Origin of the sequence: Acetobacterium sp. KB-1 (assembly GCF_003260995.1) — a bacterium.
Taxonomy (GTDB): Bacteria; Bacillota; Clostridia; order Eubacteriales; family Eubacteriaceae; genus Acetobacterium; species Acetobacterium carbinolicum.
Genome location: NZ_CP030040.1, coordinates 1,153,428 through 1,210,928, shown reverse-complemented (window position 1 = coordinate 1,210,928; position 57,501 = coordinate 1,153,428). Strand labels below are relative to the sequence as shown.

General features: G+C 46.4%; 61 protein-coding genes (2 of these 61 running past the window's edge). 46 read left to right on the top strand and 15 right to left on the bottom strand.

Annotated features, from left to right (window positions below; genetic code table 11):
* Both DOZ58_RS05610 and DOZ58_RS05605 read left to right on the top strand, forming a co-directional pair.
* Positions 1-149 carry the 3' end of a PocR ligand-binding domain-containing protein gene (locus tag DOZ58_RS05610; RefSeq protein WP_111887424.1) on the top strand. It extends 1,156 nt beyond the left edge of the window, so the window shows 149 of its 1,305 coding nt (coding positions 1,157-1,305); the start codon falls outside the window, past its left edge; the stop codon is at positions 147-149.
* Positions 150-159: 10 nt separating this feature from the next.
* The gene (locus tag DOZ58_RS05605) at positions 160-819 is read left to right on the top strand and encodes a B12-binding domain-containing protein (protein ID WP_111887423.1); all 660 of its coding nucleotides are present in this window, start codon (positions 160-162) and stop codon (positions 817-819) included.
* A 94-nt stretch (positions 820-913) separates the two neighbouring features.
* Here DOZ58_RS05605 and DOZ58_RS05600 read toward each other — a convergent pair whose 3' ends face one another.
* Complete coding sequence (locus tag DOZ58_RS05600) at positions 914-2,464, bottom strand: CdaR family transcriptional regulator (protein WP_111887422.1); 1,551 nt, start codon at positions 2,462-2,464, stop codon at positions 914-916.
* Between the two features lie 112 nt (positions 2,465-2,576).
* On the opposite strand from DOZ58_RS05600, the gene DOZ58_RS05595 reads away from it, so the two are divergent.
* The 8 genes from DOZ58_RS05595 to DOZ58_RS05560 all read left to right on the top strand — a co-directional run bounded on the left by DOZ58_RS05595 (position 2,577) and on the right by DOZ58_RS05560 (position 8,902).
* Positions 2,577-3,590, top strand: a complete 1,014-nt coding sequence (locus DOZ58_RS05595) for a uroporphyrinogen decarboxylase family protein (RefSeq protein ID WP_111887421.1) — start codon at positions 2,577-2,579, stop codon at positions 3,588-3,590.
* Positions 3,591-3,613: 23 nt separating this feature from the next.
* Positions 3,614-4,243 (top strand): GTP-binding protein, encoded by a 630-nt coding sequence (locus DOZ58_RS05590; protein ID WP_111887420.1) that lies wholly within the window; start codon positions 3,614-3,616, stop codon positions 4,241-4,243.
* The gene (locus tag DOZ58_RS05585; RefSeq protein ID WP_111887419.1) at positions 4,227-4,619 is read left to right on the top strand and encodes a hypothetical protein; all 393 of its coding nucleotides are present in this window, start codon (positions 4,227-4,229) and stop codon (positions 4,617-4,619) included. The genes DOZ58_RS05590 and DOZ58_RS05585 overlap by 17 nt, the downstream gene beginning before the upstream one ends.
* A gap of 31 nt (positions 4,620-4,650) precedes the next feature.
* Complete coding sequence (locus DOZ58_RS05580) at positions 4,651-5,448, top strand: methyltetrahydrofolate cobalamin methyltransferase (protein ID WP_111887418.1); 798 nt, start codon at positions 4,651-4,653, stop codon at positions 5,446-5,448.
* A 103-nt stretch (positions 5,449-5,551) separates the two neighbouring features.
* Entirely contained in the window at positions 5,552-6,184 is a 633-nt protein-coding gene (locus DOZ58_RS05575) for a corrinoid protein (RefSeq protein WP_111887417.1), read from the top strand.
* A gap of 66 nt (positions 6,185-6,250) precedes the next feature.
* The gene (locus DOZ58_RS05570) at positions 6,251-6,469 is read left to right on the top strand and encodes a hypothetical protein (protein ID WP_111887416.1); all 219 of its coding nucleotides are present in this window, start codon (positions 6,251-6,253) and stop codon (positions 6,467-6,469) included.
* A 160-nt stretch (positions 6,470-6,629) separates the two neighbouring features.
* Positions 6,630-7,739 carry a diguanylate cyclase gene (locus DOZ58_RS05565; protein ID WP_111887415.1) on the top strand — a complete coding sequence of 370 codons (1,110 nt, stop codon included), beginning with the start codon at positions 6,630-6,632 and terminating at the stop codon, positions 7,737-7,739.
* Positions 7,740-8,116: 377 nt separating this feature from the next.
* Positions 8,117-8,902, top strand: a complete 786-nt coding sequence (locus DOZ58_RS05560; protein ID WP_371414205.1) for a DMT family transporter — start codon at positions 8,117-8,119, stop codon at positions 8,900-8,902.
* A gap of 7 nt (positions 8,903-8,909) precedes the next feature.
* On the opposite strand, the gene DOZ58_RS05555 is transcribed toward DOZ58_RS05560, so the two are convergent.
* Positions 8,910-9,494: a 4Fe-4S binding protein gene (locus tag DOZ58_RS05555; protein ID WP_111887414.1), complete on the bottom strand. Its 585-nt coding sequence runs from the start codon at positions 9,492-9,494 to the stop codon at positions 8,910-8,912.
* Complete coding sequence (locus DOZ58_RS05550; protein WP_111887413.1) at positions 9,491-9,823, bottom strand: cupin domain-containing protein; 333 nt, start codon at positions 9,821-9,823, stop codon at positions 9,491-9,493. The genes DOZ58_RS05555 and DOZ58_RS05550 overlap by 4 nt, the downstream gene beginning before the upstream one ends.
* Before the next feature lie 88 nt (positions 9,824-9,911).
* Here DOZ58_RS05550 and DOZ58_RS05545 point away from each other — a divergent pair, with 88 nt between their 5' ends.
* Together DOZ58_RS05545 and DOZ58_RS05540 are read left to right on the top strand one after the other, a co-directional pair.
* Positions 9,912-10,586 carry a Crp/Fnr family transcriptional regulator gene (locus DOZ58_RS05545; protein ID WP_111887412.1) on the top strand — a complete coding sequence of 225 codons (675 nt, stop codon included), beginning with the start codon at positions 9,912-9,914 and terminating at the stop codon, positions 10,584-10,586.
* Positions 10,587-10,809: 223 nt separating this feature from the next.
* Positions 10,810-11,196: a hypothetical protein gene (locus tag DOZ58_RS05540; protein ID WP_111887411.1), complete on the top strand. Its 387-nt coding sequence runs from the start codon at positions 10,810-10,812 to the stop codon at positions 11,194-11,196.
* 150 nt (positions 11,197-11,346) lie between these two features.
* Here DOZ58_RS05540 and DOZ58_RS05535 read toward each other — a convergent pair whose 3' ends face one another.
* Both DOZ58_RS05535 and DOZ58_RS05530 read right to left on the bottom strand, forming a co-directional pair.
* A complete protein-coding gene (locus tag DOZ58_RS05535; protein ID WP_111887410.1) occupies positions 11,347-12,078 on the bottom strand; it encodes a permease in 732 nt (243 codons plus the stop codon).
* The gene (locus DOZ58_RS05530; RefSeq protein ID WP_111887409.1) at positions 12,075-12,557 is read right to left on the bottom strand and encodes a permease; all 483 of its coding nucleotides are present in this window, start codon (positions 12,555-12,557) and stop codon (positions 12,075-12,077) included. The genes DOZ58_RS05535 and DOZ58_RS05530 overlap by 4 nt, the downstream gene beginning before the upstream one ends.
* A 116-nt stretch (positions 12,558-12,673) precedes the next feature.
* Here DOZ58_RS05530 and DOZ58_RS05525 point away from each other — a divergent pair, with 116 nt between their 5' ends.
* The 18 genes from DOZ58_RS05525 to DOZ58_RS05445 all read left to right on the top strand — a co-directional run bounded on the left by DOZ58_RS05525 (position 12,674) and on the right by DOZ58_RS05445 (position 31,481).
* Positions 12,674-13,339, top strand: coding sequence for a Crp/Fnr family transcriptional regulator (locus DOZ58_RS05525; protein ID WP_111887408.1), 666 nt, complete (start codon positions 12,674-12,676; stop codon positions 13,337-13,339).
* Between the two features lie 76 nt (positions 13,340-13,415).
* On the top strand, positions 13,416-13,589 hold the full coding sequence (locus DOZ58_RS05520) for a type II toxin-antitoxin system RelE/ParE family toxin (RefSeq protein WP_111887407.1): 174 nt from the start codon (positions 13,416-13,418) through the stop codon (positions 13,587-13,589).
* A gap of 230 nt (positions 13,590-13,819) precedes the next feature.
* Positions 13,820-14,083 carry a type II toxin-antitoxin system Phd/YefM family antitoxin gene (locus DOZ58_RS05515; RefSeq protein ID WP_111887406.1) on the top strand — a complete coding sequence of 88 codons (264 nt, stop codon included), beginning with the start codon at positions 13,820-13,822 and terminating at the stop codon, positions 14,081-14,083.
* Positions 14,076-14,288 carry a Txe/YoeB family addiction module toxin gene (locus DOZ58_RS05510; protein WP_111887405.1) on the top strand — a complete coding sequence of 71 codons (213 nt, stop codon included), beginning with the start codon at positions 14,076-14,078 and terminating at the stop codon, positions 14,286-14,288. Before DOZ58_RS05515 ends, DOZ58_RS05510 begins: the two co-directional genes overlap by 8 nt.
* 308 nt (positions 14,289-14,596) lie before the next feature.
* Complete coding sequence (locus DOZ58_RS05505; protein WP_111887404.1) at positions 14,597-16,093, top strand: type I restriction-modification system subunit M; 1,497 nt, start codon at positions 14,597-14,599, stop codon at positions 16,091-16,093.
* Entirely contained in the window at positions 16,090-16,407 is a 318-nt protein-coding gene (locus DOZ58_RS05500; RefSeq protein WP_204355478.1) for a hypothetical protein, read from the top strand. The genes DOZ58_RS05505 and DOZ58_RS05500 overlap by 4 nt, the downstream gene beginning before the upstream one ends.
* On the top strand, positions 16,400-17,572 hold the full coding sequence (locus DOZ58_RS05495; RefSeq protein ID WP_204355477.1) for a restriction endonuclease subunit S: 1,173 nt from the start codon (positions 16,400-16,402) through the stop codon (positions 17,570-17,572). Before DOZ58_RS05500 ends, DOZ58_RS05495 begins: the two co-directional genes overlap by 8 nt.
* Positions 17,569-20,601, top strand: a complete 3,033-nt coding sequence (locus tag DOZ58_RS05490) for a type I restriction endonuclease subunit R (RefSeq protein WP_111887401.1) — start codon at positions 17,569-17,571, stop codon at positions 20,599-20,601. The genes DOZ58_RS05495 and DOZ58_RS05490 overlap by 4 nt, the downstream gene beginning before the upstream one ends.
* Positions 20,602-20,860: 259 nt before the next feature.
* Positions 20,861-21,181: a helix-turn-helix domain-containing protein gene (locus DOZ58_RS05485; RefSeq protein WP_111887400.1), complete on the top strand. Its 321-nt coding sequence runs from the start codon at positions 20,861-20,863 to the stop codon at positions 21,179-21,181.
* Positions 21,182-22,555, top strand: coding sequence for an ImmA/IrrE family metallo-endopeptidase (locus DOZ58_RS05480; protein ID WP_111887399.1), 1,374 nt, complete (start codon positions 21,182-21,184; stop codon positions 22,553-22,555).
* Between the two features lie 169 nt (positions 22,556-22,724).
* The gene (locus tag DOZ58_RS18495; protein WP_162624440.1) at positions 22,725-22,898 is read left to right on the top strand and encodes a hypothetical protein; all 174 of its coding nucleotides are present in this window, start codon (positions 22,725-22,727) and stop codon (positions 22,896-22,898) included.
* Between the two features lie 228 nt (positions 22,899-23,126).
* Entirely contained in the window at positions 23,127-23,720 is a 594-nt protein-coding gene (locus DOZ58_RS05475) for a glycerol-3-phosphate responsive antiterminator (protein ID WP_162624439.1), read from the top strand.
* Between the two features lie 44 nt (positions 23,721-23,764).
* The gene (locus tag DOZ58_RS05470) at positions 23,765-24,412 is read left to right on the top strand and encodes an SGNH/GDSL hydrolase family protein (RefSeq protein WP_111887397.1); all 648 of its coding nucleotides are present in this window, start codon (positions 23,765-23,767) and stop codon (positions 24,410-24,412) included.
* 70 nt (positions 24,413-24,482) lie between these two features.
* Positions 24,483-26,021, top strand: a complete 1,539-nt coding sequence (locus DOZ58_RS05465) for an amidohydrolase (protein ID WP_111887396.1) — start codon at positions 24,483-24,485, stop codon at positions 26,019-26,021.
* 12 nt (positions 26,022-26,033) lie between these two features.
* Positions 26,034-27,521: a glycerol kinase GlpK gene (gene glpK / locus DOZ58_RS05460; RefSeq protein WP_111887395.1), complete on the top strand. Its 1,488-nt coding sequence runs from the start codon at positions 26,034-26,036 to the stop codon at positions 27,519-27,521.
* Between the two features lie 218 nt (positions 27,522-27,739).
* On the top strand, positions 27,740-28,294 hold the full coding sequence (locus DOZ58_RS05455; RefSeq protein ID WP_111887394.1) for a DJ-1 family glyoxalase III: 555 nt from the start codon (positions 27,740-27,742) through the stop codon (positions 28,292-28,294).
* A gap of 70 nt (positions 28,295-28,364) precedes the next feature.
* Positions 28,365-29,960 (top strand): CdaR family transcriptional regulator, encoded by a 1,596-nt coding sequence (locus DOZ58_RS05450; RefSeq protein ID WP_111887393.1) that lies wholly within the window; start codon positions 28,365-28,367, stop codon positions 29,958-29,960.
* A gap of 102 nt (positions 29,961-30,062) precedes the next feature.
* Positions 30,063-31,481, top strand: a complete 1,419-nt coding sequence (locus tag DOZ58_RS05445) for an aminomethyl transferase family protein (RefSeq protein ID WP_242988613.1) — start codon at positions 30,063-30,065, stop codon at positions 31,479-31,481.
* Positions 31,482-31,573: 92 nt separating this feature from the next.
* Here the strand turns inward: DOZ58_RS05445 and DOZ58_RS05440 are convergent, their stop codons facing one another.
* The 7 genes from DOZ58_RS05440 to DOZ58_RS05410 all read right to left on the bottom strand — a co-directional run bounded on the left by DOZ58_RS05440 (position 31,574) and on the right by DOZ58_RS05410 (position 38,102).
* On the bottom strand, positions 31,574-32,077 hold the full coding sequence (locus tag DOZ58_RS05440) for a hypothetical protein (protein ID WP_204355476.1): 504 nt from the start codon (positions 32,075-32,077) through the stop codon (positions 31,574-31,576).
* A gap of 168 nt (positions 32,078-32,245) precedes the next feature.
* Positions 32,246-32,494: a hypothetical protein gene (locus tag DOZ58_RS05435; protein ID WP_162624438.1), complete on the bottom strand. Its 249-nt coding sequence runs from the start codon at positions 32,492-32,494 to the stop codon at positions 32,246-32,248.
* 119 nt (positions 32,495-32,613) lie between these two features.
* The gene (locus DOZ58_RS05430) at positions 32,614-33,423 is read right to left on the bottom strand and encodes a phosphatase PAP2 family protein (protein ID WP_162624437.1); all 810 of its coding nucleotides are present in this window, start codon (positions 33,421-33,423) and stop codon (positions 32,614-32,616) included.
* Positions 33,410-34,345 (bottom strand): diacylglycerol kinase family protein, encoded by a 936-nt coding sequence (locus DOZ58_RS05425; protein ID WP_111887389.1) that lies wholly within the window; start codon positions 34,343-34,345, stop codon positions 33,410-33,412. Before DOZ58_RS05425 ends, DOZ58_RS05430 begins: the two co-directional genes overlap by 14 nt.
* Positions 34,346-34,370: 25 nt before the next feature.
* Entirely contained in the window at positions 34,371-35,186 is an 816-nt protein-coding gene (locus tag DOZ58_RS05420) for a MerR family transcriptional regulator (RefSeq protein WP_111887388.1), read from the bottom strand.
* A gap of 135 nt (positions 35,187-35,321) precedes the next feature.
* Entirely contained in the window at positions 35,322-37,247 is a 1,926-nt protein-coding gene (locus DOZ58_RS05415) for an FAD-dependent oxidoreductase (RefSeq protein ID WP_111887387.1), read from the bottom strand.
* Positions 37,248-37,445: 198 nt separating this feature from the next.
* Positions 37,446-38,102: a TetR/AcrR family transcriptional regulator gene (locus tag DOZ58_RS05410; protein ID WP_162624436.1), complete on the bottom strand. Its 657-nt coding sequence runs from the start codon at positions 38,100-38,102 to the stop codon at positions 37,446-37,448.
* Between the two features lie 373 nt (positions 38,103-38,475).
* On the opposite strand from DOZ58_RS05410, the gene DOZ58_RS05405 reads away from it, so the two are divergent.
* On the top strand, positions 38,476-39,585 hold the full coding sequence (locus tag DOZ58_RS05405) for a uroporphyrinogen decarboxylase family protein (protein WP_162624435.1): 1,110 nt from the start codon (positions 38,476-38,478) through the stop codon (positions 39,583-39,585).
* A gap of 70 nt (positions 39,586-39,655) precedes the next feature.
* Here the strand turns inward: DOZ58_RS05405 and DOZ58_RS05400 are convergent, their stop codons facing one another.
* Positions 39,656-40,300: a TetR/AcrR family transcriptional regulator gene (locus tag DOZ58_RS05400; RefSeq protein WP_111887384.1), complete on the bottom strand. Its 645-nt coding sequence runs from the start codon at positions 40,298-40,300 to the stop codon at positions 39,656-39,658.
* A gap of 207 nt (positions 40,301-40,507) precedes the next feature.
* On the opposite strand from DOZ58_RS05400, the gene DOZ58_RS05395 reads away from it, so the two are divergent.
* From DOZ58_RS05395 to DOZ58_RS05325, 15 genes are all read left to right on the top strand, one after another.
* Complete coding sequence (locus DOZ58_RS05395; protein ID WP_111887383.1) at positions 40,508-41,488, top strand: uroporphyrinogen decarboxylase family protein; 981 nt, start codon at positions 40,508-40,510, stop codon at positions 41,486-41,488.
* A 41-nt stretch (positions 41,489-41,529) separates the two neighbouring features.
* Entirely contained in the window at positions 41,530-42,327 is a 798-nt protein-coding gene (locus DOZ58_RS05390) for a methyltetrahydrofolate cobalamin methyltransferase (protein ID WP_111887382.1), read from the top strand.
* Between the two features lie 103 nt (positions 42,328-42,430).
* Positions 42,431-43,060 (top strand): corrinoid protein, encoded by a 630-nt coding sequence (locus DOZ58_RS05385; protein WP_111887381.1) that lies wholly within the window; start codon positions 42,431-42,433, stop codon positions 43,058-43,060.
* A gap of 93 nt (positions 43,061-43,153) precedes the next feature.
* Entirely contained in the window at positions 43,154-44,629 is a 1,476-nt protein-coding gene (locus DOZ58_RS05380; protein WP_111887380.1) for an MFS transporter, read from the top strand.
* A gap of 94 nt (positions 44,630-44,723) precedes the next feature.
* Entirely contained in the window at positions 44,724-46,118 is a 1,395-nt protein-coding gene (locus DOZ58_RS05375; RefSeq protein WP_111887379.1) for an SLC13 family permease, read from the top strand.
* Positions 46,119-46,339: 221 nt separating this feature from the next.
* The gene (locus DOZ58_RS05370) at positions 46,340-47,893 is read left to right on the top strand and encodes a sigma 54-interacting transcriptional regulator (protein ID WP_111887378.1); all 1,554 of its coding nucleotides are present in this window, start codon (positions 46,340-46,342) and stop codon (positions 47,891-47,893) included.
* Positions 47,894-48,113: 220 nt separating this feature from the next.
* Positions 48,114-50,249 carry an acetyl-CoA decarbonylase/synthase complex subunit alpha/beta gene (acsB, locus tag DOZ58_RS05365; protein ID WP_111887377.1) on the top strand — a complete coding sequence of 712 codons (2,136 nt, stop codon included), beginning with the start codon at positions 48,114-48,116 and terminating at the stop codon, positions 50,247-50,249.
* A gap of 276 nt (positions 50,250-50,525) precedes the next feature.
* Entirely contained in the window at positions 50,526-51,125 is a 600-nt protein-coding gene (locus tag DOZ58_RS05360; protein ID WP_111887376.1) for a GTP-binding protein, read from the top strand.
* 40 nt (positions 51,126-51,165) lie between these two features.
* On the top strand, positions 51,166-51,651 hold the full coding sequence (locus DOZ58_RS05355; protein WP_111887375.1) for a hypothetical protein: 486 nt from the start codon (positions 51,166-51,168) through the stop codon (positions 51,649-51,651).
* A gap of 283 nt (positions 51,652-51,934) precedes the next feature.
* A complete protein-coding gene (locus tag DOZ58_RS05350) occupies positions 51,935-52,552 on the top strand; it encodes a B12-binding domain-containing protein (protein ID WP_111887374.1) in 618 nt (205 codons plus the stop codon).
* A 1-nt stretch (position 52,553) separates the two neighbouring features.
* Positions 52,554-53,681: a uroporphyrinogen decarboxylase family protein gene (locus tag DOZ58_RS05345; protein ID WP_111887373.1), complete on the top strand. Its 1,128-nt coding sequence runs from the start codon at positions 52,554-52,556 to the stop codon at positions 53,679-53,681.
* A 13-nt stretch (positions 53,682-53,694) separates the two neighbouring features.
* A complete protein-coding gene (locus tag DOZ58_RS05340) occupies positions 53,695-54,498 on the top strand; it encodes a dihydropteroate synthase (protein ID WP_111887372.1) in 804 nt (267 codons plus the stop codon).
* A 159-nt stretch (positions 54,499-54,657) separates the two neighbouring features.
* Positions 54,658-55,137, top strand: coding sequence for a B12-binding domain-containing protein (locus tag DOZ58_RS05335; RefSeq protein WP_111887371.1), 480 nt, complete (start codon positions 54,658-54,660; stop codon positions 55,135-55,137).
* Positions 55,083-55,346 (top strand): hypothetical protein, encoded by a 264-nt coding sequence (locus tag DOZ58_RS05330; protein ID WP_162624434.1) that lies wholly within the window; start codon positions 55,083-55,085, stop codon positions 55,344-55,346. Before DOZ58_RS05335 ends, DOZ58_RS05330 begins: the two co-directional genes overlap by 55 nt.
* Positions 55,347-55,420: 74 nt before the next feature.
* A complete protein-coding gene (locus DOZ58_RS05325) occupies positions 55,421-56,146 on the top strand; it encodes a GntR family transcriptional regulator (RefSeq protein WP_111887369.1) in 726 nt (241 codons plus the stop codon).
* 92 nt (positions 56,147-56,238) lie between these two features.
* On the opposite strand, the gene DOZ58_RS05320 is transcribed toward DOZ58_RS05325, so the two are convergent.
* Positions 56,239-57,015, bottom strand: a complete 777-nt coding sequence (locus DOZ58_RS05320; RefSeq protein WP_111887368.1) for a GDSL-type esterase/lipase family protein — start codon at positions 57,013-57,015, stop codon at positions 56,239-56,241.
* A 12-nt stretch (positions 57,016-57,027) separates the two neighbouring features.
* Positions 57,028-57,501 carry the 3' portion of an ABC transporter permease gene (locus tag DOZ58_RS05315; protein WP_111887367.1) on the bottom strand. It continues 528 nt past the right edge of the window, so the window shows 474 of its 1,002 coding nt (coding positions 529-1,002); its start codon lies beyond the right edge, outside the window; the stop codon is at positions 57,028-57,030.

Here is a 57,501-nt window from a genome sequence, read left to right as displayed (position 1 = left end):
AATCCAAGAAACTGCTGCTTAATCCCCACTATCAGATTCAGGCCATTGCCGAAAAGGTCGGCTATGGGGATGCCGGCTATTTCACCAAGGTGTTCCGTAAATTTGAAGGAATCACCCCGACGCAGTTCCGGAAAATACACAAACGATAAGAGGCCGAATATGGAAAAAGTATTAATCGAATTACAGCAGGCCATCGAAAACGGGGAAACCCAGATCGCCATGAATAAAACCAAGGAAGCCCTGAATTATGGCATCCGCACTGATAAGATTATCCAGACTGCGATCAACCCGGCTTTTAAGGATCTCGGTCAGAAAATGTTTGACGGCGAGATCTATGTCACCGATGTGCTGATGGCCTCCCGGGCTGCGCACGCAGCGATGTATGTGATGGAACCGATTCTGTCCCGTTCAACCGGCTCCTCCAAAGGGATTGTGGCGATTGGCACGGTGGCTGGGGATCTCCACGACATCGGCAAAAACCTGGTTATCATGATGCTTCAGGGCAGTGGTTACACGGTCATTGATCTGGGCATTGATGTACCGACAGAAACCTTTATTGCCGCCGTCCGGATGCATAAACCCGATGTGCTGGCCTTATCCTCGTTGCTGACCACCACCCTGCCGGAGTTGGATAATATGATCGATGCCCTTGAAGCGGCGGGACTGCGCGCCCAGGTCAAGGTGATCATCGGCGGAGCCCCGGTGACGGCTGAATATGCCGGCCGGATCAAAGCCGATGCCTACGCCAACGACCTGTTTGAAGCCACCGAGGCGGTAGCGGATCTGGTTAAGAATCGGATTGGGAAGTATGCCGTCTGAATGGCGCTTTTTTGAGTAAGGGCAGGCACAACAGTCAGTTATCACAACAAAAGGGTGGTCACTAATCAATTTTTGGTTAGTGACCACCCTTTTTTCAGTTTTCAGCCAGCTGGATCAGTTCAAATGAAAGATCCAGGTGCAGCAGATCATCTTTGTTTTTCAAGTCAGTTTGACCGATTTCTTTGATCCGTTCCAACCGGTATACAATCGTAGCGCGGTGAATAAACAAGTCTTTGGCAGTCTGAACCGCATTGTGATTGTTATTGAGAAACACGCGCAGGGTGTGGACATAGTCGCTATGATTCTTTTGATCATAATCAAGAAGCCGCGTGAGGATAGGCGAAAGCAGCAATTGGCTCGGCAATTCGGCGGTGATCTGATTGAGCATGTAGGGCAGTACTGCGTCACAGAATTTATGGATCGCTTTCGTGGGATCGGTGCGGGTGCCGATTTCCAGGGCGATTTCGGCCTCGCGAAAATATTCTTTCAGTTGGCTTAAGCCAACCGTGTAATTGCTGTAGCCTACTTTAAAATTACCTTCTTTGACCAGCCGATTGAATTTCTTAAAATACCCATCCCGGGATTCCTCAAGGTGATCGAGGTTGATGATTACCAGAATACTGTGGTTGTGGGAAAAGGCAAAGGTCTGGCGAAAATCCTGCATGATCACATTGCAAAAATAGGTGGTCGTGGTGTGGTAAAGATCCTGAGAGCTGGGTTTGATATGGACCACACAATAACGATTGGTTTGCGACCAACCCATTTGTTGCAATGCTTTCTCAAAAGCAGTTTGGTTATAGGCGTTGCCCAATATAATATGCTCAAGCAGGGTCGCCAATTGACTATTCTTACTGCGCAAAAAGGTGGCAAGATAATCAGGATCCTGAACCAGCTGCTGTGATAAATATTCTAAAATCTGGCTGTCACTATCCGAGAAGGGTTGGGCGGTTTCGGGGACAATGATCCGAAAAAGAAAGGTGTCATTGAGAAAAATGTTTTTGCACAGGGTCCGAAAGGGCATCACTTCGGCTGGATAGATAAAAACATTTTTTTCATTCTTGATTTTCTTGTAGACGGCATCATTTTTAAACAAGTTGACCTGCTCGATGGGGATCCGTCCCGATTCGTCAAGATGTAAGTTCGGGGAGTCATATGAGGCATGCATCGTTGAGTGGGCAACCATATAAAAATCACCGTTCATCACAAACATATCATTTCCCAAAATTGGTTGGGAAATATCCGCCAGCTGTTGCAGCGATTTTTTCTCGCGCAGACAACGCAGCAGTTTTAAATTCCAGTTTCCATAAATATCGTAAATTTCATGAATGACATTACTTAGTTCAAAAATATCGGTAGTATCGGCAATTACCAGCAGCTCCAGCGCATCATTATAGTAGCTGGGCGGGGGCTCGCCAATGCAGATCAAGGATGAAGCCGGCATAAAGGTCAGCTCGGGTGGCAGTTTTTCAGCACTGGATATATATAATGTGTGGGAATCTAAACAGGTCTGACCGGCATAAAAAAGCAGATGGGCCAAGTGTAATAAAGATCCTGAGCTACCAATGTTGTCATCTTTTACAAGGGTTGTCAGTTTTTCTTTCAGTAGGGTTAAAGACAGTTCATCGCTGTTCACCTCCTTATACATAGTGTATAGATCAAGACAAGAAAAGTCAATCAGCTTGTATAATTTACAGTTTCGTAAATATCTCGTAGAATAAAAATATCAACGAAGTACAAATTTAAGGAGGATTATTGATATGGCATTAACCCCGAAGGAAAATTATTTAAACGCTATCAATCACAAAAAAACCGAATGGACCCCGGTCCACATTGCCGACTGTGACGTGCTGGGATTTGGCGCCCTGCCAGGACCCTGGATTGAAAAAGGACCACTGGGCGGCGGTTACGATGGCTTTGGTATTCGCTGGATTACCCCAGCTTCTGGCGGCGGCGCACCGATTCCGGCCCCCAATGAACATATTATGGATAGTGAGACCATTACAGATTGGCAAAAGATTGTCAAATTTCCCGATCTGGAAGCCATCGACTGGCAGGCCATGGTGGACACCGAAATAAGCATGATGCCGGTGGACCGAACTCTGAAAGCCATTGAATTTGGCTGTGGCAATGGCGTCTTTGAGCGGTTGGCGGCGTTAATGGGTTTTGAAGAAGCGCTGATGGCACTGGCCGAAGAACCGGAAGCCTGTAACGATTTAATGACCGCGATTACTGATTACAAAATTGAGTTTGCCAAAAAAGTAAAACAATATTACAATCCGGATCTATTTACCAATTACGATGATATTGCCACTGAAAGAGGGCTGTTCATGTCGCCGCCGACTTATCGTGAACTGATTAAACCCCATCACAAACGGCTTAACGACGCCGTCAGAGAACTGGGGATGATCCCGGTGCAGCACACCTGCGGTTACTGCGAACCACTGATTGAAGATATCATCGAAACCGGCGCCGCAGTCTGGACGTCGGTTCAGCCGACCAATGATATTGCCGGGATGCAGAAAAAATACGGCGACAAAATTGTGTTAATGGGTGGCTTTGATACTAACGGGGCCCCCGGTGCTGCCGATGCGACCCTGGAAACCCGAATCGCTGAAGTGCGCCGCTGTTTTGATGAATATGGCCAACAGCCCGGGTTCATCTTCTTTGGATTTGTCCTCGTCAACAGTCTGGATCCCGCCGAAATCGGGGCACAAATGATGCCGATTATTCAGGAAGCGGCCCGTTACAGTCATCAGCTGGCAGCACAATAATAGTATCAGAACAGGAACCGATTGTGAAAATATTAATTCTCGGGGGCTTTTTAGGCTCTGGTAAAACCAGCGTATTGCTGCAACTGGCAGAATATCTCGTCAGTCTTGAAAAAGAGTATCATTCTGAAGTAAAAGTTGCGATTGTGGAAAATGAAATTGGCGCCATCGGAATTGATGACAAAGTCCTGAAGAAGGCCGGATTTATTGTTAACAATCTCTTTAGTGGATGCGCCTGCTGTTCTCTCACCGGAGAACTGGTTGCCAGTATTAAAAAAATCCAGACCGAACTTGATCCCCAATGGCTGATCATTGAAGCCACTGGGGTTGCTTATCCAGGCAGTATCAGAAAAGTAATTTTAGATGAGGAGGGTATTGACTCTACAATCCTGATCATCGCTGATGCCAAACGCTGGCAACGATTGGTTAACGCCATGGAATTGTTGGTATCCGGACAGCTGGAGGACACTTCGATCGTATTACTGAATAAAGTGGATCTGATCAGCAGTGCCGAACTTAAACAAGTTGAGCACAGCATATTAAACTATAATCAAACCGCGGAAGTCATTCCAATATCCGCAAAAGCGGTAATTCCAGAAGACATATTAAAAAAAATAGTCAATCAAGCGGAGGATTTATATGATAACAAAGCATGACCACGCTGAATCCTGTAACCATCACCATCACGCTGGTCACCATCATCATGGGATTGAATCTCACATGCATGATGATGCATTGGTATGCTCCGGCAATCGGGATATTATTGGAGATTTGGAAACCATAAAACAAAATTTGGTAGGCGAAATTGAAATCCTGACCAGGTGGATAGAGGAAATGAGCGGGATTATCGGTCATGTCAAGGCTTTGGTTGAATGCGATGCCCCGGTAACCATGATCTCAACCACTGGGGTCGATATAACAGTCAAAGAAATGGTAGGATCAACCGTTCAGATAAGTATTGTTGCCATTGTATTCAATACGAATGCACAAAGCCTGGAATGCCGTATTGCCGGGCTATTTGACGCTTTATAAAAACAAACAGATTGTAAGTAGGAGTTAGAAAATGATTATTATTGGAGAAAAAATTAACGGAGCGATTCCCTCAACGGGGAAGGCCATTGCGGCAAAGGATGCCGAATTTATCCGGAACCTGGCCATTAAGCAGGCCGAAGCCGGAGCGAATTTCATTGACGTCTGTGCCTCAGTGGATGATGACATCGAACTGGAAACGATGAAATGGTTGATTGACATCGTTCAGGATGCTACTGACGTGCCGATTGCAGTGGACAGCCCCAATGTTTATACCTGTATTGAATCGATGAAATACTGCAACAAACCAGGACTGTTTAACTCGGTGTCGCTGGAAGGTGGTAAGGTTGATGAGGCTTTCAAAGTACTGGCCGATACCAAATGGGAATGTGTTGCCTTATTAAATAGTGACAAGGGAATCCCTAAAACCGCCAAAGATCGACTGGAAGTGTTTACTGATTTAATGGCAAAATGTAAAGAATACAAGATCGACCCCTCCCGCATGCACATTGATCCCTTGATTGAAATGCTTTGTACCTCKGAAGAYGGCATTGCCATGGTGACCGAAGTSATCCGGGAAATCAAAAAACAATATCCMACCATTCATGTCMCCGGYGCCGTCAGCAAYATTTCCTTCAACCTGCCMGCYCGWCGGATTGCCAATCAGGCCTTTGCCGTKTTRGCCATGAGTGCCGGYATGGACAGCTTTATTCTCGATCCTTTGAACAAGGATATGATGGGAATGTTGTTTGCTACCGAAGCGATGATGGGTGAAGATGAATATTGTATGGAATATATCGGCGCTTTCCGGGAAGGCATTTTCGTAAAATAAACAACAGCAAAAACAAGTTACAACCAAACCCGGTACCCACACAGGTTCCGGGTGGCTTAATATAGAAGTAAGTGCATTAAATTAAAAATCAAAGGAGAAAAAAATGTCAAAAATTGAAGAAGTAAAAGTTTTAGTCGAAACCGGTAAATCAAAAAAAGTCGCTGCCGCTGTTCAGGAAGCGCTGGATGCCGGTGACAAAGTCGCGGATATTCTCGAGGCGATGATCGCGTCGATGGGTGTGGTGGGAGATAAATTCTCAGCCGGTGAAATTTTTGTGCCGGAAATGCTGATTGCAGCCAAGGCCATGTCCAAAGGGGTGGAAGTGTTAAAACCATTGATGGCCGGCGAGGGATCTAACTCACTGGGTACCTGCATCATTGGAACGGTAGCTGGAGATCTCCACGATATTGGCAAAAATCTGGTTTCGATGATGATCGAAAGTGCCGGATTTGATATGGTGGATCTGGGCGTCGATGTTCCAGCCGAAAAATTTGTCACTGCTGTTAAAGAAAATGAACATGTCGTTCTGGTGGCCTGTTCTGGTCTGCTGACCACCACCATGCCAGCCTTAAAAGAAGCAGTTCAAACCGTTAAAACAGCATTTCCGGAAATGAAGGTGATTGTTGGTGGTGCTCCGGTTACTCTGGAATACGCCAACGAAATCGGTGCTGATGGATATGCCCCGGATGCCGGCAGTGCCGCGGTGAAGGCTAAAGAACTTGTCGCATCTATTTAATGTTGCATACATTTGTTTAAGTTATAGAAATAAACTGGATAAAATATAAAAAGGTGGTTCAGCCGGATGAAACAAATATTTATTACTGGGGTAATCGGCGGGTTAATGGGTTTGATAATCAGTTTTTCAATAAACTTTTTTCTAATACCATTACCGGAGACGGTATTAGCCAGTGCTATTGGCAATGGCATCAGCGGGTTGATCAGTGGTTTTATGGGAGGCTTCATCGGTTTGATGATGTATCTCAAGCACTTAAATAGTAAAGAAAACAAAACGCTAAATTGATAACAGGTTTAAAACAACACCGCGCCGGAAGACGCGGTGTAGTTTTTGGTTACGTCAAGATTTTGTCCAGTCAGCCCCAAGCCGCCGTTGTTTTTCTTGACAAACCCGGCCTCGATGAGGTTTAATGTTAAACAACGACAAAATCCGGGAGGTTTGACAGATGGAGGCATTTTTAAGACTTGAGGGCAAGGCCAGGGAGGATTTCTACCAGGCCAAATACGATTATTACCGGCGTTTTAATCTGGGCGTCATGTTTGCTTCGGCCTTGATGTTCTTTAGTCTGCTGGTGCCGGACTGGCAGGTGTACGAGCAGTTTACCTTGCGCTTGCTATTGATCCGCAGCATGGTGGTGATTCCGCTGGCGGTGGTGGTGCTGGTCTATCGCCAGACCGGTAATTATCGGATCATGTCAGTCGTATCCCTGCTGATGGTTCATGCGATGATCTGGGGTAACATCTGGGCCGGTTCCTACGGGGCTGATCAATCTTATGTCAATGAAGGCTTTCTGATCATGAGTTTTATCCTGTTGCTGGCTTCCTTCAGTGCCCCGCCGTTATATGCTATGGTAGCCCAGCTGGGACTGATCGGCAATATTCTACTGGCCGACCAGCTCTATCATTACTCCAATCTCGAAGTGATTCTGTCCTTCAACATACAGGTGATCATTCTGCTGGGCCTGGTCGATCTGATCGTTACTGGTTTTTATTATGATCATTACATTACTCAGAAAAAACTGGAGTTTGCGCTATTCCACGATCCTTTGACTCAGGTGTTCAACCGACGGCAGCTCCATAAAATCATGGGGGCGGGCCACGATCTGTCTTTTATGAGTCCTGATATAGCCATTGTGATCATGGATGTGGATCATTTTAAACTGGTCAACGACAACTACGGCCACGATGAGGGCGACCGGATTCTACAGTTTGTCGCCGACTGCATCCGCCACAGTCTGCGGGGGCCGGATCTGGTGATTCGCTGGGGAGGCGAAGAGTTTGTCGCGCTTCTGTTTGACTGCCAGCGTGATCAGGCCAGCCTAGTGGCTGAACGGATCCGCAGTTCGGTGGAAAAGTCGGTTAACGGCGTCTGCAAGATCACCATTTCGCTGGGCGTGGCCATCTATGAGGGCGGCGACTGCTTCGAAACCATCAAAAAAGCCGACCAGGCCCTCTTTGTCGCCAAGCGCAACGGCCGCAACCAGGTGGTCAGTTACGAGGCTCTGGATCAGGATGCGCTGGATTTGGACGGGTACAACCAGCGCGCCGACGCTTAAATGGGCCGGATGTGCCTATACTAAGCAGTTTTTCTTGACAGACCCGTCCAGATGAGGTTAAATAATTCAGTAACTAAGATAAACAAGGAGGCTCAATATGGGAAGAATCTCAGGTAAACCGCTATCACCACCAACCGTCTCATCGCAGAAGCAGCTTTGAGACCATAAAAAAGACCATATTCTCCAATGGCTGATTCTGCGATTGCTATAATCATTGGTGTTAGAAGCATACATCTTTGCATAAGTATTTATAGAAAGCGAGAACAGTCGTGAAATCAAAACTAATGTTTATTCTGGCGATGGTCATCTTCGGAACCATCGGCATTTATGTGCGGTTTATCAATCTGGAATCCAGTGAAATCGCCATGCTCTGAGGACTGATCGGCAGTCTTTTTCTGCTACTGATCAGTTTTATCCGCCGGGAGAAAATTGCTCTTTCCAGCGTCCGCGAAAACCTGATTCCGTTAGTGTTTTCAGGCGCTGTGCTGGCTGGCAATTGGATCTTTTTGTTTGAAGCATTTAAGCACACTACCATTGCCAATGCCACCCTGAGCTATTACATGGCACCAGTCTTTGTCATCGGCCTGTCACCATTGGTGCTGAAGGAAAAGATCATCCCCCGCAAGGTTATTTGCATGGCGGCAGCCCTGATCGGGATGTTGCTGATCCTCAAAGGCTGCAGCCAGAGCGGCGCAGCGGGCAATGATCTGTTGGGCATTGCCTGGGGGATTGCCGCGGCAGCCTGTTATGCCAGCCTGATGCTGACCAATAAGTTCATTAAAAGCATGAACGGCATGGCCACCACGCTGCTGCAGCTTAGTATCGCTACGGTGGTGTTATTTTGCTATGTGAGTCTCAGCGGCGGCATCGCTTTTTCCGGCCTCACCCCGGTGGCGGTAATGGCGGTGCTGGCGTTGGGCCTGGTGCATACCGGACTGGGCTTTTTTCTCTTCTTTACCGGCATGAAAGGGCTTAATGGTCAGAGCATCGCCACCCTCAGTTATATCGACCCGATCACTGCGCTACTGGCGTCATTTTTGATTTTTGGCGAAGCCATGAACGGGGTCCAGATGCTGGGAGCCGTACTGCTACTGGGGGCCACCTTCCTGGGGGAATATAAAACCGCGAAGCTGCCGGAACTTGTCGGCGACGAGCAGATGTAGTTAACAATCAAACTTTTACCTGAAACGTCATTTGATCATGAGTTGCAAGAGTCATGATGGGGACAGTTAAGGGTAAAGCAGCTTCGCACAAAAAAAGATCAGCCAATACCAGCGGGAACGCCGGGATTGGCTGATTTTTGTATCGGGCGTGGCGAGCTTTCATGCTGGAGAGACTTAAGATCGCCCCGTAGGGACATAAAAACCGGTGCCACAACTCGGCCGGAAAGAAAAGGGTCAGGATGACGCCGCCGGCAAAGAGCAGGGGCAGAATCGGCAGCTTTTTACCAGTCAGCATCACAAAAACAAAGACTAGGAAAAACAGCAACAGGATCACAAGGCGGAGCCAGGGTTTTGACAACCAGCGAGGAATCTTAAAACTTTTCAGCTGGCTTTTCTTTTTCACAAAGGTGAGTCCTTCCATCGCTGTATTGATCGGACAGATCCAGCCACAATAAAGACGGCTCCAGAACAAAGAAGCCAGCACACCCAGCACAAAAACGCCCATCCACAGCTGAATCTTACCGGTCACCAGCAGGACGATGAACAAACCCAGAAAAGCCAGCTGGATGACCCGGCGTCGTGCTGTTGTCATTGCTTGTCCGGATGATAAAAAGCCGGTCCGGGGGCTTTGATCACAAAAATTTCCAAAATTTCGGGATCACGGTTATTAACATTCATTTTGACGTGGTAGGGAATATTGATGATCTGTCCCGCTTCATAGCGGTGCGGTTCCTGATCATCCAGCTGCAGGGTAACCGCCCCTTTAATGACGATCATATAAACGTTGGAATTGGAATAATGCTCCTTCAAGCCTTCTCCTTCGGGAAAAATCATATGGTTGATCATCACTGGTTGGTCATCAATCAATTTTTCAATCCGTTTTTCATTGCCATTGGCAAATGCATAAATTTTTTCTAACATCGTAATCTCCTTTTCGTCATGGATATAATCTAGTATAATCGATAAATAAAAGAAAAGGTGTTACCATGGTAACACAAGGAGATGAAAAATGAAAAATGATGATCTTTTGCGCTTATTGATCAGCGCTAATTTTTTTAATGGCTTTTGTGAAGTCGAACTATTAGAAATAATCCGCTCGCCCGAAACGACGGTCAATCAGTTCCACAAGGATCAGGTAACCCATTTAAAAAATGAACCCTGTCATCGGATGGACGTGATTCTTTCGGGACGGGTGGCGGTTTTGAATCTCGATGAAAACGGCAATATGCTCACTGTCAACGTCTTTCGGGCCGGGGAAAGTATCGGCGAAAATTTGCTCTTTGCTGTCAACAACGGCTATCCGATGACGGTGATAGCAGTCACCGAGGTGACGCTGCTACAGCTGGAGCGCGAGCTGGTGGTGGCCCTCTGCCAAAAAAATGCTGATTTTTTGAAGGGACTGATGCAGTCCATTTCTGAAAAGACAATGATTCTGACGGACAAGTTGACGGTGATTTCCTTAAAAACCGTTCGCCAGCGGATTAACGATTATCTCAGTCATCAATACCAGTTGCAGAAAACACTGATGATCACCTTAGGCTGCTCAAAAAAAGAATTGGCGGAACGGCTGGGAGTGCAGCGAACTTCCCTGAGCCGGGAACTGACCAAAATGAAAAAAGCGGGTTTGCTAGATTATGACGCCAAAACGATCACGATTAAATCGGCGTTTTTCAGTCCCAATTGAAGATGTAGTGTCAGGCATCAATCAATGTATTAACTCATAATTCATCAGGTATTTTTGCATAATCAAACTCACGCATTTTCGATTCCTTTCTGCATAAAAGAGTCTCTTTCTGCACAAAAATATCAACTAAATGTGCAGAAGTCAATGCTCTTAGGTAGAATAATCGAAACAACCATTAACAAATAAGTTTATAAAAGTGTCAGGCACGCAGGTAATTATAAAAGTGTCAGGCACGCAGGTAATTAAAAGCTATGACAAGGTCAAACTCAATCAAAAACTGAGTTATGAAGAACTGCATGAGATTATGAAAGCAGGAACCTATCCCTGTGGGGAACCCCAGCTGACCGGAAAAGGAATCATGCATTGCATTCAGTTTCCGCCAGTAGATAAGTATGTTATTCAGGTGGCTTTAAGCGGAACCACCGTGACGATCACCAAAATTTACAATGGCGTCGGCGGTATTCTCAAAGAAACGGTTGGTGATGCCGTGACCGGCGGCTGGTATGATGTCCTCAATGGTGAAAACATTGACCTTAATCAGATGACCCGGATTATCGGCGAAGAGCTGACCCGACTGTGCGGCGAAAAAGGATTACTAAAAACCGCGTAAGCTGTCAGGGATAGTGAGAATAGTCAGTAAAAAATGTCGAGACAATCAAGGCAAAGCGTCATTCACCGTTTTGATAGACGCTGATGATTGCAGCCGATAAAAACACTAAAATCCCCCTGCTGCCAATAGAACGGCAGCAGAGGGATTTTTTCAGCGATAAAACCGGATGATTTTAGCGGGACATTTTGCCACGGCATCCTTGATGGCCAGGCCGTCCCCGGGCGACAAAGTCTGGCTGATGACGGTCGCTTTTTTGTTGACCATCTTAAAATGGCTGGGGGCGATTTTAGCGCACAGGCCGCAGCCCACACAATAGTCGGCGTTCACAGCAAGGGGACCATCCAGAGTGGCGGCTGCTTCATCGTCGGCGGGAAGATCCGCCGGTTTGACAAACCGGGAGGTGATATAGCCCATCAGAAAAATCGCCAGGGTGGTCAGAATCCAGCGGACGAGCATGAATTCGGGTCCCAGAAATTTGCTTTCAGTGATTAGCATCGGGATTTTGATCACCGCCCAGGTGGACAGGATGATAACAATGTTGGCAATACTGGCGCCCTTGCTCAGTAACATTTTGCAGACCGGAAAGGCGGCGTAAATGGGACCGGCTGAAAAACTGCCCAGTAAAAAAGCAAACAGCGAACCTTTAAGGCCTGAGTTCTTGCCAAAGGCGTTTTCGATGGTTTCTTTTGGTACCCAGGCAGATATCAGCGAGGTTAACAGCAGAATCACCGGCATGATCATCAGCATTTCCTTGACATAATACCAGGTGTTGCCCAGAGATGGCAGAAATTTGTCCGGAGCAAAAATGCCGACGGCCACATAAGCCAGGATCACGATCATCAGAAAGCGGTTGTTTTTGAGTTGGCTTTTTAAAAATGTCATAGGATCACCCCCATCGCCAGGGCAATCACCAGGGCAAAAGCAAAGCTCAGTGAGTTGCGGATCAGCGTGAATTTCAGACCGAATTCTCTTTTCTCAAGCGGAAAGGTCACCACTCCGACCATCGTCAGCGTGGTCAGAAAAGCGACAATTGGAACGATGCTGGCACCGGCGTCGACCAGTGAGGCCACCAGTGGAAAGGCGACAAAGGCGGGGATCAGGGTGATGCTTCCCAGCAGTGCGAAAAGTACCGTCGAAACAACCTCGTTGGCCTGACCGATGGTGGCTTTAATCGTTTCCGGTGGCACAAAGGTGAGGATCAGACCAATCAACAGCAAGATGCCGAGGATATCCCCGGCGATCCCTTTCATCATTCCCCCGGACATTTTTATGGCCTTCAGGGTTTTGCCCTTGTCTTTTTTCAGTGAAAACCCCAGCCATACCAGGGTGATCACCCAGAAAATCAATGTAAAAATATCCATCCGTTAACCTCCAAGTTGATTATGCGAATCTCAGCTTCAAAATTCGAATTTTCTATAGTATACTGTAGATCAGCGGAATAAAAAGTTACCACGGTCACACCTCAGGAGGTTATTTTATGAATCATCAGGATTTCATGACAATTTTATCCAGCCACAGCCTTTTTTCAGATTTTTCAGACGAAGCCCTGAATCAGATTTTCAGAGCCCATTACTATGAGAAACGAGAGTATGAAAAAGATCAGGTGATCCATTTTCAGAACGAATGCTGCCGAACCATGGATCTGATTCTGAGCGGCCGGGTGGCGGTTCAGAATCTCGACCGCGAGGGGAACGTGTTGACCATCAGTATTTTTCAGGACGGTGATGTGTTGGGGGCCAATCTGATTTTCTCCAGTCGCAACAACTATCCGATGACGGTGCTGGCCCAGTCGCCGGTGGTGATCCTCCATCTTCATCAGGAAATGATTCTGGAACTGTGTCAGATGAACCGTACCTTTATGATCGGGTTGATGAAAGCCATCTCCGATAAAACCCTGATTCTCACCGACAAGATCAATGCCATCTCGATGAAAACAATCCGCCAGTGTATCATTGATTTTTTACACTATGAGTCTCGGATTCAGAAAAGTCAGGTAATCCGACTGCCATCATCAAAAAAAGATCTGGCCCAGCGTTTTGGGATACAGCGATCCTCCCTGAGCCGGGAGCTCAGCAAAATGCGCCAGGATGGACTGATCGATTTTGATGCCAAAACCGTTACCATCAAAGATTTAGATGCTTAGAACAGGTAGATAATCGGACCCGTTAATATCTTGAGATGAAGAAGATGTAGTGTCAGGCACCCAATAGCTACTGGCGATGCAGATTCTGGGAAAAATTGAAGAGAAAGTAACACGACTGGAACAGATGCCCAAAAGTGGCAGGTTTGTGCCAGAGTTAAAAGCATTTGATCTGTTAACTTATCGTGAAGTTGTTTTTTCGCCCTGGCGCATCATTTATAAAATTGAGAAGCAATATGGTTGGTTGCTATAGCATAAAAGAACCGCCGCGGTATCTCTTGCTCCAAAATTAAATGTTTTATCAATCTCGGTTATCATGATGATGAGGTGATGATGGCTTTGATTTGTGGGAAGAACAGGTGCGATAAAAAAATAGTGGATTAGCCAATGTTAGCGGGAACCGCCGTCGTTCTTTCCTTGACTTCGTGCCCCAAATAAAATACAATATTAAGTACAGAAAGAAGTCCTTAAGGAGGAGAGATTATGTTAGCCATCAATTATACCACCATGAGAAACAAGATGAAATCTTATTTTGACAAGGTAACCGATGACTGTGAAACCATCATCGTCACCCGGAAAGGCGAAAAAAATGTCGTCCTGATTAGTCTTGATGAATATAACAATTTAATGGAAAATGCTTATATTACCAGTAATAAAGCCTATTATGATCGACTGATCGAAAGTAAAAATCAAATTGAACAGGGTAAAACGATCGAATTAAAAGCGTGTGACATGAACGATGAATAAATTGTTTTCAGAGCATGCCTGGGATGAGTATTTATACTGGCACAATAAAGATAAAAAGATCCTTAAAAAAATCCATGAGTTGATTCGCGATATTGAACGCAATGGATACACGGGAATTGGGAAACCAGAAGCCCTCCGGCACGAACTATCCGGGTATTGGAGCAGAAGAATCTCTGAAAGCGATCGATTAATTTACAAAATCTAGGATGATACCATTTATATCATCGGTTGCAAGAGTCATTATGGGGACAGTTAAGGTTACACCAGCTACACACAAAAAACGATCAGCCAATGCCAGCGGGAGTGCTGGGATTGGCTGTTTTTTTTAATGGGTTTATTGATCATGGCTATACGCTGGCCGTGCTGGCGGTTTAATTCACTTTAATAAAGACCGGTTGCGATTTTTTAAAGGGTGAGTTAAAATTAAAAGGTATGCCTGTCAGAGCGACGCACTGATCGGGCGAAATACGAGCGACCACGACTAACAAATAAAAGCAAAGATGGAGAAGATACATGGCTGATAATCGAAAAGAACAACAACGGGCTGAACTGCACCGCACAATCTGGAACATTGCCAATGATCTGCGCGGCAGTGTCGACGGCTGGGACTTTAAGCAGTATGTTCTGGGGATACTGTTTTACCGCTATATCTCAGAAAATCTGACCGACTACATTAACCGCGGCGAGCATGAAGCCGGCAACAGCGAGTTTGATTATGCGCGATTATCGGACGCCGAAGCCGAAGAAGCCCGGGCTGATCTGGTTTTGACCCGGGGTTTCTTTATCCTCCCCAGCGAGCTGTTTGTAAACGTCCAAAGCCGTGCCGCCGATGATGAGAACCTCAATGAAACGCTGGAGCAGGCCTTTCGCAATATTGAAAGCTCGGCCCAGGGCAGTATCAGCGAAGATGATTTTAAAGGCCTGTTTGACGATATTGACGTCAACAGCAACAAGCTTGGCGGCACCGTCGCCAAACGCAACGAAATGCTTGTCAAGCTCTTAGATGGTATTGGCGACATGACCCTCGGCGGCTATCAGGACAACACCATCGATGCCTTTGGCGATGCCTACGAATACCTGATGGGGATGTACGCCTCCAACGCCGGTAAAAGCGGCGGCGAATACTACACCCCCCAGGAAGTCAGCGAACTGTTGACCCGGATCACCCTGGTCGGCAAAACCGAAGTCAACAAGGTCTATGACCCGGCCTGTGGCTCCGGCTCGCTGCTTTTAAATTTTGCCAAGATTCTCGGCAAAGAAAACGTTCGCCAGGGCTTCTATGGTCAGGAAATCAATATCACCACCTATAATCTCTGCCGCATCAATATGTTTCTCCACGATATTGACTACGATAAGTTTGATATTGGTCATGGCGACACCCTGACTGACCCGATGCACTGGGATGATGAACCCTTTGAAGCGATTGTCTCCAATCCGCCTTACTCGATCCGCTGGGATGGCGATGCCAATCCGCTGCTGATCAACGATCCCCGCTTTTCGCCGGCCGGGGTGCTGGCGCCCAAGTCCAAGGCTGACCTGGCCTTTATTATGCATTCGCTGGCCTGGCTGGCGACCTCCGGTACCGCGGCGATTGTCTGCTTTCCGGGGGTCATGTACCGGGGCGGCGCCGAACAGAAGATCCGCAAATACCTGATCGACAACAACTATATTGACTGCGTCATCCAATTACCGGGCAATCTTTTCTTTGGCACCAGCATTGCTACCTGCATCATGGTGCTTAAAAAGTCTAAAAGCGAAAACAGCACCCTGTTTATTGATGCCGCCAAAGAATGCGTCAAGGTTACCAACAATAACAAACTGACTCAAGCCAATATCGATACAATTATCACGGCCTATACCAACCGGGCGGACCTTGAGCATTTTGTGCGGCTGGTGCCTAATGCCGAGATTTCGGCTCAGGACTATAACCTGTCGGTATCCAGCTACGTCGAGCAGCAGGATCTGCGGGACGAGATTGCCAGCATTATTGCCGAGATTGAGGTGGGATGATGGCAAACGAGTTTGAATTTTTAATTTATCGTGCCGTTGATGAAGAGATATCCGTTAATGCAGTGATAAATGACGAAACTATCTGGCTCACTCAGAAAGCAATGGCGGAACTTTTTGCCGTACAAGTTCCGGCGATTAGCAAACACCTCAAAAATATTTTTTCAGAAGGTGAACGGGGTCAAAAAGTGGTTGTTTCCAAAATGGAAATACCCACTCGACATGGCGCGATTCCCGATAAAAACCAAAAGATTCGATCCGACTTTGATCGGCAAGTCGAAAAACTGCTAAACAAAGGAGGGGATGGCAATGAGTAAGCTGGAAGAATTGATTGCGGAGCTGTGCCCGGATGGGGTAGAGTTAAAAAGTCTTTCACAAGTGCTGACAATTAAAAATGGCAAAGATTATAAGGGGTTTGATAAAGGTAATATACCGGTTTATGGTACTGGCGGTATTATGACTTACATCGACCATGCTGCTTTTGAAAAACCTTCGGTACTAATACCACGTAAAGGTTCAATTGATAAATTGTATTACGTGGATGTACCGTTCTGGACAGTAGATACAATTTTTTATACTGATATAAATACTGATATAATTGAACCTAAATTTGTTTTTTACTATTTGCAAGCCCAACATCTTGAAAGACTCAATACAGCTGGTGGTGTGCCAAGCCTGACGCAAGCTGTTCTTAACTCTGTTAAAATCCCCCTCCCGCCACTGCCGGTGCAGGGTGAAATTGTCCGGATCCTGGACAATTTCACGGAGCTTACAGCGGAGCTTACAGCGGAGCTTACAGCGGAGCTTACAGCACGGAAAAAGCAATATGAGTATTATAGCAAAGAATTGCTGTCATTTAGGGACGCTCAGTATTACGCACTTGCTGATTTATGTGACATTGTCGATTACCGAGGTAAAACCCCAAAAAAGGTGGAAAACGGAGTCTTTCTTGTTACGGCAAAAAACATCAGAAAAGGTTATATTGATTATGAAAAATCAAAAGAGTACATTGCGCCAGAAGATTATGAGATTGTTATGCGACGCGGTTATCCTCAGCAAGGTGATGTATTGATTACAACAGAAGCGCCTTGTGGCAATATCGCCCAAATTGACAACGAAGATATAGCTTTAGCACAGCGAGTAATTAAGTATAGACCAAAAACCGATGCACTTAATAGCACTTTTTTGAAATATATACTTCTTGGGAATGAATTCCAAGATAAACTTTTAGCAACCGCTACCGGTGGTACCGTAAAAGGAATCAAAGGCAGCAAATTGCACAAGCTTACAATCCCCGTTCCACCCCTCGAAGTCCAAGCCCGCATCGTCGCCATCCTCGACCGCTTCGACACCCTCTGCAACGACCTGACCAGCGGCTTGCCGGCTGAAATCGAGGCCCGGCGCCAGCAATATGAATATTACCGCGACCAGCTGTTAACCTTTCCGGTCCGGGCTGACGTCGAAACGGAGGTGGGCGCATGAGCCTTTATAACGTCGTCGTATCCTCCAACGAAGCCACCGTCGTCGCCGAATACCAGGCTGATTATGGCCGCTCGGATGCCTATCAGAGTGAAGCCGAGCTGGAGCGGGAACTGATCCGCCTGCTTCAGGCCCAGGGCTACGAGTACCTGTGCATTCACGATGAAGCCGCCCTGGTGGCCAATCTGCGTCGCCAGCTGGAAGCACTTAATGACTATGCTTTTAGTGACGCCGAGTGGCACCGCTTTTTTGCTGAAAGCATTGCCAGCAGCAATGAGGGGATTGTCGAAAAAACCCGCAAGCTCCAGACCGACCATGTCCAGAACCTAAAACGTGACGACGGCACCACCAAGAATATCATCCTGATCGACAAGAAAAATATTCACAACAACCGCCTGCAGGTGATCAACCAGTATCAGGAAGTAGGAGGCAGCCACGAGACCCGTTATGACGTCACCATTCTGGTCAATGGTCTGCCGCTGGTCCATATTGAATTGAAGCGCCGGGGCGTCGCCATCCGCGAGGCTTTTAACCAGATTAAACGTTACCAGCGGGACAGCTTCTGGGCCGCCAGCGGGCTGTTTGAATATGTCCAGATTTTTATCATTTCCAATGGCACCCACACCAAGTATTATTCCAATACTACCCGCTCCAGCCACGTCAAGGAAAGCGCGGCCGGGGAACGCAAAAAGAGTAAGAAGACCAGCAACAGTTTTGAGTTCACCTCCTACTGGGCAGACAGTAACAATACCGCCATTGCCGACCTGGTCGACTTCACCCGGACCTTTATGGCCAAACACTCGCTCTTAAACGTGCTGACCAAATACTGTGTCTTTACCTCCGAAGCGTTGCTGCTGGTGATGCGGCCCTACCAGATTGCCGCCACCGAGCGGATCCTCTCGCGGATCGAGATTTCAAATAACTATAAGCAAACCGGCACGCTGGCTGCCGGCGGTTACATCTGGCATACCACCGGCAGCGGCAAGACCCTGACCTCCTTTAAAACGGCCCAGCTGGCCACGGCGCTGCCGTATATCGACAAGGTGCTGTTTGTGGTCGACCGGAAAGACCTAGACTACCAGACCATCAAGGAATACGAACGCTTCCAGAAGGGCGCCGCTGACAGCAATACCTCCACCAAAATCCTGCAACAACAGCTGGCCGACAGCTGTTCAAAGATCATCATCACGACGATTCAGAAACTTGATGTCTTTGTTTCCAAAAACAAGGGTCATGCGGCCTTCAAGAAACATTTTGTGATCATCTTTGATGAATGCCATCGCTCCCAGTTTGGTGATATGCATAAAAAAATCGTCACCGCCTTCAAACACTATCATCTCTTTGGCTTTACCGGGACGCCGATCTTTGCCGCCAATGCCGGCAGCGGCGGCAACCCGGCCATGCGCACCACCCCCCAGGCCTTTGGCGACAAGCTGCATACCTATACCATTGTCAATGCCATCAATGACGGCAACGTGCTGCCGTTTCGGATTGACTATATCAACACCGTCAAGATGAAAGATGGGCTGGCGGATAAAGAGGTGGCCGCCATCGATACCGAAGCGGCCCTGGCCGATCCGGCCCGGATCCGCGCGGTTGTCACTTATCTGCTTTCACATTTTGACCAGAAGACCAAGCGCAACCATTTCTATTCGCTTAAGGGTCAGCGGGTCGCCGGCTTTAACTCGATTTTGGCGGTCAGTTCGATCCCGGTGGCGAAAAAATATTATCTCGAGCTGAAAAAACAGCTGGCCGAGCAGGGCCGGGCCCTTAATGTCGCCACCATTTTCAGCTTTTCCGCTAACGAAGCCGATCCCGAGGATGTCTTTCCCGACGAGGATTTTGATACCGCCGGCCTTGACCAATCCTCCCGGGATTTTCTGGAAGCGGCCATCGCCGATTATAACGCCGATTTTAATACCAACTATGATACCTCGGCCGAGAAGTTTCAAAACTACTACAAAGACCTGTCGCTGCGGATGAAAAACCGGGAGGTCGATCTGTTGATTGTCGTGAATATGTTTTTGACCGGCTTTGATGCCACCACCCTGAACACCCTATGGGTCGATAAAAACCTCAAGCAGCACGGCCTGATTCAGGCCTTCTCGCGGACCAACCGGATCCTCAATGCGGTTAAGACCTACGGCAACATCGTCTGTTTCCGGGATTTGCAGGAACAAACTGATGCCGCCATCGCCCTGTTTGGCGATAAGGATGCTGGCAGTATCGTGTTGCTTAAAAACTTTGATAGCTATTATTATGGCTTCGACGAAGATGGCCAGCATCACCCCGGCTACACCGAGCTGATCGCGGAGCTGGGTCAAAAATTCCCGCTGGGTACGGCGATCATCGGCGAACAGAACCAGAAGGATTTTATCCGGCTGTTTGGGGCAATCCTGCGGCTTAAGAATATTCTGACCGCCTTTGACAACTTTCCCGGCCAGGAAATCCTGACCAACCGCGACTATCAGGACTATCAGAGCCTTTATCTTGATCTATATCAAGATTTCCGCGAGGGCGAAAAAGCCGACAAGGAGCGGATCAACGACGACATTGTTTTTGAAATTGAACTGATCCGCCAGGTCGAAATCAACATCGATTATATCTTGATGCTGGTGGCCAAATACCATGCCTCCAACTGTGAAGACAAGAGTATCCTGGTGGCGATTGATAAAGCCATCGGCGCCAGTATTGAACTGCGCAGTAAGAAGGTTTTGATTGAACACTTTATTGAAACCGTTAATGCGTCCACCAAGGTGGACGAGGAGTGGCGCCGCTTTGTTGATGAGCAGAAAGAGCGCGACCTGGTGGAGCTGATCAGTGCGGAAAAACTCAAACCGGACGAAACCAGAAAATTTATTAATAACGCCTTCCGTGATGGGGCGCTGAAGACCAGCGGGACCGACATCGATAAAATCATGCCCCCGGTGTCACGCTTTGGTGGTGGCAACCGGGCCGTCAAAAAGCAAAGTGTCGGCGACAAGCTGATGAAATTCTTTGAAAAGTATTTCGGACTGGTGACGGAAGAATAATCGTTAGCGTTCTTTATTATCCCAGAAACGCCCGCTCTCACGGGCGTTTCTTTATTTTTTGACACCGCTACCCGCGAAAATTGATTTAAGAATTCATGGGAATAAATAGAAATACTTTCAGCAAGATATTAATTGTTTCATGATTAAAAACTAATTAGACTTGAATTTACTTAATGTTAATAATGTCAGGAATCCTGACGAAATAGATTGTGTTTTTTAGCGCAGGGCAGTATAATATTCATAAGAGGAGTGAGTAAAGATGAAAACTATTTTTGAGAGATTGAAAAGTTACAGAAAGGCGTTAGGTCTTTCTCAAGATTATGTTGCAAAACAGATTGGGGTTTCTCGAACTACCATTACTGCAATAGAATGTGGAGAACGCAATGTTTTAGCGAATGAATTGGATATGTTTGCTCGGATTTATGGTGTAACGGTGGATGAAATTCTTCATGAAACAAAACCTGAAGATGCTGAAGTTAATATGTTTGCCAGAGCTTTTTCAACGCTTTCTGTTAATGACAAAAAAGAAATAATGAATCTGATTGATTTTAAAAGGAAGTATAAGGAGTCGATGATTTAGATGCTGAGAGACAATAAATATGATGAATATTTAGATTCGCCCCAGCAATTAGCTAAAAGAATCATCGACAGGTTACAGGAAGAAAATGAGATAACATTTCCGATTGATCCCTTCAAGTTATTGTCTATGAATGGTATTGTTTACCAATTTCGAGACTTCAAAGAACTTGAGGGGATTTATATTGCTCCGCTAAATCAAGAGGATATACCCATTGTTGGTATCAATTATAATCGACCGATTCCGAGACAGCGTTTTACAGCCGCGCACGAATTGTGTCATCATATAAAAGATCGTTCGAATGAGGCTTGTCCGATTGGCGGACAAAAGTATGAGATAGAAAAGTTTGCCGACCAGTTCGCTTCGGAGCTGTTAATGCCAAGAGGTTATTTTGAGGCTGAGGCCCGAAAATATTTAATTGATGGAAAGGTAACGTTTGATGATGCCTTGAAATTATCGCTACACTTCGGCGTCAGTTTTGAATCGTGTGTGTTTACGTTAGCCTATCGCTGCAATTTTATCGAAGGCAATACGCATGCTAGCGAATTAAAAAAGAGATTTAGAAAGTATAAACCTCAAAATAAACTTGCTGAGTTGGGATTGTTGTCATTTGATCCATGTTTGAGAGAACAAATTATCAATTCATATACTTACTTTTATAAGCACGATTTTAATTTAATTTGGAATATCTTTAAAAATGATTATATATACAATGAAAGCAGGATTGAAGGTAGTCATCTCAATAAAGAATGTGTAGCTGAAATAATCACTGATTTGAGATTGCACAAACAAGAAAGTGAGTTCTGTAAATCAGATTTACAGGATATTATTGAAACCGCTGGGCAATCAGATCTATATGATTATATTTTTGATACCACTGATAAAATATCGACTTACTTAATACTAAAATTACACAGTATGCTTTATCGATATGCGCCACATCACGAGTTGGCCGGTTCATTCAGGGAAAATAATAATTTTGTTACGGAATCAAAATTTGAAACCTGTGATCACAAAGATATATTTAAAGAAATAACAAGTCTTAATGATGAAGTGCAAGAATTGATGAAAGAAAAAGATGAAATTTCGATGGCTATGTATATCGAAAGAACTGTGAAAATCCACCATAAACTCACGATTATTCATCCTTTTGATGATGGGAATGGGAGAATATCTAGAGTATTCCTCAATTGGCTGTTTAAAATCAAAGGTTTGCCACCAGTTTATTTGAAATATGAAAGCAAAGAACGCTATTATGATGCCCTTCAATGTGTGGACCTTAACAATGATTATGAACAACTCAAGGAAGTGTTTTTCACAGAAATTGTTAAAACGATGATGCAAATTTATGATGGTAGAAGAATCTTTGAAGACTAATTAAATAACTTTCAGAACCAGAAACGCGCACTCCCGTGGGCGTTTCTTTATTTTTTGCGCCGCCACCCGCGCCTTAAAACTATCGTGTATCCCGTTTATCAAGCATCCGCCCCCAGCCCAAAGCGGCCACCGCCGCCGCTGATTTGAGCTGGTAGAAGGTGATCCCCTAGTGAATAAAAGAAAGTTCCAGCGGATAATCCTGATAGTTATGCTGGTTAATGGTCAGGGCTTGACCGGTGGCTACGGCCAGCGCGCCGATACCCTCATAGACATGGACGCAGCGGTCATAGCAATGACGAAATCTGTTCGTAGTAGTATTATTAAGCGTATCAATTTTTTGTGAATGATTCTTTATCCCTTGACACCTTGGTGAAAAAGGAATAGAATTAGAAAAAGAAAACCATTACAACTGAATTTATGACAATAGAATAAACATGGGACAAGAGTTTAAGAGATGTCCGTATGATACTGAGGGTGCACCGAGCCGGAAATTTCTGGCTTGCGTCCTCGGTATGATGCGGACTTTTTTATGTTCAAAAAGGTCACCGCGGTGTTACGGGAATGGAATAGGATGCAAATAAAAAACGGCGTGGCAGTCAATGGCTGTCAACAATTGAAATTCAAAGCGGTTATTCCGTCGGTCCATCAACGGAAAGAATTGCTTTACGCCATCGAAAAAACCGATGCGGATTGGATTATGCTCAAATTGGGGGACATCAATACCCTACCGCAACTGGTGGGACATATTCATCGGGCCGGAAAAAAGGTGATGGTCCATCAGGATTCGATTAAAGGAATAGCCCGGGACAAAATGGGTATTCAGTATATGGCAAACTGTGGGGTCGACTGTGTCATCACCATGAAATCGCTCTGTGTGAAATATATTAAAGAATCCGGTATGATGGCGGCCTTCGGTTTTTTCGTCATCGATTCGGATGCGTGTCGAACCGGCCTGATCAATATCAAAGAACATCAACCGGATGTGGTTATTCTGATGCCCGGCACCATTCCGGAACATCTTATCCGGGAGATAAAAGGTGAAACCGGGGTGCCCATCATCTTAGGGGGATTAATGACAACCAGCGAACAAATCAGCAGGGCGATAAAAATCGGGGTCGCGTCAGTGGCCACCAGCAATCTGGAACTCTGGGATCAACAGGCTTGACAGCGAGTATTGGTATCAAAAATTATATATATGGAGGAAAACTGATGAAAAACGTGATGATTTTTGGCGATTCAAACACCTGGGGATGGGACCCATCCAATGATTTAGTGGCAGCGATCAAACGCTGGCCGGATGAGGTCCGCTGGGCAGGGGTGCTCCAGGCCGAATTAGGCGATGACTACAAGGTTATCCCGGAAGGCTTGAATGGCCGGACCACGGTTTGGGATGATCCCATTGAAGAATACCGCTGCGGCAAACAACACATTATTCCCCTGCTGGATAGCCATGCGCCGCTGGATTTGGTAATTATCATGATTGGTACCAATGATTTAAAATGTCGTTATACGGTGACCGCTCAGGATATTGCCAATGGCGCCAGTCTGATTCTCGATAAAACGCTGGCCCAGGTCGGGGCGTTTGGCCCGGCTGGACCAAAGGTACTGTTTATTGCACCACCGCCGCTGGGACCGATAGAAGATGGCATATTTAAATTTATGTTTGCCGGCAACCGCGAAAAATCGGTCCAGATGGCCGAATTCTACCGGGGCGTCGCCGCAAGTCGGGGCGTGCCTTTCTTTGATGCTGCAACCGTGGCCAAAGCCAGTACCATTGATGGACTTCATTTAGATGCGGACAGTCACACCGCGTTGGGTAAAGCCGTCGCCGCTGAAGTTAAAAAGATCTTGGCATAAGCGAAAGTTCAGGCGGCGCAAGCCGCCTGAACTTTTATCAGTATTGATCAGAATGAGGAAGGAGGCAGCAATGGAAGAAAAACTTGCCCTCATTAACGGAATTGGCATCACCATGGATGAAGATCATCCGGTTTGCCAGGGAATTTATCTTAAAAATGGGTTCATTGAAAAAATCGGCAACAGCGAGGCGATAAAAAAACTGGCCGAGTTCGAACAGGCCGCGATTATCGATCTCAACGGTCAAACCTTTTTACCCGGTCTTCATGACTGTCACGTGCATATGATGAGCACGGGCCTGGCGGCGATCGGCATCAACCTGTATGATTGCCAATCAATTGCCGCGGTGCTGGAAAAGCTGGCAGCCGACAAGAGTGCCAATGAACAGGAATGGATCTTTGGCTATGGCTTGGATGAATCCCGGTTATTAGAGAAAAGACCGCCCACTGCCAGCGAATTGGATCAGGTTTTTAGAGACCGGCCCGTTTATCTGGTTGACCGGGGCCTGCATTATACCCAGGTCAATACCATTGCCATGGAATTGATGGGATTTTTAGAAAATGAAGAAGGTCTCGGCCGGGATCAGGCGGGAAAGCGAAATGGCCGGCTTCACAGTCATGCCAACAGTCATGCCCGCAAATACTTTTTTGACAAGCTGACCCGGGATCAGCGGGAAGCGGCCATTCGTCATACCGCTAGAATGGCGGTGGCAATGGGGGTCACCACCATTCATGCGATGGAAGGCGGCGATCTGTCTTCGGATTCCGACATCCCGGTATTTTTAGAAATCATCGACAGTTTGCCGCTCCATGTGGTGCTCCACTGGTGCAGTACTGCGGTGCCGGAGGTGGTGGCCAAGGGTCAAAAAATTATTGGCACCGATATCCTCCTGGATGGCTCCATTGGTTCTCGCACCGCCGCTTTTAAGGAACCCTATGCGGATGATCCCGAAGCGCTCGGTGAACTTTACTATGCCGATGAGTGGATCACTCATTACATCGAAACCGCCCATCGAGCGGGAATGCAAACCGGTTTTCATGCCATTGGCCAACGGGCCATCACCCAGGTGTTAAACGGTCTGGAACGGGCCCTGAATAAATATCCGGTTGATGACCATCGCTTTCGGATTGAACATTTTGGTTTCCCGGATGACCGCGATATCAAACGGGCGGCGGCGCTGGGCGCGGTGATTTCGACCCAACCGGCATTTACCTATTTACGGGGCGGTCCCGACAGTGTTTATGAAGAACGGGTTGGAGCGGAACGAAATCACCGGGCTTATCCGATTCGTGAGTTTATCGATGCCGGGATTATCGTCAATGGCGGATCGGATTCCAATGTGACACCCATTAATCCGGTCCTGGGGATTCATGCGGCGGTCAATCCGCCCTATTCGCAGAACGCCATTACTCCCGGCGAGGCCCTGCGGCTGTTTACCATCGATGGAGCTTTCACCGCCAAAGAAGAACACATCCGCGGCAGCTTAAGCCCCGGTAAAGCTGGCGATATCACGGTTCTGGAGCAAAACCCGCTGACGGTCGCACCGGAAACCATCAAGGATATTGGGGTCGTGATGACCATTTATCAAGGCAAAATCGTTTATAAAAAATAAAGGAGAAGCGCGATGAAGTATATTTTAGGAATTGATGAAGGCACCACCGGCGTCAAGGTCATGATTTTTGATAAGGCTGTGAACATTATTTCCCAGGCTTACTCGGAATTTACCCAGCATTTTCCCCAATCTGGATGGGTTGAGCATGATGCCAATGAAATTTGGGAAGTGACCCTAAAAATGGTGGCGGAGGCGCTAAAAAACGGTAACCTCAAACCGGAAGCGATTGAAGCCATTGGCATTACCAATCAACGGGAAACCACGGTTTTTTGGGATAAAACTACCAGCCAACCGGTGTGTCGGGCGATTGTCTGGCAGGACCGTCGCAGTCTGGACATCTGTGAAGCCCTGGAAGCCAAAGACGGAGCCGGAATTGTTGATCGCACCGGGATGATCATTGTCCCCAATGATGCGGCCACAAAAATTCGCTGGCTGTTGGACAATGACCCCAAGGTGAAGGCCGGCGTCGATAACGGTGAATTACTTTATGGTACCATTGATACCTGGCTGGTTTGGAAGCTGACCGGGGGCCGGGCCCATGTGACTGATTACTCCAACGCCTCGGTTACGCTGCTGCAAAACGCCAGAACTTTGGCATATGATGAATGGATTCTCAATGAATTACAGATCCCCCGGGAAATCCTGCCGGAGCTGCGAACCTCCAGCGAGGTGTATGGCATGACCGATCCGGCCGCGTTCTTTGGAGCTGAAATTCCGGTGGCCGGTATTTTAGGCGATCAGCAGGCCGCCGCATTTGGCCAGGGCTGTCTGGACAAGGGGATGGCTAAAAATACCTACGGAACGGGATCGTTTATGGTGATGAATACCGGCGACAAGTATGTGCCACCTTCGGATGGTCTGTTTTCACCAGTGCTATGGAGTGCCAAAGGACGAACCGATTATGGGCTGGAAGGCATGGCTGATGTGTCAGGCGCCGTCATCCAATGGTTGCGGGATGGTCTGGGAATTATCAACGATGCCAAAGAGGCCGAGGAACTGGCGTTGCAGGTGGAAGACAGTCTCGGGGTCTATTTTGTGCCGGCTTTTGTGGGCTTGGGAGCGCCCTATTTTGATTCCTACGCCCGCGGCACCATTATCGGGATTTCCCGGGGGACGACCAAGCATCACATTGCCCGGGCGGCCCTGGAATCGATGGCTTTTCAGGTGAAAGATGCCTTTAATGTGATGGAAAAGAAATCGGGTTTTAAATTGACCAAACTGCGGGCAGACGGCGGTGGCGCCAAAAGTGATTTCATGCTGCAGTTCCAGGCCGATATTCTAGGCATTCCCGTCGAGCGCCCGGTGATTACCGAAACCACCACTCTGGGGGCGGTTTATGCGGCCGGTCTGGCCGTGGGCTATTGGGACAGCTTTGCCGAAATTGCGGAGTTCTGGAAAATTGAAAGACGCTTTGAACCGCAAATCAGTGCCGAAAAACGTCAGGAATTGTGTGGCTTCTGGGATCAGGCCGTGCAACGATCGATGGGATGGTTGAAATAAAAATGGTTAAACCGCTGTGACCGGGTTGCACAACGACGCGGACAACACTAAGAAGACACGCTGGCAATGACGCATTAAGCCATTGTCAGTGTGTCTTTTATTTTAGCCAGCCGCTTGATAATTCTCTCCAACTGGGGCCTGATTTCTGGTAAAATAAAGACAGAAATAAGCAGTGAATCGCATGGTAAACTGAATCGTTTTGTAATAAGGAGAAAAAGATGAAAACAATTGTTTTTTTAGCACCGGGATTTGAGGAAGTAGAAGCCTTAACAGTGGTCGATTATTTAAGACGCGTCAAGCCGATTACGGTGGAGATGGTCAGCGTCGGCGACAGCCTGATGGTTGCCGGCAGCCATCAGATCGAAGTCAAAGCAGACAAACATATCGATGAGCTGGCCAACCTTGATGGCTACGCAGCGGTCATTATTCCCGGCGGCATGCCCGGGGCCGCCAATCTGCGGGACGATGCCCGGGTTATCAAAATCGTCAGCGACATGAATGGCGCCGGAAAATTAGTGGCCGCCATTTGTGCCGGACCCATCGTGTTAGCCAAAGCCGGGATCATCGCGGGCAAAAAAGTGACCTCATACCCCGGCTTTGAAGCGGATCTGCCCCAGGCAATCTACCAAACGGACGCGGTTGTCCGGGATGGCAACCTGATCACCTCCCGGGGCCCGGGCAAAGCCGTCGATTTTGCCCTGGAACTGGTGAGCGTTTTAGTCAGCGCGCCTGAAGCAGAGACACTGCGCAAAAATATTCTTTATGATAAGTAGGTATCAATTTGAGTGTAGAGTTGGGTAATGAAATATCCGTGAGTAACAATTGATAAAGGGAGGTGATTAAATGGACCTGGCATTAGCGATCTTGCTGGATGAATTGGCAATATTCCAACCCAGAATTGAAAAAGCCATCTCTCTGAAAACAGAATTTAGAAACGTTCATTTTCTCCCTGACGAATCACTAAATATAGAAACGATAGTGGATCAATCGACTTTGTTTATTGCCGATGCGACGACGCTGACGCAAGAATCGACCAAGTTGCCAGCGGATCTGCTGATCATCGGGGCGGATTTGTCTGGCATCAAGTGGGAATCTCTGGACACCCTGATCCGGCTTTCCGGGGAAACCGATCGGGAGGCCCTCTTTCAGCATCTTTTTGATGTGTTTGCCTCTTATCAGGCCTGGGATCAGCGCCTGCTTACTGCCATAATCGATCAGGTGGCGATTGATGAGTTTCTGAACATTGCGGCTGAAAAGCTGCAAAACCCGATGGCGCTTTTTGATAATGCCATGTCCGTCATGGCTACCGCCGGCAAATTTGTGAAGTCACCGGTGGGAACGATCTGGGAAAAAATCAATTTACCGGGATACCCGCTGCTGGATTTTTTTACCCTCCAGGAGCAAAACGAGTTGTCGATAAATGTGATGAAGCAGGTTGATGAGCCCTATTTGTACCGCCCGACGTTTGATCCGGATCATACCTACGCCTCCACCCATATCTGGGTTGCCGGGAAACTGTCCGGTAACATTGGCCTGGTGGATCTCAATGCCCCCTTCACCGCGGGGCAGCTGCGGGTGCTCTGGCACATTACCCAGCGCTTGACCCAGTATTTTAAAACCAATGATGTTTATCAGCGGCTGGCCGAAAACCAGACTGGTCTGATCAATCATCTGCTTGAAGATCCGCTGATTCAGGATCAGAATGTTGCCTATCATCTGGGCCGGTTCGGCTGGCAGCGGGACGATGCATTTTATCTGCTGACCTTTGTCGCCCCGATTGAAAACTTATCGATCATTGAAGCCAATACCTATCTCAAGCGCATCTATAATCACTTTCCCGGTTCGATGGTAACCGTTTATCAGGGCTATATCATTGCGATCATACGGCAAGGGGAGTATCCCATTGAAACGGCCGCCGAACAACAAAGTCTGCCGCTATTGCTTGGTAAGTATCAGCTTAAATGTGGTATCAGTCGGTGCTTTCACGATTTTTTACAGCTTAAGCTGTATTTTGTGCAAAGCCGTTATGCCGTCGACATCGCGATCCAGAACGAGTCGGCCAGTTTTTATTTCTATGCCCCCTACGTAACCGAACACCTGCTTGACTGCTTGGCAAGCAGTGTCGATCTGCGGGTTTTCTGTGATCCGGACATAGTGGCGATGTTAACAACAGCGGATGATCTGGACCGGGAACTGCTCCGCAATTTGCATATTTATCTGCTCCATGGCCGAAATCTATCAGCGGCGGCCAAGGTCCTGAACCTCCATCGCAATACCCTTATTTACCGGATTGACAAAATTGCCCGCCGGCTCAAACTGGATTTTAATTCGCTATCCGAGAATGAGCTGTTTTCGCTGATCTTTTCCTGCATGGTGGCGGAAAGTATTGATGGACAAGACCAAGGAATAGACAGATGTAGTAACTATCGTCAAAAATGACGAAAAGCGTCACATTCTTCTGAGGATATAACCGATTACATTTTCGTACCGCTGACTTATAATAACGGTATTAAATCGTTAAAGAAACTCAGGAGGAACAAGATGAGCAAAGCAGTTAAAGCCGATTTCAGTGTCAGTGGTTTGGGCGGGGACAGCGTTCTCGGCGGTGCAGGAACGATGAGCAACCCCGCCAATGAGGGGGCCACGCTCTTTTTTCAGATGGCGCCGGGGATGAATATTCCCTACGAATACGGTGGCGTCAAACAGGAGATTCAGGGCTATCGGGACAGCGCCTGGATCGGGACGACCTTAATGATTTCACCAATCTATGATGTCGTCGGTAAGGATGCTGTCAAATTTCTGAACGCCATTTGCATCAATGATTTTACCAAACTGGGCCTGAATGGCTTGCGCCATGCGGTCATCTGCAACGACAAAGGGCAGATCATGACCGACGGGGTGGTCATTCGCATCGCTGAGGACCGCTACCGGACCTATTGGCTCAATCCACCGATTGATTACCTGTTGAAAAAATCCGGGTTGGATGTCAGCGGCGAAGATAAGACCGGAACTGAATATTTTATCCAGATCGCCGGCGAAAAATCGCTGGAAATTCTGGAGGACGCCTTTGAGGCCGATCTTCACGATATCAAGTTTGCCCGCCATCGCAAAGCGGAGATGGATGGCAAAACCGTGGAAGTGATTCGCCTGGGGATGTCTGGTAATCTGGCCTACGAAATTCACGGCCCGATGAGCGACTTTGATGCGGTTTACCGCAAGGTCTGGGCCAGCGGCGAAAAATTCGGGGCCACCAAGCTGGGCATGCACGCCTATAATTTGTTTAATCATACCGAGGCTGGTTTTCCCAATATTCACCTTCATTATCCTTTGCCCTGGTTTGAATCAGATCAGGGGCTGAGCGATTACCTGGCCCAGAACCCGGCCTTGGGCGGCATGAACAGCAACCGGAAACTGGCCGGCAGCGTCGGCGATGACCTGCAATCGCGCTTTGTCACCCCCTATGATGTCGGCTGGGACTTCCTGGTGAACTTTAATCACGAATTTACCGGCAAACCCGCCCTGGAGCAGATCGCCAAAAATCCGGGCCGCAGGGTAACGACGCTGGAATGGAATGCCGACGATGTGGCAGCTGTTTTTGCCACCATGCTCCGACCCGGTCAGACACCCTGCGATGATATTACCAAACAGAGTGACCTGTCATTGGGGGAAAATTCCTTTAACGGCTATACCGAATACCGAGCTGACAAGGTACTGGTTAACGGTCGGCAAATCGGAATCTCCTCCGGTCGGATCATTTCCTACCCCTATAACAGTATGATTTCGCTGGCCTTTATCGCTCCCGAATATGCCGCTCCAGGAACTGAAGTCACGGTGCTTTGGGGTACACCCGGGACACCGCAAAAAGAGATCCGGGCCATCGTCGCCAAATATCCTTACAATCAAGAGCTGATCCGCAACGAGGATCGGGACGTTGCGGAGATTCCCGGTTATCGGAAATAGTCAGAAATAAATAAAATATTCGCAAATTAAAAGACACGTTGTCAATGGTTGTCTACTCCATTGATCGCGTGTCTTTTTGCCGAAACTTGCGGTTATAGTTTGCGACTATCATAAGCCCAGTGCAGCAGGGCCTGTCGCTGTTTTTGGCGACAGCTTTGATCCATTTTATCGCAGTTCTTTTTGATCGCCCCAATATGGCGTACCATCGCCTTCCAGCGTTTGATCTGGCGGCGGTCCTCATCAGGTACTCTGCGACCATAATAATAGCGGCAATACCATTGAAACCAGCCCCGGGGATCGATGGGATTGATCCAGCCATTGGCCTGCCAGACTTTCAGCGGCTGTGAGGCATTGACCTGATAATAATTTAAAGAAATATCTTTTCGGGTCGGGGAGAGTTTGGCATGGTCAAACCAATCCTCCGGAAATTCCGACCGGCAGTCAGTCATGTATTTGCCCCCGAAAAGACCCAAAGCTAACAGTTCTTTGGGTGAGAGCTCCGGTTTGAAATCAGGATCAAAATTTGCGCCCATCGGTTCATTTAAGTAATAAGTGCCTTGTTGCATGGTATCGTTGATGATTACTTTTTTCATCACAATCTATTACCTCCCCAATATAATGTCGGTTATTAAATGAATACCCTCCCTGGCACGTATTAAAAATAGTTGATCCATATTTTCAGAAATAGTCACAAATAAAAAGACACGCTGTCAATGGCTGATAAAACCATAGACAGCGTATTTTTTATGGTTTAAAAAAGTTGTTCAGCGGAGCTGCGATGCATCAATGACCACGTAAGTACCATCGGCCCACTGATCCAGCGCGATTTGGATCACCGGCGAGCCGTCCGTATCGATAAAAGCCTGGACAATTTCGTCATCCATTTGCGATTCAATAGCGACTTCGGTCACCCCATTAAAAGAAAACCCCTCGAAGGCTTTAATGATGTCCCGCCAGATATCCCGGGAACCATCGATTTTTTTCAGGTTCTTGATCACTTGTTCAATATTCATTTTCTTTACCTCCCCAATATTATGTCGGTTATTAAATGAATACCCTTTTGCATCCGGTTTAAAAATAATAAATAGTCGTTTTTTAAAATTTGGATCTATATCATCCGCCACGGTTAAATTCAAAATGAATTATTGAGAATCACGCCTAACAGGCCCCAGGCGGTTCCTAGCATCGCCCCGCCGAGGACATCCCGGGGGTAGTGCATGCCGACATAGATACGGGTGATCCCGACCAAAAATGCCAGCAGATAACCAGCCAACCCGATAAAAAAGTTGACGTGAAAATAGGGTAAGAGAAAGGTTGCCATAAAGAAGGATTGGCTGGTATGGCCACTGGGAAACGAACTGCCCCGGGCGGGTGACCCGACAATGCGACTATTTTCAATCTTTTTATAGGGACGGGTTCGATGGACCAGCATTTTTATCAGTTCCACCACAAACCATAATGATAAGGTGCCTAAGACAAAGGCATAGGCAAGGACGTGGTGCCCCAAAAAATACAAAATAGTAGCCAGGATCATCGCAAAAATCCCGTTGCCAAGCTGCGTCAATAACAGCATCGTCCCATCAAGCCAGGACCAGCGGCGGCCATGCATATTAAAATAAGTAAAAACCCAGACATCAATCCGCTGACCAACCGACCACACCAGCGAAATAGTGGTTAAAGCAAAAATCAGGACCAGGATCAGCAGCGAATTTTGGCTTTTGACGGCGTCTGAAAAAATGATCCAGACATAATCAGGAATAACGAGCAGAAATGAAATGAGGATAATCGCAACCATGATTAACCAGTAAAGCGGTGGAATATGACGGATCCCGGTAATGATTTTCTGTGCGGCGCCGCGCATTTTACCCACCGGCGAGGGGCTTTTTGCGGTTGCGTGACGGCCTTTGTCAGTGACGGACTGATCCGGCTTATTGCCCTTCATGTGACGCGGTCGCTCCGACCATGACCGACAAAGCCTGTGGCTGTACTTTGATGCGCACCGAACCCTCGCCCAAACTGATATCATCGGCCATTACCGCCATGGCCGGTTCGGTGTCGATGACAATTTCACGGACCTGATAGTGCATAATCCGGGGATCCTCCGGGTTATCGGTGCCGACGCCGGTCAGAATATAAGCGATTAAATCGAGTTTGGAGAGATCGGCAAAAAACATCACATCCAGTAAGCCGTCATGATAGGCATCGGGCGCACCGACTTGATAATTACGACCGACATAGGGCATATTGGAAATTAATGCGGCGTGACCCAACTCGCTGATTTCCTGATTATCGTCCAGAAAAAGATGAATCTCCGAGGGCGGTGCAGTCGTCAGAATGCCGAGAAAATCGCCGATCCGGGTGATGTTGCCGTGCTGGATATCATCCCCGGAGGGGAACAGCATCGAAAACAATCCCACTGAGCAAAGCTCGATAAAAGGGGTGCTGACACCGTCGCAAGTGACCAGGCCGAGATCTATTTTTAAACGCTGGCCGGCGCTGAGAATGGCAACCGCCGCCGCAATATCCGTGGGGATACCGAGGCTTAAGGCCACATTGTTCCGGGTTCCGGTGGGAACAATGCCAAGCGTCGCCGCTGAACCGTACAGCGCTTTGGTGACCGATGAAACGGTCCCGTCGCCGCCACAAACGACAAACAGTTCAATGCCCTGGGCAATGGCCTCATCGACCACTTCCTTCAAGTTACAGTCGGGTTCGATCAGATACAGTTCCGGGATTAACTGCCGGGCCTGCATTTCTTTAACGACCGCCATGATTTGCAGCGGGGATTCGTCATTGGCACCAGAACCGGGATTAAAAATAAGTTTAACGCGCTGTGGCTGCAGCTTGGTTTTTAAAGTTTCCATCGTTTAGTCCTCCGTTTTTGTTTTTTTATTTCTTGATCGGAATCGTATACTCAATATAACGGTGCATTTTTCCATCGGCATGGACCCGGGTCAGGATTTTCCCGATGATATCGCCTTCCGGCACAATGCCATGATCGCGGATATAGGCCACCAGCGGATCAAACTGCCGCAACGTCAAATTGCCATAGTCACCCAGATCCATCACCGTACACAAACACAAACCCGCCGGTCGGATCAGCACATCCGCGTTCAGCGGCAGATTTAACAACGCCGCGTCAGCGCTTTCGACACACAGTCCCCAGGCGTCCCGGTCAATGCGGGGGTCGGCGATGTCGGCAAAAGCAATGTGATGGGTAAACTCAACAAAGGGGATCTGCTTGAGCCAGTGCGGAAATAAGGGTTTTTCCTCAACCTCACCATAATGATCGCCGTCTTCGCGCTGGACATAGGTAAAGTAACGATACTCGGGGGTATTGACGAACCAATAGCACCCGACATTATAGGGCAGGCTTGCCAGTTTATCCTTGTAGGCGGAAATCTTGCGCTCCAGCATCTGATAATAGCGCAGCTTTTCATCGATGACCTGTTGTTTAAAGCCGATCCGCTCGACAAAAAAGTCCAACGACTCATTATGAAGCATCTTTGAAATATCTTTTAACGAAATGTCAAAGCTGCGATAGCGCATGCATTCCATCAGAAAAAAGATATCCCAGGTTTCATAGGTGCGGTAGTCACTGTTTTGCTGACGTTTGGGCGTAATAATCTGCTCTTTTTCATAATAACGGATGGTCTCCACCGGCAGGCCCAAGAGCTTGGAGACTTCCCCAATGCGATATTCCATGATTTTCCTCCCTCTAGTGGCTTCAGGTTTTTTTCATTGTATCACATTTATATACTAAGACAAATAAAAAAGGATAGGGCTTTTACAAGCACCGATCCTTTTTTTTATCTTTAATTGTTAGCGGTGTAGTGGGGGTTACAGCGACAAGCCCGCATTAAAGCCATCGTTGATCGCCACCATGGCATTGCTGGTTTTGACGGCCCCGCCAATAACGATGACGTGGTTGTGAACGGCTGATAATGCTTCGGCCAGCTGGTTGTTGGGTCGGTAGCCCAATGCAATGACGACGGTATCGGCAGGCAGGGTCTGCTGGCCCTGGCTGTTTTCGATGATTACCCCATCATCCAGAATTTCGACCACTTTGGTTTGGGTCAATTGGTTGACCTCATATTCGCGGAGGATTTTCATCAGATTGAATTTGTTGACGCCATCGAGATCGCTGCAGATCTTGGGCAGCATTTCGATGATGGTCACATCCCGTTGCTGCATCGCCAGATGCGCAGCCGTTTCTGAACCGACCTCACCGCCGCCGGCCACAACAATTTGATCACCGGTGGCCACATTGCCCAGTAGGGCATCTTCAGCGGTGACAACCAGGGCTTTGTCGATCCCTTTGATCGCCGGTTTGCAGGGGGTTCCGCCGGTGGCGACGATAACGGTATCCGGTTTTTCAGCGGCCACCAGTTCTTTCGTCAATTCGCGGTTGAGATGAATCGTTACACCCAACTGATCCAGTTCGCTCGTGATCCAGTTGGTATAAGTGGCCAACTCACCCTTGCAGGGGGGATAAGCAGCGGATTTAAACTGACCGCCTAAAAAGCTGCCTTTTTCATAAAGCGTGACCTCGTGGCCTTTGATCGCCGCGGCGCGGGCCGCTTCCAGGCCACCGGGTCCGCCGCCGGCAATCAGGACTTTTTTCGGTTTGGTGACTTTGCTATAATCCAATTGATATTCTTGGCCCAGCGAGGGATTGACCAGACAGGTGATGGCTTCACCCACCAGTAACTTCCCGACACAGCCCTGCATACATCCGATGCAGTAGCGGATTGCGGTTAAATCACCAGCCTTGGCCTTATTTGGCAGCTCCGGATCGGCCAGGGAGCCCCGGCCCATTCCGATGAAATCGGCTTTGCCCATTTCCAGCAGACCATCGGCCATGCGGGGATCATTGATGCGGTTGACAGTAAAGACCGGGATATCCACGATTTGTTTGATCTCGGCAGCAAAGTCGACAGTCCAGGCATGGGAGACATACATCGGCGAAACAATCCCCTTATTATGATCGCCATAGGCGCCACTGGAAACATGCAGGGCATCAAAACCCCATTCGGCAAAGAGTTTAGCCAGGACCCGGGATTCAGAAATGTCCCGGCCGCCCTGAACCACTTCGTCAGCCGAAAAACGGATCATGACCGGGAAATCGTCGCCGACCTTGCCGCGGATATCGGCATAGATTTCTTTAACAAAGCGTAAGCGATTATCCAGACAACCGCCGTATTTATCAGTACGTTTGTTGACATAGGTGGACATGAATTCGGCAATTAAATAGCCATGTCCGGCATGCACTTCGATACCATCAAAGCCGGCCTGTTTAGCCCGTAAGGCACAGTCGCCAAAATCTTCAACAATCTGTTCAATCTCCGGAATGGTCAGTTCCCGGGGCAGTTGCCGCAACCACGGACAGGGGATTGCCGATGGGGCCACCGGCTGAACGCCGCCATTTACGAAGCTGGCGCTTTGGCGGCCGGCATGATAGATCTGAGCAAAGATTTTGGAATCATACTGATGAATGGTGTCGGTCAGTTTTTTGTGACTGGCAATCTGATCATCATTCCACAGCCCGGCAATAAACTGATAGCCCATGGCATGCTCGCTGACGGCATAATCTTCGGTAATAATCAGGCCCCAGCCGCCCTTGGCCTTGGCTTCGTGATAGGCAATATAACGATCGGTGGCGGTGCCGTCTTCATTGCAGTAATTGGCCACCATGGCGGTGACTGCCAGACGATTGGGAATCTCACACTGATTGATTTTCTTTGGTGTAAACAATTTAGTAAACATTTTGTACCTCGTTTTCATATTTGGATTTACTCATAGGATAAACCCTCAAGTCACTTCAAGGTCAAGCTGTTAATTAAAAAACTATCAAAGTTTTTTTGGTTAGGTTATTTGATGAAGCAGTGATAGCTTTTTTTGCTATCACTGTCAGAAGTAAAGTCCTGATTGATTATGAAACGTTGAAAATGATTGTTAAAAAGCTTAAATGAGCAGACGGATATGGGAATGATCATGCTTATGTTCAAATTCGAGGGCGTTGAATAAATAAGATTTTGTGAGTGTTTCATCCATCTGAAGCAACCGTCCCCGATATAGATGCATGGTTGTGATGACGTCATAAATCGTTTTATTGCCAGGATTTTCGATAAATCTCAGGATAAGTTCACGCCGAAGACCCAGTTCAGCAAATCTGATGTTGTCAATTTCATCCTGGTCAATTTCTTTACCCATGTCTCTAAAAAACTGGTGATAGACATGGTTGAAGTTTTGGCCCATATAGGCGCTGCTTGAGAGTTGATCATAAATTTCCTGCTGAAAACGGATGGTATTTTCATCAACAAAAATACCTGAATAATAGATATACGCAGCGAAAGTATTCTTTTCGATACTATTAATTTCATAAGTGATTTTCGATTCGATAAAAGAATATGATTTCATGTATAACTCTGAATAAATTTCAGTCAAAAGAGAATCCTTTGATTTAAAGTAGTAATTAAAATTCTTATGATTAACCCTTGCCTTTTCACAGATTTCTTTGGCCGAAGTTTTTTTAAAACCATTTTGATAAAATAACATTTTGGCAGCATTAATCATGCTTATTTTTGTCTGCAGACCTTTGCTTAATTTTTGAGGTATCATCTTATTCTCCATAATTTGTATTGGTATCAGTATAACACAGAGCGATCAGATATAAAATAAGTAAGATAAATATTAGTAAATCTTAATGATGAAAGATTGTAGATATGGAAAAAACTTCAATTGCACAAATGAAATCATTTAAATAAGCAGAATATTGGATGTTTTTTCATAAAAATAAGATTATGTATAAAAAATCTTTATTAATTGCTTGATTTTTTAAAAAATAATGTTATCATAGAGGTAATTAATAAGATATTTCTTATAAAATCTTAATAAGAAATGATAAGTGCTGATAATTGAGATTTTTTAATAAGGCAATATATGAAATATCTAGTTATTTCAAATATGGATGTTTAAAGTAAAGGAGTTTGTAATGAGAGAAAAATTTGATCAAAAAGAGTTTGAAGTAATTGGTGAATATCCAGACTATCCCACACATGTCATGGCATTGGTGCCAAAAGCGCCCATTCAGAAAAAATTTAACAGGCCAATAACAGCAAGAGAAAACTGGAAATTGCTATTCAATGGAAAAAAGCCATATTGGATTCCCCAGGCAGGTTTTTTCAACTGCGAAGTACAGGTGTTTCGTCCCAGAATGCATCCAGACAATGTTGCCACCCGGCTAGTCTTTGATGCTGAAGAATTACCCCAGTATGAAAGCAATATCGCAAAAGGTTGGTTTGATCTTGATTGGGAATGGGTGGATATTGCCGGTGGAGCATCCGTGCATCCGGGGAATCCGGCGGTGCGGGATATCAATAAATGGGAGGAACAGGTGCCATTCCCCAATTTAGACGATATGGATTGGGAAAACTGTATTGCGAAGAATAAGGACTATGTTAAATCTGACAAGATGGTACAAGTAGGATTGCTTTCAGGTTTCTGGGAAAGATTGATGTCTCTGATGGATGTCGATCATGCGGCAATCGCCCTGGTTGATGAGGATCAGCAGGATGGGGTGCATCGGTTGTTCGACAGATTAGCAGATTTGTATGTGGACTATATTGACCGACTGCATAAACATTTTGCAATTGATGGATTTCTGATCCACGACGATTGGGGGACACAAAATAATCCGTTTTTCTCGCTGGCAACATGTCGTGAAATGATTGTACCATACTTAAAACGAGTGGTTGATGCCTGTCATGAACGCAATATCGCTTTTGAACTGCATAGTTGTGGTCGGGTTGAGCCATTGGTGCCGGCATTGATTGAAGCCGGTGTGGATTTATGGTGCGGACAGACGATGAATGATTATCTTCGAATGGCGACAACTTATCAAGAGGTAAGTCTTGTTTTTGGGGTTCAGTTATTGCCAGAGCCAGCCGGCACCACCGCTGAAGAAATCCGAGCGATGGCTAAGGATTTTGTTGAGAAATATAAAGATTGTAAAATCGCTCTGGTTAATAAAGGCGCCAGCCCTTTGTTTTTCGCAGCGGTATATGAATTTAGCCGAAAAGCATATGAACAGGCTGAAGATTAATATCTATGTCATAGAAATTTAACAATCCAAGATATCGTATAAATTACTTTCTAAGTTCCGACAATTGTGATCAGATCAATAGTCGAATTGTTGAGCCGTCATGGTTTTCAAAAAAGGTCAGCGCTTCGTGAATATACTGCTGGGTTGTTTCTTCAGGAATTCGCATCAAACGGCCGGTCAGGGTCTGGATGGTGATATACAGTTCGGTTACTGTTTTGGTCTGCGGGGCGTTGATATATTGTAAGCCAAATTCCTTGCGGAGGCAGGAATCCGCAAAAACAGCGGTATCAAAGTCCACTTTGGTCATCCGGTTGGGCAGATCGCGAAAATAAGGATTGTATAATTTCAGAATAATTTCCTGGTAAATATATTCAGAGTGGAGCATTTCAGCGTGAAAGGCTCGGGTTTGGGGATCGCTGTAAATAGCATGGTAATGGTAGATCTGTTTGTAAAAATTGATTTGGATACCATTCATATTATCATGATAGGTGTTGGTTCGGACAAAGGACAATAATCTGACAATGAATTCTGAATAGATTCGTTCGGCAATATCCTTTTTTTTCTTAAAATAATAGGTTAATGTTCCTAGTTGGATGCCGGTCTCAGCACAGATATCCCGCATCGAAGTTTTAGCATAACCATTGTTGTAAAATAGTATTTTGGCAGTTTGCAAAATGATCTGTTCAGTCTGTAAACCCTTTTTATATTTTTTCATGAGGTCCTCTTGTCCAATCGTTTAAAATCTTTAATTTTATTATAGCATATCAGGGTGGGGACGATCACTAAAAATAAAATAGTACAAAAAATAAAATGTACGAAAATTATTGCATCGCCACGATCGATGTGTTAATATAGTACAAAATCAATAATGTACGAAAGTTGATTTGAGTCTATTGGAAATTATGTTAAAAGGAGAAAGTAAATGCTAACAAAAAGACAAAACTTAATGGAAACGATTAAAGGTGGCCAGCCGGACCGGTTTGTCAATCAGTATGAATTCCTGGAACTGATCAGAGAAGCGCCCAAAGAAGCCTTTATGACACCGAAGGGGACGGAAGTCAAAAATGCCTGGGGGATTACCATCCGCTGGCCGGAAGGTCAAATCGGGTCCTTTCCAGTTCACGATCATGGGCATAAGGTATTACAAGACATTACGAAGTGGCGCGAATACGTTAAGGCTCCAGCGGTAGATTATCCGGCTGAACGTTGGACGGAAGCCATTGCCCATGCCAAGGCGGTTGATCGCGATGAAAAATTTGTGACTGCCTTTGTAACGCCGGGGATCTTTGAACTGACCCACTATCTGATGGGAATGGAAGATGCCTTAATGAGTTATTACGAAGAACCAGAAGCCATGCATGAACTCATCGACTATCTGACTGAATATGAATTGCAGTACGCCCAGCAGCTGATTGACAACCTTCACCCGGATGCGCTGTTTCATCATGATGACTGGGGCAGTCAGATTTCGTCATTTATGTCGCCGGAAACCTTCAAGGAATTCATTTTGCCGGCTTACAAAAAAATCTATGGCTTCTATAAGGATAACGGCGTGGAACTGATTGTTCATCACAGCGACAGCTACGGCGTGAACCTGGTGCCCTTCATGATTGAAATGGGTATCGATATCTGGCAGGGCGTCATGAATACCAACAATATTCCCGAGCTGATCAAAGAATACGGCGGACAGATTTCATTTATGGGCGGCCTTCACAGCGGTGAAATTGATTTTCCTGACTGGACCCCTGAAATCGTTATGGAACATGTGGAGAGGGCTTGTAAAGAATGTGGCAAGCATTACTTTATTCCCAATCTCAGCCAGGGCGCACCAATCAGCTCATTCCCGGGTGTTTATGAGGCCACTTCGGAAGCCATCGACAAGATGAGTGCCGAACTGTTTTAACAATAAACAATAAATTAAATCACAGCTTTTGGAGGAAAAAATTGATAATTATTGGCGAAAAAATTAATGGGGCGATTCCCTCAACCGGGAAGGCCATAGCCGCAAAGGATGCTGAATTCATCCGAAACCTGGCCATTAAGCAGGCCGAAGCCGGGGCGAATTTCATCGACGTCTGTGCCTCAGTGGATGATGACATCGAACTGGAAACGATGAAATGGTTGATCGACATTGTTCAGGATGCCACCGACGTGCCGATTGCGGTGGACAGTCCCAATGTTTATACCTGCATTGAATCGATGAAATACTGTAACAAACCGGGACTGTTTAACTCGGTATCGCTGGAAGGCGGTAAGGTTGATGAGGCTTTCAAAGTACTGGCCGATACCAAATGGGAATGTGTTGCCTTATTAAATAGTGACAAGGGAATCCCTAAAACCGCCAAAGATCGACTGGAAGTGTTTACTGATTTAATGGCAAAATGTAAAGAATACAAGATCGACCCCTCCCGCATGCACATTGATCCCTTGATTGAAATGCTTTGTACCTCGGAAGATGGCATTGCCATGGTGACCGAAGTGATCCGGGAAATCAAAAAACAATATCCAACCATTCATGTCACCGGCGCCGTCAGCAACATTTCCTTCAACCTGCCCGCCCGTCGGATTGCCAATCAGGCCTTTGCCGTTTTGGCCATGAGTGCCGGCATGGACAGCTTTATTCTCGATCCGCTGAACAAGGATATGATGGGGATGCTGTTCGCCACCGAAGCGATGATGGGTGAAGATGAATACTGTATGGAATATATCGGCGCTTTCCGGGAAGGCATTTTCGTAAAATAAACAACAGCAAAAACAAGTTACAACCAAACCCGGTACCCACACAGGTTCCGGGTGGCTTAATATAGAAGTAAGTGCATTAAATTAAAAATCAAAGGAGAAAAAAATGTCAAAAATTGAAGAAGTAAAAGTTTTAGTCGAAACCGGTAAATCAAAAAAAGTCGCTGCCGCTGTTCAGGAAGCGCTGGATGCCGGTGACAAAGTCGCGGATATTCTCGAGGCGATGATCGCGTCGATGGGTGTGGTGGGAGATAAATTCTCAGCCGGTGAAATTTTTGTGCCGGAAATGCTGATTGCAGCCAAGGCCATGTCCAAAGGGGTGGAAGTGTTAAAACCATTGATGGCCGGCGAGGGATCTAACTCACTGGGTACCTGCATCATTGGAACGGTAGCTGGAGATCTCCACGATATTGGCAAAAATCTGGTTTCGATGATGATCGAAAGTGCCGGATTTGATATGGTGGATCTGGGCGTCGATGTTCCAGCCGAAAAATTTGTCACTGCTGTTAAAGAAAATGAACATGTCGTTCTGGTGGCCTGTTCTGGTCTGCTGACCACCACCATGCCAGCGTTAAAAGAAGCGGTCCAAACCATTAAAGCGGCCTTGCCAGAAATGAAGGTCATTGTCGGCGGGGCACCGGTGACGCCGGAATATGCTGCCGAAATCGGGGCCGATGGATATGCACCGGATGCCGGCAGTGCCGCCGTTAAAGCCAAAGAACTAGTTACTGCTTAACCTGTTTCCAAGCGGTTATTGCCAATTAGCCCGGCAACGAATAATGGCTGGAGTTTGCAATAACCGAAAAATAAAAATTTGAAGGAGAAGAAAATGAAAAAACCGTTAAGTAATGCACTCAAGCGATTTTACGGGATTGGTGACTTTGGATTCACCCTGATGGCAAACGTGGAACTTTATTATCTGGCTTATTTCCTGACAAACGTCGCTAAATTTGATTTAGCCACAACCGCCCTGATCATGACCACGACCAGCATGATCGATGTAATCTTGTCACCGTTCTACGGGGGCATCATCGATGGGATGAAGCCGATGAAATGGGGACGTTACCGCTCCTGGTTATTGGTAATGCCACCGATTGTAACACTCTTTTATACCCTGGAATTTACCACCATAGGGACCGGGGTGGTTCCTGTTGTGATCATTATTGGCGCCTACCTGGTGGCACATATCTTCTGGAATTTTTCCTATGTTGCCAATGTCGCCCTGATTCCAACCATTTCCAGTACCCCTGAAGACCGGGCGCAATTATCTGCTACCCGGGGGGCCTATAACAATGCCGGAAAACTGGCCTTCTCAGCCGTTGGTCTGGCCACGGTTTTATATATTGGTACCGCCATTGGCAATCCGGTACTGGGATTCACCCTGGTTGCTTTGGCGATGGCACTGGTTTATTGGGTCACGTACTTTCTTCATTTCAAAATGACGGATGGATACGAAGAAACCCATCAGGAAGCCAGCCAAAACAAGAAAAAGAAAGAAAAAACATCGATTATGCAAATGGCCAAATCACTGGTACAGAATCCCCATTTACTGGTGCTTTTGCTGGCCGATCTGACCCGCTGGATCGTTAACTTTGTGATGGCAGGTTCAGCTGCATATTTCTTTACCTATGTGACTAACAATGTCGCGATGTTCTCGGTTTATCTGCTGGTTGCCAATGGCATGGCTCTGATCGGTTCATATCTGAGCAAGTATGCAGCCAGCAAATTTACCACCCGGACAGCAGGTATTTTCGGATTCTATGCGCTGGGCGTATTTCTCTTAATCAGTCAGTTCTTTGTCAATGATATTATGATTGTACTGGTATTCCTTTCTTGTGCGCAATTCTTCCTGGGCTTCATTTACGCCCTGATTTCAGCGATGTATAGTGATGCGGTTATCTACAGTGAGTGGAAAACCGGATCAAAAGCGTCGGGTTGGATTATCTACAGTGAGTGGAAAACCGGATCAAAAGCGTCGGGTTGGATTATCTACAGTGAGTGGAAAACCGGATCAAAAGCGTCGGGTTGGATCATGGGATTAATGAATCTGCCATTAAAAATTGCTAATTTAATCAAAGGCGCGATTATTCCCGCAGTTCTGGCGGCGGTTGGTTTTGTGGCAAAAATGGACCCGGCAACAGCCACTCCTGAATTAAAAACCGGGATTGTCCAGCTGTTTGTCATAATCCCGGGGATCGGAATTCTGGTCGGAGCGGTTCTGTTGACGGTGGGTTACCGATTGACCCGGGCTAAAATTACAAATTATCAGAAAGAAATTGATGAACGACAGGCAATAGTTGAATAATTACTGAAATCAAAATTCTTTTGATCGGGCTGCTCTTTTCCTAAAAAGATTGGGCAGCACCTTTAATAAATAATCACAAGTGATGAGGGGATATATGAATAAAAAACAGATTATCGGGTTGGTTTTCAGTATTGCGGTGTTGATTACTTTTTATTTGCTGCCGATCCCGGAAGGCCTTAGCAACAATGGGATGATCACAATTGGCTTGCTGTTCTTCTTTTTGATCATGTTGATCACAGAAGCCCTGCCAGTTGGGGTCATTTGTTTTTTGTGTTTAGCGTTGCTGCCGACCCTGGGGGTTACCAAAAACCTGGGCACGGCCTTAGGCGGTTTTACCAATACGATTTTATTTTTTGTGTTGGCATCGTTTGGCCTGGCCGAGGCGGTATCATCAACTCCGATTGTCCAACGGGTTCTGCATGGGTTATTAAAAACTTTCGGACGCAATGTTAAAACCTGCGTGTTGGCAATCATGATTGCGGCTGCCGCCGTCTCGTCGATAGTAACCGATGTGCCGACGGTGGTGGTTTTCATGGGGGTCGGAGCCAGCTTTCTGAAATTGTTTAAAAATGAATCCGACCGCCATCAAACTGCTAAATCTCTGATGATGGGAATTCCGGTTGCCGTCATGCTGGGCGGCCTGATGACGCCGGCTGGCAGTGGTATTAATATTTTAACAATTGGTTTATTGCAAAGTATTGCCGGAATTCAGATTACCTTTATTCAATGGATGGTCTGTGCGATTCCGATCGTTTTGGTGATGGTCCCATTGGCATGGTTTATCCTGACCAAAATCTATCCACCGGCAGAAATTGATGCCAGTGAAATTAAAGCCTATCTCAATCAGATTGCGGTTCACGAAAAGGTGAGCCAGCGGGAAGGGAAGGTGATCATCATCGCCGCGGCGATGATGCTATTTTGGATGATGAGCTCCTTTTTTCCCGTTATCGAGGTGGCCGTGGTATCGCTTTTTGGTTGTGCCTTGTTCTTTATGCCCGGGATCAAGATTCTCACCTGGGAACAATATATGAAAGCCGTCAGTTGGACTTCCTATCTCCTCATCGGAACGGTCTTATGTATTGCCAACACCATCGTCGCTAACGGAGTCAGTGAGTGGTTTGTTACTTATGTTTTACCCTCATCGCTGTCGCTTTCGACCATGGGTGGGGTCTTTTTTGTGGCGGTGATGATTTTTGTGATCATGCTGATTGTTCCGGTCGCACCGGCATTGATTGGGGTGCTGACGCCGGTAATTGTCAGTTTGGCAGCAACAATGGGGATCAACCCGGCCTTATTGATTATTACCTTGGGCCTATGCGCAGGCAACTGCTATCTTTTTCCCATTGATACGATTCCACTGATCATCTACACCGCCGGCTATTATAAAATGACCGATATGCCCAAGGCGACCATCTGGATGCAACTAGCCTTTATTTTATTGGCGACCTTGTGGCTGCCGCTGGCCGGTTTGATTACCAAAATTGTCTGAGGGGATTTTGGCAGCAAAAGAGTTTATGATTTAAAAAAAATCTTTTTTAAGATCGCAAGCACAGTTAAAAGACAGATCCGTCAGATTTAAGTCACCGTAAACAAAAGCCGCTGCGTCAGCTCCGGCACCTTGATCATCAGCCAAACATCAGCTATAATAAAAGGAAAAGACGGGACGGATCGGGTCTTTTGTCAAATCCATAAATTTTAGGAGCGATGGCGATGGTTAATAATGGCATTGTGAACGATGAGAATTACAATCATGTTGAAAAAAATCTGAGAAATGTCCTGAATCTGACCAATACCAGTCAGAATGCCAGGGTTGTTGAGGAAGAAATCTATTATAATACCGCCAAAAATGTCGGACGCAACCTGAACGTGACCGATTATAACAGCTTATCCGAAAAGATCACGGCATTGGGAATTGGCCAGATCGTCATGACCAATATGTCCGATGAAAAAATTGTCTTTCGGTTGGACGACTGTTTTACCTGCAGCGACATGGAAAATATCGGGAAACCGGTCTGCTATTTTGAAGCGGGGATCCTGGCCGGGGCCGTCAGTACCATCAGTAAGCAGGAAATGGATGCCGTGGAAGTTAGGTGTAACGCCCTCGGCGACAGCTATTGCGAATTTGAAGTCACCAAAGCAAGTGCTCATAAAAAGAGCGTGAACAATGACAGCGATGGTGGGAAAACCGATATTAATATGCTTTACCTGACGATCAACTCCTTGAAACTGGCCAAAAGCAAAAATCAGCTGCTTGATAAAATTTCTGCGTTGGAAGAACAGATTGATGAAAAAAGCAAGGCCGGCAAACCGGACACCGCCACACTTCATGATCCAAAAGTAATGGTTGCCAGCGCTGAAATGATTGACCTGGTCAACTACATCAAGAAAGTGGCAAAAACGGATGCCTCAATTTTAATGCGTGGCGAAAGCGGTACCGGGAAAACGATGTTTGCCGAAGTTGTCCATCAGGAGAGCCCCAGAAGCCATCAACCGTTTATTTATATTGACTGCACTACCATTCCCAAGAATTTTTTTGAAACCGAACTGTTCGGATATACCCCCGGAGCATTTACCGGGGCCAACAAAAAGGGAAAAATTGGAAAATTGGAAATGGCCCAGGGCGGTACGGTTTTTTTAGATGAAATCGCCGAGATTCCCATCGAAATCCAATCCAAATTGCTGCGTTTTCTGCAGGAAAAAAAGTTTGAAAAAATGGGCGCCGTAACAACTCAACACGTTGATACCCGGGTAATTGCCGCCACCAGTCAAAACCTGGAAGCAATGATCGGGGCCGGTTTATTCCGAAAGGATCTTTACTACCGGCTCAATGTGATCAACATCGTGCTGCCGCCGCTGCGCGAAAGAAGTCAGGAGATTCCCGGTCTGGCGCAGCGAATCCTGACACAAATCAGCCAGGAAACGGGAACGGCGGTGAAAAAAATTGATGCCGCCGGTCTGCGTGAATTAATGAATTATAGTTGGCCGGGAAATATCCGAGAACTGGAGAATCTAATCAAAAGACTGACCTTTTTAGTCGATGATCCGATCATTTCCAGGACCGCGATTGAAAAAGAACTCAACACGGCGGAATCGTTAAATGTCTTTGCCGGGGTCGCCAAAAACGAAATCAAAGAAAATGAAAAAGAGCTGATCGTCAGAGTGCTGCAAAACTGCCGCGACAACAAGTCGGCGGCGGCTGCCAAACTGGGGATCACGCGTCAAACACTGTATAATAAAATCAAAAAGTATAACATCACATCATGACGTCCAGGTGGTTACCGGCTGGTGTCAAATTGTGTCAAAAAGTGTCAAGGTATCTTGGATAGTGTCAAAAAAATAGACACTGCTGATGCTGGAATATTAAACGAAACCCGCCTGGATGGAGAATCTGGCGGGTTTTACTGATTGGCACAAAAATTGCTATATATTTAGATATGTATAAATACTAAAAAAAAATTTCTTTGAAAAGGAAGAGTGAAAAACTATGAGTTTGACAGATTTAATTTACGCTGGTTCGAATGCGGTTGCTGGATTAACGGAAGGTGCAGTCAATGATGCCATTGCAAAATATGGCGAAGGTCATGCGGTTGGCTACCCGGATACGGCTTATTTTTTACCAATTATTTACGCCGCCACCGGTGTTAAAATTAAAATCCTGGGTGATTTACCAGCGGCAGTGGGGATTTTGAAAAGTCTGATCACCAATAAAGAAGACCTGGGTGACGCCTTAAACGCTGGACTGGCCACTGCCGTTGGCGCTGAAATTATTGAAGCGATCCGTTACCTGGATGGCGATCCTTACGTAAATGATGCCGGTATCGGGTTTGTTGCCGATCCGATTATTCGTTCTTTGGGCGTGCCGCTGGTAACTGGCGATATACCCGGGATTGCCGTGCTGTTAGGCGAATCCTCAGATCCTGCCGCTCTGGCTGCGATAGTTAAAGATTATCAGGAAAAAGGCTTACTGACCTTTATGGTTGGTAATATCATCGAGCAGGCCTTAGAGGCAGGTGTGAAAATGGGACTGGACTATCGCGTTATTCCTCTGGGCCATGAAGTAACCTCCGTAATACATGTGGTCTCCGTTGCGATTCGGGCCGCGCTGATCTTTGGCGGCATCGAGCCAGGTAAATTGTCAGCGTTTTTAACTTATACCAAAGAGCGGGTCCCGGCCTTTGTTAATACCTTCGGTGAATTAAACGAAGTGATTGTCTCGGTTGGCGCTGGTGCCATTGCTTTAGGCTTCCCGGTTATCGCCGATGTCCCGGTACCTGAAGTACCCGGCGCGTTAATGTCCCAGGCCGACCACGCCAAAACCGTCGAGTTTTCGTTAGAAGCCCGGGAAATTAAAATTAAAGTCACGAAAATCGATGTCCCGGTTTCCGTAGCCTCCGCTTTTGAAGGTGAACGGGTTCGTAAAGATACTATGTTTGCCGAATTTGGCGGCAACAAAACCGAGTGTTGGGAACTGGTTACCAGCGGTGATCCAGCCGAAATGGAAGATCATAAAATCACCCTGATCGGACCGGATATTGATGACGCGATGTTTGCTGGAGCTGACGTGGTTCGTTTGCCACTAGGAATTGTCGTGACCGTTGGCGGTAAGGCGATGCAGAAAGATTTCGAAACCGTATTGGAGCGCCGCATCCACTACTTCACCAACTACATCGATGGTGCCATGCATGTGGGCCAACGTAACATTGCCTGGATCCGCTTGACCAAAGAAGCCTTTGAAAAAGGGTTCCGCTTAAAACACATCGGTGAAGTGCTCTATGCTAAAATGCGTTCCGACTTTGAAAAGGTTGTTGATAAATGCGAAATTACCATCTACACTAAGGCGGAAGATGTCAAACGGCTGGGCGAAGAAATGGTTAAACCGATCTATGCCGAACGTGATGCCCGAATGAGTGCCTTAACCGATGCCAGCGTTGATGAATTCTATACCTGTTTATTATGTCAGTCATTTGCCCCCAGTCATGTCTGCGTCGTCACTCCGGAACGGTTGGGGTTGTGTGGCGCCGTCTCCTGGCTGGATGCCAAAGCCACCAAAGAACTGGATCCATTGGGACCCAATCAGCCGATTATCAAAGGTGAAGCCGTGGATGAACGACTGGGCATCTGGGATTCCGTCAACGAGGTGGTTAATGCCGCGTCTCAGGGAGCTGTCGAAAAAGTAACCCTCTATTCGATCCTCGAAGACCCAATGACTTCCTGCGGTTGTTTTGAATGTATCTGCGGAATCATGCCCGAAGCCAATGGCGTCATCATCGTTAATCGTGAATTCAGCCAGACCTCGCCGGTTGGCATGACCTTTGGCGAGTTGGCATCAATGACTGGCGGCGGCGTGCAGACCCCCGGCTTTATGGGTCATGGCCGTTTCCTGATTGGTTCGAAAAAATTCATGTCGGCTGAAGGTGGCTTATCGCGAATTGTCTGGATGCCAAAAGAATTAAAAGACGATGTGGCCGAAAGACTAAACAAAGCCGTCTTCGAAATGACCGGCATCGAAAACTTTACCAATATGGTCTGCGACGAAACCATTGCCACCGACTCGGAAGCCGTTTTGGAATTCCTGGAAACTAAAAACCATCCAGCCCTGGCGATGGACTCGATTATGTAGGCAATTTGCCACGCTGTTTCCGATTGGGTCGTTGATTAGGCAGGCTGATCTAAAAATGGACAGTGACCTATTCAGTCACAGAAAATTAATGCTAAAGACGTATTTCATTTATGAGATACGTCTTTTTTTATGCTAATCGTTAACTAAATGGGTTTATTGGATGAAAATATTCGTAAAATATTAAAAATAGATCATTATTGACTTGACAAAACGTTTTCACAGGTATATATTTTATCCATACATACTTGTACGTATAAGTTAGATTGGAGACAGAACATGAACGATCCAAAATTAATCCTGTTCACTGGATTTCTCGGTTCAGGAAAAACCTCTCTGTTGTTGGAGAGTGCCAAATATTTGGCAGAAAAAGACAAACGTTGCGCCATCATTGTCAACGAAGTGGGAGAGATTGGGATAGATAATCTTCAGATGAAAAAAATGGGCTATGATGTCTGGGAAATTTTTGGCGGTTGCATCTGTTGCACTTTGGCAATGAGTCTGGAGGAAACCATCACTCAGTTGATGACAGATTTTCAGCTGGATTATATTCTCATTGAGCCTTCCGGGGCAGCGGATCCATCAGCCATCTATCGACCGCTTGAACATAGTGGCTTTCGCAAAGAAAAAATCAGAAATGTGTTTATCCTGGATTCCACCCGGGTAGACATGTTCGAAGCGGTGTTGGAACCCTATCTGGCTACGTCTATTCCTCTGGCGGATGTCGTGGTGATCAATAAAATCGATGTGGCTAGTCCGGGGGAATTGGAAAAATCAGATATGATCATCGGGAAATATAACCAAACGGTTCCGTTATTAAAAATAAACGTGAATGAGTTGAGCGAAAATCAGATCAATGAGATGCTCAAACACGATTGAGTTAGTAGCAGTTTAAATAAAAGAATATGGAGAAGCGACTATGTATCAGAATACATTTGAAACCCTGGCAATTGAAACCACCCTGTCATCACGGCTGCCTATTCCCAATGAAAAGTGGCAGGAAATCGGCTGTTTTTTTATCCAAAGCTATCTCGAACAGCTGAGTAAGACCGAAAAATATGTTATTGGGCATATTAAAGGGTTGATTGAACTGGCTGATGATGGTTTTATCAAACTCAGCTGTGTCAGTCAGGATAAGCCGATAAACTGTGAAAGTCATAGTACTGGCGGAAACATTCGGGAAGGTCGCCTGACTTTTAATGGCATTGTATCCGGCATCGATAAAAATAAGAATCTTCAGTTTTTTCACATGGCCCTGGCACGAACTTGCAGTGTTTTTGAGTTGATGACCGATTATCGGGAAGCTCTGGATGATGAGTCCCTTAGCTATCAATCAGATAAGCCTTGTCCAGTTTGTCATGGTCATCATCAAGACTCAAACGAATCCTGCGATCATCACGATTAGTGATAATAGCCGATATGTATCGGTATTATAAAGAATCCATTAAGTAGAAAAAGGAGGAACGAACAGCAGATGACAAAAAAAGAAAAGACTCCTTAGGTTCCTAGTACAGGCATTGCGGGCCCTATAGTACTTGAGGAAGGTTTAAGGAGATCTCATCAGAATTTTAGCACAGATCCGAAGAAATGATAACAGAAATTTCATTTTTTTAGAAAAATAATTGATTTGTTAATATTGATGGCGATGCTCCTCTGCAAAAAAAGTAAAAAAATTGGAGGAATGTAAAATGGCAAAAATCAGTGAATTACTGGCGAGTCTGGAAATGGACGAGCTGATGGAAGCAGTGCAGAAGGAATTGGACAATGGTACGGATCCGGTTGCGATCCTCAAAGAAGGCGAAGCCGGGATGGTCAAAGTTGGGGAAATGTTTAGTGCCGGAGATTATTTTGTATCCGACCTGATGATGTCCGGCGAAATGTTCAAGGAAGTGGGCGAAATGCTGGAACCTCACCTGGCTGGAAAAACCGGAGATGTTCTGGGAAAAGTGGTACTGGGTACGGTTGAAGGCGACATCCATGATATTGGCAAAGACCTGGTTTATATCATGCTTAAATCCGGTGGGTTTGATGTCATCGATGTCGGTGTGGATGCTAAGCCCGAGGCCTTTGTGGATGCTCTGAAAGAATCCGGGGCACCTGTTCTGGCACTGTCCTGCTTACTGACCACCTGTTATGACTCGATCCTGAATACCGTTAAAGCGGTTGAAGCAGCGGGACTAAGAGACCAGGTGAAAATTATCATTGGTGGTGGACCGACGGATGAATCGGTTGTCAGATATACCGGTGCCGATGCCGTAGGGGATGACGCCCAGTCGGCAGTCAAATTATGTAAGGAGATGCTATAAGATGGCTAGCCAATTATACGAAGAAAGATGCCAGAAAATTAAGGACACGGTTAATTTTGAGAATAAAAAAGTGACCACCTGTTATATGGGACAAGCGGCTCCGGCAGCCCATATGGGTGTAAAAATGAAGGATTTTGCAATGAATCCCGATATTAACATCAAAACTACCTTGGATTATATCAATGAAATCAATACCATTACGTCAGTGGATTGTATAAATGTAGGGGTTAACGGGATGCGGTCTGATCATAGTCTGCCAATGGCATGGTTGTCAAAAATAAAAATGCCGGGTAGAGAATTACCGGATGATTCATTATGGCAAGTTGTAGAAACCGACATTCTGAGTCGGGAAGATTATGACGTGATAATAAAACAGGGCTTTGATGTAGTTTTTAATCGAATTTTACCGCAGTTGGTGGATATGGATGAATTTCAGGAAACCATGGCTTATCAACAGAAGAACGGACAGAAAAATGCTGAGTTATTTATCGACAGTAATTATCCGGCAGTGAATAGTGCCTTTGCCAGTCCGCCGTTTGAAGTTTTGTGTGGCGGGCGATCGATGTCGCAGTTCTTTATGGATTGTTATAAAGTCCCGGATAAGATTGAAAAAGCAATTGATGTGATGTTGCCCGGTTCGATTGCGGGGATGTTAGCAACCTTGAACCCCCAATATGGCAATGGTGCCTGGGTTGGTGGATGGCGTGGGGCCAGTGCCCTGGTATCCCCCCAAATTTGGAATCGCCTTGTTTGGCCGGGAATGAAAAGTATGGCTATGGCGCTGGTTGAAAACAATCATATTGCTACCTTTCATCTTGATCAGTGTTGGGATCGCGACATTGAGCGTTTTCTCGAAATGCCGGTCAAGAAATCGATCATTAATACAGATGGCATGACTGATCTGAGAAAAGCAAGAAAGGTTTTGGGAGAACATGTCGCGATTATGGGTGATGTACCATCACCCTTGTTGGCAACCGGGACAACACAGGAAGTGAAAGATTATGTTAACAATCTGATTGATGATATCGGCCCGACAGGACTGTTTATCACAGCCGGATGTGATGCACCCGCCAACACGAAATTTGAGAATATGGTGGCCATGTTCCAGGCTGCCAACGACTGGAAGTAGAACAGGAGCTATAATGATATTTATCGGAGAAAAAATAAACGGCACCCGCAAAGCCATTCAGGAAGCGATACTGGACCGGGATGCGGACTTCATCAAAAAAACCGCATTGGATCAGGCCAACGCCGGGGCTGACTATCTGGATATCAACGCTGGCACTGATCCCTCCCGGGAAAAAGATGATATGCTATGGCTATTGGAAGTGGTACAAGCAGTTACCGATATTCCCATCTGTATTGACAGCTCTACCCCTGATGTTATCAGAGCCGCCATCCATGCTGTTAAAGTAACGCCAATGATCAACTCGATCAATGGTGATCCCCTGCGTCTGGAAAGCTTTATTCCCTTTATTAAGGAGCGGGACTGCCAGGTTATTGCTCTGGCTTTGGATGAGTCCCAGTCGGGTATGCCTAAAACCGTAGCGGAACGGATGACGGTATTGGAACGGATTTTTATAGCAACTCGGACAGCCGGTATTGCCGATGATCAGGTCTATGTGGATCCGTTGATCATGGCGGTGGCAACCGATCAACAGGCTGGACTGATTGCCTTTGAATCGATCCGGTCGATTCGCAGCACCTACCCGGAAGCTCATATCACCGGCGGACTGAGCAACATTTCTTTTGGGCTGCCTAACCGGGCGTTGGTCAACCGCACCTTTCTGACGCTGGCCGTAGCAGCCGGCATGGATTCGGCAGTGGTCAATCCGGAAAATGTACCGTTGATTGAGTCACTGAAAGCAACGGAGCTGTTGCTGGGGAAAGATCGCTTTTGCCGGAAGTACACCACTGGGGCCAAAATTGGATTCGTCAAAAAATAAGAGAGTTTACTAAAAAACATACTGGTTTCACCAGCCCTTTTTCTGAGATTTGGAAAAAGGGCTGGACTGGTTCAGTTAATAGAAAAGCAGGTAGGTCCAAAAAAGCATGTGTGTTATAATCGAACGTACAGATCTGTACGTTAGCGCTGAGGAGGAGAAATGAAGGAAAAACTGATTGAACTGATTGCTGACCTAAAGCTGGATGAGGCTGAAGAGCTGGCCGATAATCTAATTGGGCAGGGCATCGACGTTCAGGATCTCTATGATCTGGTGATGGAAGGCCTGGCAAAAATTGGGAAAAAATATGAAAGTGGTGAATGCTATATTGCTGATCTGATTGTATCGGGAATGATTGCTAAAAATATTTTCGCCGCTGCCAATCTGGAACAGGGAAGTCGTTCCGCAGAAAAGTCTCTTGGTACCGTCCTTTTCGGAACCATTTTTGACGATATCCACGACATTGGCAAGGATTTGATGATCGATGCGCTGGAAAATCGGGGTATCTGTGTCATTGATTTGGGAGTAGACGTAAAGGTGTCAAAATTCGTGGAAGCCGTCAAAATTCGTGGAAGCCGTCAAAATTCGTGGAAGCCGTCAGACTGCATCAGCCGGACATCATTGCGGTCAGCTGCGTTATGACCAATTCCATTCCTTATCTGCAGGAGCTGGGTAACACGCTTGAAACGGAAAATCTGCTGAAAAGCTGTCGTTTTCTGTTGGGAGGAGCAGTGGTCAATCAGGATTATATCAAAATTCCCCAGATTGATTTCATGACCAATAATTTCTATGAAGGCATTCAATATTGCGAGGTTTACCTGAAAAAGAAAAAGGGGGAGTTGGATAAATGAGTGATGTTTTATATTTGGCAGGGGGAGTTGGATAAATGAGTGATGTTTTATATTTGGCAGGGGGAGTTGGATAAATGAGTGATGTTTTATATTTGGCAATCGTGACGAGTTTAAAAGACAAGATCTTAAAAAGCCAACTCAAACCCGGCGATATGCTGAATTCTGAGACCGCTTTAATGCAGGAATACTCGGCCAGCCGGATGACTATCCGCAAAAGCCTGTCCCTGTTGTCCAATGAGGGATATATTTATTCGGTGCCCGGCAAGGGAAATTTTGTCTGTAAGCCGGAGGTGGATATTTTTCGGTTCAAGTTCAACAAATATGATGGCCTCAACATCCAGATTGATAACGTCAAACTGATTTCAGTTAAGGTGATTCGTCCAGTCAGACAGATTGCTCGGATTCTGAATCTGGAAGACAATCAGAAGGCGGTGGAGGTTAAGCGCATTCTTTATTCTGATGATAAGGAAATCGCCATGGAAATCATTTATTTGCCTTACGTCCACCATCAGCCGGTAATTGAAGATATGCTGAAATTTGCCAATTACATGAAGCCGGTGGAGGAAAAGCTGGCCTTTGTTTTGGATAAATCTTTGGATATTACGGTTGCGATGCCTTCGGAAGAAGTCCGTGAAAAACTCTGCTTGTCAGAAAATGAGCCAATTTTTGAAATCACGGAGCTGATCAGAAACGAGGCAACCCAGCAGATTCTTCAGTACGCCTGGTTTTACGTGAGCCCCAAATACTTGAGCATCAAAGCAGCGACTCCCAAAGACAGTGAAGACAAGCGGATTTTTTAAAATCGTCCCGGCCGGAAGTCCTTTATTTAGCGATTTACTTAATGTGTTTTTTAAATGGTTAGATCAAGGGCTTTTGATAACAGTGACTTTAGTCAATCAATGCCATTTAAAACGCGATCTAGCGCTTCGGCAATCACCTGATAGCCAATATTGCTGGGGTGAAACCGATCGGCCGCCAGGTAGGTATCCAGATGATACTTAAATGTGTCAGCGGTGGGGATGTAGGCCGTTTTTAAATCGGCATCGGCCATTAGTAGGGTTTTATAATTCCATTCAAATAATTTTTGAGAGAGTCGCGGATCCTGTTCGGGATAGGGATTATACAAACCGATCAGGGCGATTTGGGCCTCGGGATTAAGCGCCCGAATGCGGCTGAGGGTGGCTTCAAGATTTTCTTTATAGGCGTTAAAGGTCTCCTGAAAGATCACTTCCAAAGAGCGGGCATCCTCAGATTGGAGGCGACTCAGATCATTGCCGCCAATGGAGATAATAATCAGGTCAGCTGCTGCAATATACGGGGCATTTTCGGGTGCGGCCACAAGCGCAGCCAGTTCCGAGCTGATGGCCCCAGAGACCGATAGATTCACGACTTCCATGTTTTTTTCAGGATCGATTAGCGCGGCATAGCGTTTACCCAGTCCCATATCCGGATCATCACCGACTCCGAATCCGATCGAATCCCCAAGAACTAAGATGGCTTTATTTGTGCTAGACGGTTCAGTTTGAATGGGCTCAGTGGCTTCGGGAAGTGTTTCCTGTTTTTTTTCGCCGCCATTGGTGATGGTGATCGAAATGATTAATCCCGTCAGAAATACAAACATCAGGATGATTGATGCGAATAAGATCAGGGGCCATATTTTTTTGATCATGATTGCCTCCTTTTAAACCAGCACATCTTTGCGATTAAAAATCTGAAACCCAATCACCAGTGCGAGTATGCCCCATAAGCCCAGGGTGATGACTGAGAAATTCAGACTCATTCCCGGAATCGGCTGGTAGGAGCCGGTTAAATATCGGGTGAGGTCCAGATTAGAGACAAAGAAGAACTTGACGATCGGCCAGTCTGACAGAAAAAACTGCAAAAATTGTCCGCCAATCAAGGCCGCCATCAATACTCCAATGGCCGAGACCGTATTATCAACGATAATCGAAATCAATAGGGTCAGTGCAGCAATTACAATCGCAACATACCAGGTCAGCGAATAAATGAGTAAAGTATATTCAAAGCGGCTGACCAGAATCACCGCATCGGCGTTTAATTGCCCATCGATTAAGCGAAAGCCAGTGGCAACGGGTTCATCAAAGCCCCATTGTCCAAAGAAAAGATAGGATATCAGAATTGCCAGCAGCCCCAT

What these genes read in the sequence shown, in the direction of transcription:
- DOZ58_RS05515 (WP_111887406.1), top strand. Translation starts at nt 13,820, where the DNA reads ATGTTAGCCATCAATTATACCACCATGAGAAACAAGATGAAATCTTAT.
- DOZ58_RS05425 (WP_111887389.1), bottom strand. Translation starts at nt 34,345, where the DNA reads ATGGAAACTTTAAAAACCAAGCTGCAGCCACAGCGCGTTAAACTTATT.
- DOZ58_RS05415 (WP_111887387.1), bottom strand. Translation starts at nt 37,247, where the DNA reads ATGTTTACTAAATTGTTTACACCAAAGAAAATCAATCAGTGTGAGATT.
- DOZ58_RS05335 (WP_111887371.1), top strand. Translation starts at nt 54,658, where the DNA reads ATGAAGGAAAAACTGATTGAACTGATTGCTGACCTAAAGCTGGATGAG.
- DOZ58_RS05375 (WP_111887379.1), top strand. Translation starts at nt 44,724, where the DNA reads ATGAATAAAAAACAGATTATCGGGTTGGTTTTCAGTATTGCGGTGTTG.
- glpK (WP_111887395.1), top strand. Translation starts at nt 26,034, where the DNA reads ATGAAGTATATTTTAGGAATTGATGAAGGCACCACCGGCGTCAAGGTC.
- DOZ58_RS05320 (WP_111887368.1), bottom strand. Translation starts at nt 57,015, where the DNA reads ATGATCAAAAAAATATGGCCCCTGATCTTATTCGCATCAATCATCCTG.
- DOZ58_RS05485 (WP_111887400.1), top strand. Translation starts at nt 20,861, where the DNA reads ATGAAAACTATTTTTGAGAGATTGAAAAGTTACAGAAAGGCGTTAGGT.
- DOZ58_RS05550 (WP_111887413.1), bottom strand. Translation starts at nt 9,823, where the DNA reads ATGTTAGAAAAAATTTATGCATTTGCCAATGGCAATGAAAAACGGATT.
- DOZ58_RS05480 (WP_111887399.1), top strand. Translation starts at nt 21,182, where the DNA reads ATGCTGAGAGACAATAAATATGATGAATATTTAGATTCGCCCCAGCAA.
- DOZ58_RS05445 (WP_242988613.1), top strand. Translation starts at nt 30,063, where the DNA reads ATGAGCAAAGCAGTTAAAGCCGATTTCAGTGTCAGTGGTTTGGGCGGG.
- DOZ58_RS05475 (WP_162624439.1), top strand. Translation starts at nt 23,127, where the DNA reads ATGCAAATAAAAAACGGCGTGGCAGTCAATGGCTGTCAACAATTGAAA.
- DOZ58_RS05405 (WP_162624435.1), top strand. Translation starts at nt 38,476, where the DNA reads ATGAGAGAAAAATTTGATCAAAAAGAGTTTGAAGTAATTGGTGAATAT.
- DOZ58_RS05395 (WP_111887383.1), top strand. Translation starts at nt 40,508, where the DNA reads ATGCTAACAAAAAGACAAAACTTAATGGAAACGATTAAAGGTGGCCAG.
- DOZ58_RS05545 (WP_111887412.1), top strand. Translation starts at nt 9,912, where the DNA reads ATGAAAAATGATGATCTTTTGCGCTTATTGATCAGCGCTAATTTTTTT.
- DOZ58_RS05495 (WP_204355477.1), top strand. Translation starts at nt 16,400, where the DNA reads ATGAGTAAGCTGGAAGAATTGATTGCGGAGCTGTGCCCGGATGGGGTA.
- DOZ58_RS05450 (WP_111887393.1), top strand. Translation starts at nt 28,365, where the DNA reads ATGGACCTGGCATTAGCGATCTTGCTGGATGAATTGGCAATATTCCAA.
- DOZ58_RS05380 (WP_111887380.1), top strand. Translation starts at nt 43,154, where the DNA reads ATGAAAAAACCGTTAAGTAATGCACTCAAGCGATTTTACGGGATTGGT.
- DOZ58_RS05530 (WP_111887409.1), bottom strand. Translation starts at nt 12,557, where the DNA reads ATGGATATTTTTACATTGATTTTCTGGGTGATCACCCTGGTATGGCTG.
- DOZ58_RS05385 (WP_111887381.1), top strand. Translation starts at nt 42,431, where the DNA reads ATGTCAAAAATTGAAGAAGTAAAAGTTTTAGTCGAAACCGGTAAATCA.
- DOZ58_RS05345 (WP_111887373.1), top strand. Translation starts at nt 52,554, where the DNA reads ATGGCTAGCCAATTATACGAAGAAAGATGCCAGAAAATTAAGGACACG.
- DOZ58_RS05355 (WP_111887375.1), top strand. Translation starts at nt 51,166, where the DNA reads ATGTATCAGAATACATTTGAAACCCTGGCAATTGAAACCACCCTGTCA.
- DOZ58_RS05535 (WP_111887410.1), bottom strand. Translation starts at nt 12,078, where the DNA reads ATGACATTTTTAAAAAGCCAACTCAAAAACAACCGCTTTCTGATGATC.
- DOZ58_RS05575 (WP_111887417.1), top strand. Translation starts at nt 5,552, where the DNA reads ATGTCAAAAATTGAAGAAGTAAAAGTTTTAGTCGAAACCGGTAAATCA.
- DOZ58_RS05510 (WP_111887405.1), top strand. Translation starts at nt 14,076, where the DNA reads ATGAATAAATTGTTTTCAGAGCATGCCTGGGATGAGTATTTATACTGG.
- DOZ58_RS05570 (WP_111887416.1), top strand. Translation starts at nt 6,251, where the DNA reads ATGAAACAAATATTTATTACTGGGGTAATCGGCGGGTTAATGGGTTTG.
- DOZ58_RS05600 (WP_111887422.1), bottom strand. Translation starts at nt 2,464, where the DNA reads ATGTATAAGGAGGTGAACAGCGATGAACTGTCTTTAACCCTACTGAAA.
- DOZ58_RS05525 (WP_111887408.1), top strand. Translation starts at nt 12,674, where the DNA reads ATGAATCATCAGGATTTCATGACAATTTTATCCAGCCACAGCCTTTTT.
- DOZ58_RS05565 (WP_111887415.1), top strand. Translation starts at nt 6,630, where the DNA reads ATGGAGGCATTTTTAAGACTTGAGGGCAAGGCCAGGGAGGATTTCTAC.
- DOZ58_RS05505 (WP_111887404.1), top strand. Translation starts at nt 14,597, where the DNA reads ATGGCTGATAATCGAAAAGAACAACAACGGGCTGAACTGCACCGCACA.
- DOZ58_RS05360 (WP_111887376.1), top strand. Translation starts at nt 50,526, where the DNA reads ATGAACGATCCAAAATTAATCCTGTTCACTGGATTTCTCGGTTCAGGA.
- DOZ58_RS05585 (WP_111887419.1), top strand. Translation starts at nt 4,227, where the DNA reads ATGATAACAAAGCATGACCACGCTGAATCCTGTAACCATCACCATCAC.
- DOZ58_RS05455 (WP_111887394.1), top strand. Translation starts at nt 27,740, where the DNA reads ATGAAAACAATTGTTTTTTTAGCACCGGGATTTGAGGAAGTAGAAGCC.
- DOZ58_RS05555 (WP_111887414.1), bottom strand. Translation starts at nt 9,494, where the DNA reads ATGACAACAGCACGACGCCGGGTCATCCAGCTGGCTTTTCTGGGTTTG.
- acsB (WP_111887377.1), top strand. Translation starts at nt 48,114, where the DNA reads ATGAGTTTGACAGATTTAATTTACGCTGGTTCGAATGCGGTTGCTGGA.
- DOZ58_RS05370 (WP_111887378.1), top strand. Translation starts at nt 46,340, where the DNA reads ATGGTTAATAATGGCATTGTGAACGATGAGAATTACAATCATGTTGAA.
- DOZ58_RS05325 (WP_111887369.1), top strand. Translation starts at nt 55,421, where the DNA reads ATGAGTGATGTTTTATATTTGGCAATCGTGACGAGTTTAAAAGACAAG.
- DOZ58_RS05465 (WP_111887396.1), top strand. Translation starts at nt 24,483, where the DNA reads ATGGAAGAAAAACTTGCCCTCATTAACGGAATTGGCATCACCATGGAT.
- DOZ58_RS05490 (WP_111887401.1), top strand. Translation starts at nt 17,569, where the DNA reads ATGAGCCTTTATAACGTCGTCGTATCCTCCAACGAAGCCACCGTCGTC.
- DOZ58_RS05470 (WP_111887397.1), top strand. Translation starts at nt 23,765, where the DNA reads ATGAAAAACGTGATGATTTTTGGCGATTCAAACACCTGGGGATGGGAC.
- DOZ58_RS05430 (WP_162624437.1), bottom strand. Translation starts at nt 33,423, where the DNA reads ATGAAGGGCAATAAGCCGGATCAGTCCGTCACTGACAAAGGCCGTCAC.
- DOZ58_RS05350 (WP_111887374.1), top strand. Translation starts at nt 51,935, where the DNA reads ATGGCAAAAATCAGTGAATTACTGGCGAGTCTGGAAATGGACGAGCTG.
- DOZ58_RS05520 (WP_111887407.1), top strand. Translation starts at nt 13,416, where the DNA reads ATGCAGATTCTGGGAAAAATTGAAGAGAAAGTAACACGACTGGAACAG.
- DOZ58_RS05435 (WP_162624438.1), bottom strand. Translation starts at nt 32,494, where the DNA reads ATGAATATTGAACAAGTGATCAAGAACCTGAAAAAAATCGATGGTTCC.
- DOZ58_RS05595 (WP_111887421.1), top strand. Translation starts at nt 2,577, where the DNA reads ATGGCATTAACCCCGAAGGAAAATTATTTAAACGCTATCAATCACAAA.
- DOZ58_RS05400 (WP_111887384.1), bottom strand. Translation starts at nt 40,300, where the DNA reads ATGAAAAAATATAAAAAGGGTTTACAGACTGAACAGATCATTTTGCAA.
- DOZ58_RS05500 (WP_204355478.1), top strand. Translation starts at nt 16,090, where the DNA reads ATGATGGCAAACGAGTTTGAATTTTTAATTTATCGTGCCGTTGATGAA.
- DOZ58_RS05420 (WP_111887388.1), bottom strand. Translation starts at nt 35,186, where the DNA reads ATGGAATATCGCATTGGGGAAGTCTCCAAGCTCTTGGGCCTGCCGGTG.
- DOZ58_RS05410 (WP_162624436.1), bottom strand. Translation starts at nt 38,102, where the DNA reads ATGATACCTCAAAAATTAAGCAAAGGTCTGCAGACAAAAATAAGCATG.
- DOZ58_RS05605 (WP_111887423.1), top strand. Translation starts at nt 160, where the DNA reads ATGGAAAAAGTATTAATCGAATTACAGCAGGCCATCGAAAACGGGGAA.
- DOZ58_RS05340 (WP_111887372.1), top strand. Translation starts at nt 53,695, where the DNA reads ATGATATTTATCGGAGAAAAAATAAACGGCACCCGCAAAGCCATTCAG.